The organism is Caballeronia sp. LZ028, assembly GCF_031451415.1.
Classification (GTDB): domain Bacteria; phylum Pseudomonadota; class Gammaproteobacteria; order Burkholderiales; family Burkholderiaceae; genus Caballeronia; species Caballeronia zhejiangensis.
Window position 1 is genome coordinate 2,424,544 of record NZ_JARUXN010000001.1, and the last position, 57,671, is coordinate 2,482,214.

The 57,671-nt window shown below is 62.2% G+C and carries 50 protein-coding genes and 1 other RNA gene (1 of these 51 running past the window's edge); 22 read left to right on the forward strand and 29 right to left on the reverse strand.

Features of this window, described 5'->3' with window-relative positions; genetic code table 11:
- Positions 1-141 precede the first annotated feature (141 nt).
- From cysM to gyrA, 16 genes are all read right to left on the reverse strand, one after another.
- The gene (gene cysM, locus QCE58_RS11530; protein ID WP_008342367.1) at positions 142-1,044 is read right to left on the reverse strand and encodes a cysteine synthase CysM; all 903 of its coding nucleotides are present in this window, start codon (positions 1,042-1,044) and stop codon (positions 142-144) included.
- A gap of 257 nt (positions 1,045-1,301) precedes the next feature.
- A complete protein-coding gene (locus tag QCE58_RS11535) occupies positions 1,302-1,676 on the reverse strand; it encodes a helix-hairpin-helix domain-containing protein (protein WP_008342369.1) in 375 nt (124 codons plus the stop codon).
- A gap of 75 nt (positions 1,677-1,751) precedes the next feature.
- Positions 1,752-2,744, reverse strand: coding sequence for an ADP-glyceromanno-heptose 6-epimerase (gene rfaD, locus QCE58_RS11540; RefSeq protein WP_008342370.1), 993 nt, complete (start codon positions 2,742-2,744; stop codon positions 1,752-1,754).
- A gap of 19 nt (positions 2,745-2,763) precedes the next feature.
- Positions 2,764-3,738 (reverse strand): D-glycero-beta-D-manno-heptose-7-phosphate kinase, encoded by a 975-nt coding sequence (rfaE1, locus tag QCE58_RS11545; RefSeq protein WP_008342371.1) that lies wholly within the window; start codon positions 3,736-3,738, stop codon positions 2,764-2,766.
- Entirely contained in the window at positions 3,704-5,107 is a 1,404-nt protein-coding gene (locus QCE58_RS11550) for a UDP-glucose/GDP-mannose dehydrogenase family protein (protein WP_034472707.1), read from the reverse strand. Before QCE58_RS11550 ends, rfaE1 begins: the two co-directional genes overlap by 35 nt.
- An 82-nt stretch (positions 5,108-5,189) precedes the next feature.
- Complete coding sequence (lapB, locus tag QCE58_RS11555; protein WP_008342373.1) at positions 5,190-6,365, reverse strand: lipopolysaccharide assembly protein LapB; 1,176 nt, start codon at positions 6,363-6,365, stop codon at positions 5,190-5,192.
- A 38-nt stretch (positions 6,366-6,403) separates the two neighbouring features.
- Positions 6,404-6,697, reverse strand: coding sequence for a lipopolysaccharide assembly LapA domain-containing protein (locus QCE58_RS11560; protein ID WP_008342374.1), 294 nt, complete (start codon positions 6,695-6,697; stop codon positions 6,404-6,406).
- 295 nt (positions 6,698-6,992) lie between these two features.
- Positions 6,993-7,322, reverse strand: coding sequence for an integration host factor subunit beta (locus QCE58_RS11565; RefSeq protein WP_309779573.1), 330 nt, complete (start codon positions 7,320-7,322; stop codon positions 6,993-6,995).
- 23 nt (positions 7,323-7,345) lie between these two features.
- Positions 7,346-9,076 carry a 30S ribosomal protein S1 gene (gene rpsA / locus QCE58_RS11570; RefSeq protein ID WP_174447740.1) on the reverse strand — a complete coding sequence of 577 codons (1,731 nt, stop codon included), beginning with the start codon at positions 9,074-9,076 and terminating at the stop codon, positions 7,346-7,348.
- A gap of 111 nt (positions 9,077-9,187) precedes the next feature.
- Positions 9,188-9,874: a (d)CMP kinase gene (gene cmk, locus QCE58_RS11575; protein ID WP_008342380.1), complete on the reverse strand. Its 687-nt coding sequence runs from the start codon at positions 9,872-9,874 to the stop codon at positions 9,188-9,190.
- Between the two features lie 75 nt (positions 9,875-9,949).
- On the reverse strand, positions 9,950-11,254 hold the full coding sequence (gene aroA / locus QCE58_RS11580; RefSeq protein WP_250521259.1) for a 3-phosphoshikimate 1-carboxyvinyltransferase: 1,305 nt from the start codon (positions 11,252-11,254) through the stop codon (positions 9,950-9,952).
- Positions 11,255-11,275: 21 nt separating this feature from the next.
- Positions 11,276-12,196, reverse strand: a complete 921-nt coding sequence (locus QCE58_RS11585; protein ID WP_250521260.1) for a prephenate dehydrogenase/arogenate dehydrogenase family protein — start codon at positions 12,194-12,196, stop codon at positions 11,276-11,278.
- Positions 12,197-12,230: 34 nt separating this feature from the next.
- The gene (pheA, locus tag QCE58_RS11590; protein WP_034472713.1) at positions 12,231-13,313 is read right to left on the reverse strand and encodes a prephenate dehydratase; all 1,083 of its coding nucleotides are present in this window, start codon (positions 13,311-13,313) and stop codon (positions 12,231-12,233) included.
- Positions 13,314-13,339: 26 nt separating this feature from the next.
- A complete protein-coding gene (gene serC, locus QCE58_RS11595) occupies positions 13,340-14,422 on the reverse strand; it encodes a 3-phosphoserine/phosphohydroxythreonine transaminase (RefSeq protein ID WP_250521261.1) in 1,083 nt (360 codons plus the stop codon).
- A 207-nt stretch (positions 14,423-14,629) separates the two neighbouring features.
- The gene (locus QCE58_RS11600; RefSeq protein ID WP_008342389.1) at positions 14,630-15,244 is read right to left on the reverse strand and encodes a DUF2059 domain-containing protein; all 615 of its coding nucleotides are present in this window, start codon (positions 15,242-15,244) and stop codon (positions 14,630-14,632) included.
- A gap of 150 nt (positions 15,245-15,394) precedes the next feature.
- Positions 15,395-18,040 carry a DNA gyrase subunit A gene (gene gyrA, locus QCE58_RS11605; protein ID WP_075583528.1) on the reverse strand — a complete coding sequence of 882 codons (2,646 nt, stop codon included), beginning with the start codon at positions 18,038-18,040 and terminating at the stop codon, positions 15,395-15,397.
- Positions 18,041-18,772: 732 nt separating this feature from the next.
- On the opposite strand from gyrA, the gene ompA reads away from it, so the two are divergent.
- The 4 genes from ompA (at position 18,773) to ssrA (ending at position 21,513) form a co-directional block, all read left to right on the forward strand.
- Positions 18,773-19,435, forward strand: coding sequence for an outer membrane protein OmpA (gene ompA, locus QCE58_RS11610; RefSeq protein ID WP_033537188.1), 663 nt, complete (start codon positions 18,773-18,775; stop codon positions 19,433-19,435).
- Between the two features lie 192 nt (positions 19,436-19,627).
- Positions 19,628-20,326, forward strand: coding sequence for a bifunctional 2-polyprenyl-6-hydroxyphenol methylase/3-demethylubiquinol 3-O-methyltransferase UbiG (gene ubiG, locus QCE58_RS11615; RefSeq protein WP_250496936.1), 699 nt, complete (start codon positions 19,628-19,630; stop codon positions 20,324-20,326).
- Between the two features lie 4 nt (positions 20,327-20,330).
- Entirely contained in the window at positions 20,331-21,095 is a 765-nt protein-coding gene (gene gph / locus QCE58_RS11620) for a phosphoglycolate phosphatase (RefSeq protein ID WP_250521262.1), read from the forward strand.
- A 59-nt stretch (positions 21,096-21,154) separates the two neighbouring features.
- Positions 21,155-21,513, forward strand: a transfer-messenger RNA (tmRNA) gene (gene ssrA, locus QCE58_RS11625).
- 383 nt (positions 21,514-21,896) lie between these two features.
- Here the strand turns inward: ssrA and QCE58_RS11630 are convergent.
- Both QCE58_RS11630 and QCE58_RS11635 read right to left on the reverse strand, forming a co-directional pair.
- Positions 21,897-22,166: a hypothetical protein gene (locus tag QCE58_RS11630; RefSeq protein WP_008342435.1), complete on the reverse strand. Its 270-nt coding sequence runs from the start codon at positions 22,164-22,166 to the stop codon at positions 21,897-21,899.
- Between the two features lie 94 nt (positions 22,167-22,260).
- Positions 22,261-23,331, reverse strand: a complete 1,071-nt coding sequence (locus QCE58_RS11635; RefSeq protein WP_008342436.1) for a substrate-binding domain-containing protein — start codon at positions 23,329-23,331, stop codon at positions 22,261-22,263.
- A 128-nt stretch (positions 23,332-23,459) separates the two neighbouring features.
- On the opposite strand from QCE58_RS11635, the gene QCE58_RS11640 reads away from it, so the two are divergent.
- Genes QCE58_RS11640 through QCE58_RS11655 form a run of 4 tightly spaced genes read left to right on the forward strand, consistent with a single transcriptional unit; the run spans position 23,460 to position 28,688 of the window.
- A complete protein-coding gene (locus tag QCE58_RS11640) occupies positions 23,460-23,948 on the forward strand; it encodes an NAD(P)H-dependent oxidoreductase subunit E (protein ID WP_250440047.1) in 489 nt (162 codons plus the stop codon).
- Positions 23,945-25,501, forward strand: coding sequence for an NADH-quinone oxidoreductase subunit NuoF (locus QCE58_RS11645; protein WP_250440048.1), 1,557 nt, complete (start codon positions 23,945-23,947; stop codon positions 25,499-25,501). Before QCE58_RS11640 ends, QCE58_RS11645 begins: the two co-directional genes overlap by 4 nt.
- A gap of 16 nt (positions 25,502-25,517) precedes the next feature.
- Positions 25,518-28,439, forward strand: a complete 2,922-nt coding sequence (fdhF, locus tag QCE58_RS11650) for a formate dehydrogenase subunit alpha (protein ID WP_034472719.1) — start codon at positions 25,518-25,520, stop codon at positions 28,437-28,439.
- Positions 28,440-28,442: 3 nt separating this feature from the next.
- Positions 28,443-28,688 (forward strand): formate dehydrogenase subunit delta, encoded by a 246-nt coding sequence (locus QCE58_RS11655; protein ID WP_008342440.1) that lies wholly within the window; start codon positions 28,443-28,445, stop codon positions 28,686-28,688.
- A gap of 32 nt (positions 28,689-28,720) precedes the next feature.
- Here QCE58_RS11655 and QCE58_RS11660 read toward each other — a convergent pair whose 3' ends face one another.
- From QCE58_RS11660 to QCE58_RS11670, 3 genes are read right to left on the reverse strand one after another with little or no spacing between them, the layout of a single operon-like run.
- A complete protein-coding gene (locus QCE58_RS11660) occupies positions 28,721-30,457 on the reverse strand; it encodes an FAD-dependent monooxygenase (RefSeq protein WP_051996560.1) in 1,737 nt (578 codons plus the stop codon).
- Positions 30,458-30,514: 57 nt separating this feature from the next.
- Positions 30,515-31,522 (reverse strand): cation diffusion facilitator family transporter, encoded by a 1,008-nt coding sequence (locus tag QCE58_RS11665; protein ID WP_250521263.1) that lies wholly within the window; start codon positions 31,520-31,522, stop codon positions 30,515-30,517.
- Positions 31,523-31,547: 25 nt separating this feature from the next.
- Complete coding sequence (locus QCE58_RS11670) at positions 31,548-31,907, reverse strand: helix-turn-helix transcriptional regulator (protein ID WP_085955275.1); 360 nt, start codon at positions 31,905-31,907, stop codon at positions 31,548-31,550.
- Positions 31,908-32,038: 131 nt separating this feature from the next.
- On the opposite strand from QCE58_RS11670, the gene QCE58_RS11675 reads away from it, so the two are divergent.
- A complete protein-coding gene (locus QCE58_RS11675; RefSeq protein ID WP_008342444.1) occupies positions 32,039-33,898 on the forward strand; it encodes a tetratricopeptide repeat protein in 1,860 nt (619 codons plus the stop codon).
- 48 nt (positions 33,899-33,946) lie between these two features.
- On the opposite strand, the gene QCE58_RS11680 is transcribed toward QCE58_RS11675, so the two are convergent.
- Entirely contained in the window at positions 33,947-35,242 is a 1,296-nt protein-coding gene (locus QCE58_RS11680; protein WP_250440051.1) for an MFS transporter, read from the reverse strand.
- A gap of 247 nt (positions 35,243-35,489) precedes the next feature.
- Here QCE58_RS11680 and QCE58_RS11685 point away from each other — a divergent pair, with 247 nt between their 5' ends.
- The 3 genes from QCE58_RS11685 (at position 35,490) to QCE58_RS11695 (ending at position 37,997) form a co-directional block, all read left to right on the forward strand.
- A complete protein-coding gene (locus tag QCE58_RS11685) occupies positions 35,490-36,002 on the forward strand; it encodes a GNAT family N-acetyltransferase (RefSeq protein ID WP_250435007.1) in 513 nt (170 codons plus the stop codon).
- 210 nt (positions 36,003-36,212) lie between these two features.
- Positions 36,213-37,232: a hypothetical protein gene (locus QCE58_RS11690; RefSeq protein WP_250521264.1), complete on the forward strand. Its 1,020-nt coding sequence runs from the start codon at positions 36,213-36,215 to the stop codon at positions 37,230-37,232.
- A 51-nt stretch (positions 37,233-37,283) separates the two neighbouring features.
- The gene (locus QCE58_RS11695) at positions 37,284-37,997 is read left to right on the forward strand and encodes a DUF2968 domain-containing protein (RefSeq protein ID WP_034472732.1); all 714 of its coding nucleotides are present in this window, start codon (positions 37,284-37,286) and stop codon (positions 37,995-37,997) included.
- Positions 37,998-38,084: 87 nt separating this feature from the next.
- Here the strand turns inward: QCE58_RS11695 and QCE58_RS11700 are convergent, their stop codons facing one another.
- The 5 genes from QCE58_RS11700 to QCE58_RS11720 form a co-directional block, all read right to left on the reverse strand.
- Positions 38,085-39,491, reverse strand: coding sequence for a gamma-glutamyl-gamma-aminobutyrate hydrolase family protein (locus QCE58_RS11700; RefSeq protein ID WP_008342450.1), 1,407 nt, complete (start codon positions 39,489-39,491; stop codon positions 38,085-38,087).
- Positions 39,492-39,653: 162 nt separating this feature from the next.
- A complete protein-coding gene (locus QCE58_RS11705) occupies positions 39,654-41,411 on the reverse strand; it encodes a cation:proton antiporter (RefSeq protein WP_250440053.1) in 1,758 nt (585 codons plus the stop codon).
- A 167-nt stretch (positions 41,412-41,578) separates the two neighbouring features.
- Positions 41,579-41,917, reverse strand: coding sequence for a P-II family nitrogen regulator (glnK, locus tag QCE58_RS11710; RefSeq protein WP_008342452.1), 339 nt, complete (start codon positions 41,915-41,917; stop codon positions 41,579-41,581).
- A gap of 129 nt (positions 41,918-42,046) precedes the next feature.
- Entirely contained in the window at positions 42,047-44,101 is a 2,055-nt protein-coding gene (locus tag QCE58_RS11715) for an NAD(+) synthase (RefSeq protein ID WP_250521265.1), read from the reverse strand.
- A gap of 56 nt (positions 44,102-44,157) precedes the next feature.
- The gene (locus tag QCE58_RS11720) at positions 44,158-45,060 is read right to left on the reverse strand and encodes a GNAT family N-acetyltransferase (RefSeq protein WP_409014106.1); all 903 of its coding nucleotides are present in this window, start codon (positions 45,058-45,060) and stop codon (positions 44,158-44,160) included.
- Positions 45,061-45,289: 229 nt separating this feature from the next.
- On the opposite strand from QCE58_RS11720, the gene QCE58_RS11725 reads away from it, so the two are divergent.
- Positions 45,290-45,559, forward strand: coding sequence for a hypothetical protein (locus QCE58_RS11725; protein ID WP_250521266.1), 270 nt, complete (start codon positions 45,290-45,292; stop codon positions 45,557-45,559).
- A 22-nt stretch (positions 45,560-45,581) separates the two neighbouring features.
- Here the strand turns inward: QCE58_RS11725 and drt4 are convergent, their stop codons facing one another.
- Together drt4 and QCE58_RS11735 are read right to left on the reverse strand one after the other, a co-directional pair.
- Positions 45,582-47,237 (reverse strand): antiviral reverse transcriptase Drt4, encoded by a 1,656-nt coding sequence (gene drt4 / locus QCE58_RS11730; protein WP_250521267.1) that lies wholly within the window; start codon positions 47,235-47,237, stop codon positions 45,582-45,584.
- 249 nt (positions 47,238-47,486) lie between these two features.
- Positions 47,487-47,813 carry a hypothetical protein gene (locus tag QCE58_RS11735; RefSeq protein WP_250521268.1) on the reverse strand — a complete coding sequence of 109 codons (327 nt, stop codon included), beginning with the start codon at positions 47,811-47,813 and terminating at the stop codon, positions 47,487-47,489.
- 597 nt (positions 47,814-48,410) lie between these two features.
- Between QCE58_RS11735 and QCE58_RS11740 the strand changes: the two genes are divergently transcribed.
- The 9 genes from QCE58_RS11740 to QCE58_RS11780 all read left to right on the forward strand — a co-directional run.
- Entirely contained in the window at positions 48,411-49,172 is a 762-nt protein-coding gene (locus tag QCE58_RS11740) for a hypothetical protein (protein ID WP_250521269.1), read from the forward strand.
- Positions 49,173-49,175: 3 nt separating this feature from the next.
- Positions 49,176-49,808, forward strand: a complete 633-nt coding sequence (locus QCE58_RS11745; protein WP_250521270.1) for a hypothetical protein — start codon at positions 49,176-49,178, stop codon at positions 49,806-49,808.
- Positions 49,809-50,722: 914 nt separating this feature from the next.
- A complete protein-coding gene (locus QCE58_RS11750; RefSeq protein ID WP_250521271.1) occupies positions 50,723-51,196 on the forward strand; it encodes a hypothetical protein in 474 nt (157 codons plus the stop codon).
- 3 nt (positions 51,197-51,199) lie between these two features.
- Positions 51,200-51,688 (forward strand): hypothetical protein, encoded by a 489-nt coding sequence (locus QCE58_RS11755; RefSeq protein WP_250521272.1) that lies wholly within the window; start codon positions 51,200-51,202, stop codon positions 51,686-51,688.
- On the forward strand, positions 51,636-52,151 hold the full coding sequence (locus QCE58_RS11760) for a Mov34/MPN/PAD-1 family protein (RefSeq protein ID WP_250521273.1): 516 nt from the start codon (positions 51,636-51,638) through the stop codon (positions 52,149-52,151). Before QCE58_RS11755 ends, QCE58_RS11760 begins: the two co-directional genes overlap by 53 nt.
- Positions 52,152-52,160: 9 nt before the next feature.
- Positions 52,161-53,522 carry a hypothetical protein gene (locus tag QCE58_RS11765; protein ID WP_250521274.1) on the forward strand — a complete coding sequence of 454 codons (1,362 nt, stop codon included), beginning with the start codon at positions 52,161-52,163 and terminating at the stop codon, positions 53,520-53,522.
- A 45-nt stretch (positions 53,523-53,567) separates the two neighbouring features.
- Positions 53,568-54,296, forward strand: a complete 729-nt coding sequence (locus QCE58_RS11770; protein ID WP_250521275.1) for a hypothetical protein — start codon at positions 53,568-53,570, stop codon at positions 54,294-54,296.
- Between the two features lie 107 nt (positions 54,297-54,403).
- The gene (locus QCE58_RS11775) at positions 54,404-55,564 is read left to right on the forward strand and encodes an ATP-binding protein (RefSeq protein WP_250521276.1); all 1,161 of its coding nucleotides are present in this window, start codon (positions 54,404-54,406) and stop codon (positions 55,562-55,564) included.
- A 19-nt stretch (positions 55,565-55,583) separates the two neighbouring features.
- Positions 55,584-57,671 carry the 5' portion of a S8 family peptidase gene (locus QCE58_RS11780; protein ID WP_250521277.1) on the forward strand. Its footprint extends 525 nt past the window's final position, so only the first 2,088 of its 2,613 coding nucleotides appear in the window; its start codon is at positions 55,584-55,586; the stop codon falls past the right edge of the window.

The window sequence follows — 57,671 nt, forward strand, 5'->3', positions numbered from 1 at the left end:
AAACGACCCGGACGCACATGCGACCGGGTCGTCAAATCCCGCCCTAAACGGTACACCGTTCGCTATCTAAGAAAAGACCTTAACTGAACGGCATTACCGGCTCGCCGGGGTTCTCTCATTGCGCGATCAGGATGCGCGGCATCACGCCGGGAACACGCCCGTCGAAAGATAACGGTCGCCGCGATCGCAGACGATGAACACGATCGTCGCGTTCTCCACCTGGCGCGCGATGCGCAGCGCCACTTCGCACGCGCCGCCCGACGAAATGCCCGCGAAAATGCCTTCGACCGATGCGAGGCGTCGCGCCATCGCTTCGGAGGCCGCCTGACTTACGTTCTCCACGCGATCCACGCGGCTGCGATCGAAAATCTTCGGCAGATAGGCTTCCGGCCACTTGCGGATGCCCGGAATGCGCGAGCCTTCTTCCGGCTGAGCGCCGATGATCTCGATCTTTTCGTTCTGCTCTTTCAGATACTTCGACACGCCCATGATCGTGCCGGTCGTGCCCATCGACGAGACGAAGTGCGTAAGGCGGCCTTCGGTCTGACACCACAGCTCCGGGCCCGTGCCTTCGTAATGCGCGAGCGGATTGTCCGGGTTCGCGAACTGATCGAGAATGATGCCTTTGCCGTCACGCTGCATCTGATCGGCGAGATCGCGTGCGTATTCCATGCCGCCCGTCACCGGCGTCAGCACGATTTCGGCGCCATACGCGGCCATGCTCTGGCGGCGCTCGATCGACAGATCTTCCGGCATCAGCAGCACCATCTTGTAGCCGCGCATCGCGGCGGCCATCGCGAGCGCGATGCCGGTGTTGCCGCTCGTTGCTTCGATGAGCGTGTCGCCCGGCTTGATGCGGCCGCGCTCTTCAGCTTTCCTGATCATCGACAGCGCCGGCCGGTCCTTCACCGATCCCGCCGGATTGTTGCCTTCGAGCTTGCCCAGCACGACGTTGTTGCGGCTGCGAATTTCATCGTCCACGATGCGGACGAGTTGCACGAGCGGCGTGTTGCCGATCGTGTCTTCGATAGTCATGTAAGCCATATGCGGAGCCGATTCGGATTCCCCGCGGACGACACTGCCTTTCCGCGCGGATTTTGATATAGGGATTCGTCGATTGTAGCCCACCGGTTCCGCTGATGCCGGCGCATCCCTGATGCACGGATGGAATGCCGCTCGCGCGCGCCGTCCGCGCATGCAAAAAGCCCCGCGGGGAGGCCGTCCGCGGGGAGCCCAAGACATCCGAAGGCTGAAGGAGATCGATGGCGCGCCGCGCACCAGGGCGCGCCTCCGGGCCGTGCTTATTTCTTCACAATGACCGGTTTAGCTGATGCGGACGCCGAAACCGGCGTCGCGACAGCCGAGTTCGCGCCGCCAGGCGGTGCGGCGACGGCCGCGGTCTTCGTCGTTGCGCCGATTGTCAGTCCTTCCGCTTCCAGACGCTGGACGGTCTTGCCGCCCATGCCTTTGACGCGCGTGCCGAGATCGCTCGCGTCCTTGAACGGACCGTGCGCCTGACGTTCATCGAGAATGGCTTTCGCCTTCGCCGGACCGATGCCCTTGATGCCGCGCAGCGCGTCGGAGTTGGCGGTATTGACGTCGACGGCCGCGAACGCGCTACCGATGGAAAAGATGAGCGCGAACGCAGCGATCGACGAGAGTGCTTGCTTGAACATGACTGAGTCTCCGTGAAGAACCGGCCGGCACCAGCGCCAACCGTGAGACCCAGTTTAGAGAGGCTCGAAGCGCGTTTATAGCTGGCCGAATAGCCAACGCACGTAGCGATCGACACCTTCCTGAACCGTAAGAAACGAGGCGTCGTAACCGGCTGCGCGCAGCTTCGACTGGTCCGCCTGCGTGAAGCATTGGTACTTGCCGCGCAGCGCGTCGGGGAACGGCACGTACTCGATCAGACCGCGCTGCACGAGTTCGGCGAGCGAGAGCGCCGCTTCGCCGTTCAACGCGCGCAGCGAGTTCACGACCGTCGACGCGATATCGTTGAACGGCTGCGCGCGCCCGGTGCCGAGATTGAAAATGCCCGACTTCTCCGGATGATCGAAGAAGAACAGATTCACCTTCACGACGTCTTCGACCGAGATGAAGTCGCGCGTCTGCTCGCCGGCCGCATAGCCGTTGTACTCGCCGAAGAGCTTGACCTTGCCTTCCGAGCGGAACTGATTGAAGTTGTGGAACGCGACCGACGCCATGCGTCCCTTGTGCGTTTCGCGCGGGCCGTACACGTTGAAATAGCGAAAGCCGGCGATCTGGCTTTCCGCCTTCGGCAGCACCTGCCGCACGATCTGATCGAAGAGGAACTTCGAATAACCGTACACGTTGAGCGGCTTCTCGACTTCGCGCTCTTCGACGAAACGGCTCGATCCGCCGTATGTCGCCGCCGACGATGCATACAGGAACTGCGCGCCCTGCGCGAGGCACGCGTCCATCACGTCGCGGCTGTAGCGGAAGTTGTTGTCCATCATGTAGCGGCCGTCGGTTTCCATCGTGTCCGAACAGGCGCCTTCGTGGAACACCGCGCGCACGCGGCCGAAATCGCCGCGCTTGAAGCGCTCGACGAACTCGGTCTTGTCGAGGTAATCGTCGATTTCGCAATCGACGAGATTCTTGAACTTGTCGGCGCGCGTGAGGTTGTCGACCGCGATCACGCGATTCTCGCCACGCTCGTTGAGCGCCTTGACGATATTGCTGCCGATGAAGCCGGCTGCACCGGTAACGATGATGGTCATGGCGTTATTTCAGATAAGGTCAGGCGAAGAGTTCGTTGTAGTCGACGGTCGCCGTACCGAGCTTGCCCACGACGATGCCCGCCGCGCGGTTCGCATAGACGATCGAGTCGACGAGCGGCACACCCGCGCCCAGCATGGTCGCGACCGTTGCGATGACGGTGTCGCCGGCGCCCGAGACATCATACACTTCGCGCGCTTCGGCCGATGTGTGCAGCACCTGGTCCTCGGTGAAGAGCGTCATGCCCTCTTCCGAGCGCGTGAGGAGCAGCGCTGAAAGATCGAGCTCCGCACGCAGTTTCCTCACGCGCTCGTGCAGATCTTCTTCCGATTTCCACTGGCCGATGACTTCGCGCAGCTCCGCGCGATTCGGCGTGATGAGCGTCGCGCCGCGATAACGGTCCCAGTCGTCGCCCTTCGGATCGACGAGCACGGGCTTTCCGGCGCGTTTCGCGTCGGCGATCATCTGCGTGACGTGCGTGAGGCCGCCCTTCGCGTAATCGGACATGAGGATCACGTCGTGCTGCGGCAGGATCTCGGTGAACCGTTCGAGACACGCGCGCAGCACTTCATGATTCGGCGTGTTCTCGAAATCGACGCGCAGCAACTGCTGCTGACGCGACAGCACGCGCAGCTTGATGGTCGTGAGCAGTTCGGGATCGCGCTCGAGATGCGCCGCGACCTTGCTTTCGCCGAGCAGCTCGACGATGCGCTCGCCCGGCTCGTCATGTCCCACTACGCAAAGCAGGCCGGCCTGCGCGCCGAGCGCCGCCGCGTTGCGCGCGACGTTCGCCGCGCCGCCGAGGCGGTCTTCCTTCTTCTGCACGTGCACGACCGGCACGGGCGCTTCGGGCGAGATGCGGTTGACGTCCCCGAACCAGTAGCGGTCGAGCATCACGTCGCCGACCACGAGCACGCGCGCCGCCGAAACGCGCGCAAGCGGGACGACGGGAATATCGGCGTTAGTTGTGGCTGCCGTTGCGGTCGAGTTCGACATGGGGACGTCCTATTGCAAAGTAGTCGATGCCCATTTCGGCCATCGCTTCCGGTTCATACAGATTGCGGCCGTCGAAGATCACCGGCGTCTTCAACGCGCTCTTCAAGTGCCAGAAATCCGGGCTCTTGAATTCTTTCCATTCGGTCACGATGACGAGCGCGTCCGCGTCCGTCAGCGCATCCTGTTGCGTGTTCACGAGATGCAGGCGCTGGAAGTCGTCGGGGCGATCCGCGAGATCGAGCGCGAACACGCGCTCTGCCTCGTCGCGCGCGACGGGATCGTAGCCGCGCACCGTGGCGCCGCGCTGCAGCAGCGCCTCGATGATGCGCCGGCTCGACGCCTCGCGCATGTCGTCGGTGTTGGGCTTGAATGCGAGGCCCCACACGGCGAACGTGCGCCCGCGCAGATCCTCGCCCATGCGCTTCACGATCTTGTTGACGAGCACTTCCTTCTGATCGTTATTGACCGCTTCGACCGCCTCGAGCACGCGCAGCGTGTGGCCGTTTTCGCGCGCGGTTTGCGCGAGCGCCTGCACGTCCTTCGGGAAGCACGAGCCGCCATAGCCGCAGCCCGCATACAGGAAGTGATAGCCGATGCGCGGATCCGAGCCCATGCCCCGCCGCACCGATTCGATGTCGGCGCCGACGGTATCCGCGAGATTCGACAGATCGTTCATGAACGAGATGCGCGTCGCGAGCATCGCGTTGGCGGCGTACTTCGTGAACTCGGCCGAACGCACGTCCATGTACAGCGTGCGCTCGTGATTGCGGTTGAACGGCGTGTAGAGGCGCTTCATCTTCTCGCGCGCGAGGTTGCCCGCGCGGTCGTCGTCGATGCCGATCACGATGCGATCCGGGCGCATGAAGTCGTCCACAGCCGCGCCTTCCTTCAGGAACTCCGGATTCGACACGACCGAGAAGCCGTGCTTCTCCGACTCGCCGAGTCCGCGCGCCCGCAACTCTTCCTCGACGACGCGCTTCACTTGCAGCGCCGTGCCGACCGGCACCGTCGATTTATCGACGATCACCTTGAAGCCGTTCGAATACTTGCCGATATTGCGCGCGGCGGCGAGCACGTATTGCAGATCGGCTGAGCCGTCTTCGTCGGGCGGCGTGCCGACCGCGATGAATTGAATGTCGCCGTGCTCGACGCTCGCTTTCACGTCGGTGGAAAACTGGATGCGGCCTGCCGCGCGCGTGCGCCTCAGCATTTCCTGAAGGCCCGGCTCGTGGATCGGCACGCCGCCATTGTTGAGAATTTCGATCTTGCGCGGATCGACGTCCACGCAAAACACGTCATTGCCGATTTCGGCAAGGCACGCGCCGGTTACGAGACCGACGTAACCCGTGCCGACGATGGTCACTTTCATACGCTTTCCGGTTGTTCCTGAAATGCCGGTGGCAGAAGCGGCGCATTCGCGCGCCGCCCGATGTCATGCTCGCCGCGCTGGCTCAGGCCGAGCTCGTGATCGGCTCGACGCGACGCGGCGCGTACGTCTCCCAGCCGCTGCAGCCGGGGCATTGCCAATAGAATAGACGCGCACGGAACCCGCAAGTTTGACACGTATAACGCGGCAGATTCTTAGTGCGCTGTTTCACCAGATTACGCATCAGTTCGAGCTCGCCGCGGCGCGGCTCGTCGGCCGTCGCCTCCTGCGCCTCGAGCAGACGCGTCATGCCCGCGAGATTCGGCGCGCTTTGCATCTGCTTGCGTGCCAGCTCGTGCGCGGCTTCGAGACCGCGCAACTCTTGAACGTGCTTGTAGGCGACATCGAGCAGATCGTTCGACGGATAGCGCGTCGCGTAATCGATCAGCAGATCGACGCCCTCTTCCTTGCGCCCGAGCGCGGCGTACGCCTTCATCAGCTTCTCGGCGACGAGCGGCAGATACGCCTCGTTCTGCTCCTCGACGCGCTTCCAGTGCGCGATCGCCACATCGACGTTGCCGGCGGCCGCTTCGACATCGCCTGCCAGGATGGTCGCGCGCACGTTGTCCGGGTTCGATGCCAGCGCGAGCTTCAGTTCGGCGCGCGCACCATCTGGATTCTTGCGCTGAAGCGCTTCCTGCGCCAGCTCGCAGTGGAAATGCGCGATTTCCATATGCAGCGAGGGCGCGCCCATCTTTTCGATCTGCTCGGCCGTCGCGATCGATTTCGGCCAGTCCTTTTCGATCTCGTAGATGGTCAGCAGCGCGCGCTGCGCGCCGAGCGAATATTCGCCGGCGTTGAGCGACTTGAACGTTTCCTCGGCGCGATCGAGCAGGCCCGCCTTCAGGAAATCCTGTCCGAGTTCGTAGAGCGCGTGATCGCGTTCCGCGACCGGCAAATCGGCGCGGCTCAACAGATTCTGATGCACGCGAATCGCGCGATCGGTCTCTCCGCGACGGCGAAACAGATTGCCGAGCGCGAAATGCAGTTCGATCGTTTCGGGATCGAGCTTGGCGACTTCGATGAACGCATCGATCGCCTTGTCGTGTTGCTCGTTGAGCAGAAAATTGAGGCCGCGAAAATACGAGCGCGGCAGATTCGCATTTTCGGACAACAGCGCTTTCAAGTCATAGCGGGACGCCATCCACCCCAGCGCGAAAGCGACGGGGATGACAAGCAGCCACCAGAAGTCTAGATCCATGCGATTAGTCGTTGAGTGTCAGATGTCTGCGCGAAAGGTCAGATGAGCGGCGGCATCGGCGGTTCTTCCTTCACCACCGGCGTCTCGCGAGCGACGCGCAGCTCGCGCTTCAGACGCCCGTTCTCCATGCGCAGACGCACCCTGGCCGGCACAGCCGACACGAGCCCCGCGAGCAATCCCACCACGAAAAACGCGAGGCCGATCAGAATAAGCGGCGCCTGCCACGCGTAGCCCGCGAGAAAGTTCAGCGTCGCGGGCTGGGTATTGGCGAGCGCCAGCACCAGCAACAGCACGAATACCAGAACGCGGATCAGCCAGACGATGAATTTCATGTAGGGTCTCGCAAGAGCGGTTGCACCAGACGGCCCTTCCGTTTCGGCCGGGCCTGCGCGGTTGAACACCCAGGTCAAAGTGACCGGTATTGTAATTGATGCTCCCGGGCGCCGGCAGTCGCCCGCTCGACGCATGAATTTTTAGCAAACAACGCACCCGTCGCGCTGGATCGCTGCTATCGAAACGCCGCGCATAAAAAAAGCACCCCGAAGGGTGCTTTTCTGGTCGATTGCCTCGCAGGCCGAAGCCGCTAACCTAAAATCCTGACTGATCATCAGTCACGTTGCGTGCCGATCAGTGATCGTCGGCATCGTCGTCATTCGAAGCTTTCAGCGGCTCGCCCGCGCGGCCGTCGACGCGTTCGCGCAACTCCTTGCCCGGCTTGAAGTGCGGCACGAATTTCTCCGGCACCAGCACCTTTTCACCCGACTTGGGATTGCGCCCGACGCGCGACGGACGACGATTGAGCCCGAAGCTGCCGAAGCCGCGAATCTCGATGCGATGACCGTTGGCCAGAGCCTCCGACATCGCATCCAGCATCGTCTTCACCGCGAAATCCGCATCCTTGAGGACAAGTTGCGGAAATCGCGACGCCAACTGGGCGACCAATTCCGATTTGGTCATTCTGCAGCTGTGCCGTTAAGGGCTTAGCTGTTCTGGCCGTCGAGCTTGGCCTTGAGCAGCGCGCCGAGGTTGGTCGTGCCGGTCGCGGCGGCGTTCGAGTCGCCCTGCAGGCTGCGCATGGCTTCCTGCTGTTCGGCCGAATCCTTCGCCTTGATCGACAGGTTGATGCCACGCGACTTGCGATCGATGTTGATGATCATCGCGTTGACCTTCTCGCCTTCCTTGAGCACGTTGCGCGCATCTTCCACGCGGTCTTGCGCGATTTCCGAAGCACGCAGGTAGCCTTCGACCTCGCCGGACAGCGTGATGACCGCACCCTTCGGATCGACCGACTTCACAACGCCGTCGACGATAGCGCCCTTGTCGTTGATCGCCACGAAGTTGCTGAACGGATCGCCTTCGAGCTGCTTGATGCCGAGCGAGATGCGTTCCTTGTCGACGTCGATGCCCAGAACCACGGCTTCGACTTCGTCGCCCTTCTTGTACTTGCGAACGGCTTCTTCGCCGGTTTCCGACCACGACAGATCCGACAGGTGAACCAGACCGTCGATGCCGCCAGGCAGACCGATGAACACGCCGAAGTCGGTGATCGACTTGATGGCGCCGCTGATCTTGTCGCCCTTCTTGAAGTTGCGGCTGAAGTCATCCCACGGATTCGGCTTGCACTGCTTCATGCCGAGGGAGATACGGCGGCGGTCTTCGTCGATTTCGAGAACCATGACTTCGACTTCGTCGCCCAGTTGAACAACCTTCGACGGCGCAACGTTCTTGTTGGTCCAGTCCATTTCCGACACGTGGACGAGGCCTTCGATGCCCGATTCCACTTCGACGAATGCGCCGTAGTCGGTGATGTTCGTGACCTTGCCGAACAGGCGCGTGCCCGACGGGTAACGGCGCGAGATGCCTTCCCACGGATCGTCGCCCAGTTGCTTGATGCCGAGCGAAACGCGGTTCTTCTCTTGGTCGAACTTGAGGATCTTGGCGGTGACTTCCTGGCCAACCGACAGGACTTCCGACGGGTGACGCACGCGGCGCCATGCGATGTCGGTGATGTGCAGCAGGCCGTCGATGCCGCCGAGGTCCACGAACGCGCCGTAGTCGGTGATGTTCTTGACCACGCCTTCGACGATCGCGCCTTCCTTCAGCGTCTCGAGCAGCTTCGCGCGCTCTTCGCCCTGCGTCGCTTCGATGACCGCGCGGCGCGACAGCACCACGTTGTTACGCTTGCGATCGAGCTTGATGACGCGGAATTCGAGCGTCTTGCCTTCGTACGGCGTCGTGTCCTTGACCGGACGCGTGTCGACGAGCGAACCCGGCAGGAACGCGCGGATGCCGTTGACCATCACGGTCATGCCGCCCTTGACCTTGCCGGTGATCGTGCCGGTCACGAGTTCGTTGTTGTCCAGCGCCTTTTCCAGCGACAGCCACGAAGCGAGGCGCTTCGCCTTGTCGCGCGACAGGATGGTGTCGCCATAGCCGTTTTCCAGCGCGTCGATCGCGACGGAAACGAAGTCGCCCGCCTGCACTTCCACTTCACCCGCGTCGTTCAGGAATTCTTCGAGCGGAATATAGGCTTCGGACTTGAGACCAGCGTTGACGACCACGAAGTTGTGGTCGACACGCACGACTTCGGCGGAGATCACTTCGCCGGCGCGCATGTCCTGCTTGGTCAGCGACTCTTCGAACAGAGCCGCAAAGGATTCGGTATTCGGGGTGGAGGTTTGCAGGTCGGACATAAAAATCGATATTTGCACGGCCTTTGCGCGGTGATTCGGAATGAACCGGCGGGCTTTACCCAGATGCGCAACGCCATACGGGGTTAATGGTTTAACACACGCCCTGCCTCCCGGCAGAGCACCTTACTTCTACTGCACTACACGAATCTCGCTGAACCAGCCGATGATCTGCTCGACCGCTTGATCGATCGACAAACCGGAGGTGTCCAGCGTCTTCGCATCCGCCGCGGGCTTGAGCGGCGCGGCGCTCCGGTTCATGTCCCGGGCATCGCGTGCGCGCAAATCTCGCAGCAAGTCATCCATATTAGCAGAAAAACCTTTTTGCATCAATTGCTTATACCGCCGCGCCGCGCGCGCCTCGACGCTTGCAGTCAGGAACACCTTCAGCGTGGCGTCGGGGAAGATGACCGTGCCCATGTCGCGGCCGTCGGCGACGAGGCCGGGGCGCTTGCGAAAAGCCCGCTGGCGCGCGACGAGCGCCTGGCGCACTTCGGGATGCACGGCGATCGCGGAGGCGCGGTTGCCGACTTCTTCCTGCCGGATTTCGCCCGAGACATCGGCGCCATCGAGCTGCGCGCAACCTTCGCGGAACGTGATATGGAGCGCCTCGACCAGTTTTGCAAGGCCGGGGGCGTCGTCCTTGTCCACTTCGTAGCGGATGCTCGCGAGCGCCGCGAGCCGGTAGAGCGCGCCGCTGTCGAGCAGGTGGAAGCCGAGCGTCGCCGCGACGATCGCCGCGACCGTGCCCTTGCCCGACGCCGTCGGCCCGTCGATGGTAATCACTGGTGTTGGGTCGAAAGGACGGGTCGGTTTCATTGAGTCTGGCCGTTCTGGCCCGTTATTACGGTCATGGAAGTCGAAGTCATCGCGTTTCACGGTACAGCGCTCCCGTTACGCTTTCACGAGCGTCGAGAAGCGGTCGAAGTAGTCCGGAAAGGTTTTAGCCACACATTTCGGATCGTTGATGCGGACCGGCACGCCGCCGAGGCTCACGAGCGAAAAGCACATCGCCATGCGGTGATCGTCGTAGGTGTCGATCGCGGCGTTCGGCGTCAGTTTCGCCGGCGGCGTGACGACGAGATAATCCGCACCCTCTTCCACGGTCGCGCCGATCTTGCGCAACTCGTTCGCCATCGCGGCGATGCGATCCGTTTCCTTCACGCGCCAGCTCGCGATATTGCGCAGCGTCGTCGTGCCGCTCGCGAAGAGCGCGGCCACGGCGATCGTCATCGCGGCGTCGGGAATCAGGTTGAAATCCATGTCGATGGGCGCGAGCCTGCCATCGTCCGATTCGACGCCGCGCACTTCGATCCAGTCCTCGCCCATCATCACGTTCGCGCCCATGCGGTTCAGCGCGTCCGCGAAGCCGACATCGCCCTGAATGCTCGAACGACCGACGCCCTCCACGCGCACCGGTCCATGCCCGATCGCGCCCGCCGCCAGGAAATACGAGGCCGACGACGCATCGCCTTCCACCATGATCGCGCCCGGCGACTTGTAGCTCACGCCGGCGGGAACGGTGAAGCGCGCCCAGCCGTCGCGCTCGACCGTGACGCCGAAGCGCTCCATCAAACGAATCGTGATTTCGATGTACGGCTTCGAAATGAGTTCGCCTTCGATCTCGATCGTAACGGGACCGTTACGGCCTTCCACGACCGGCAGGCTCATCAGGAGCGCGGTGAGAAACTGGCTCGACACGTCGCCGCGCACGCGGATCGGCTTGTCGATGGCGATCTTCGCGGCGTGGATCCTGAGCGGCGGGAAGCCGTCGTTGAGCTCGTAATCGATCGCAGCGCCGATCTGGCGCAGCCCGTCGACGAGATCGCCGATCGGCCGCTCGTGCATGCGCGGCACGCCGTGGACGCGATATTCGCCGCCGTTCACGGCCAGCGCCGCGGTCAGCGGACGCACCGCCGTACCCGCGTTGCCGAGAAACAGCTCCGCCGATTTCGACGGAAACGCGCCGCCCGTCCCGCCGACGATCACGCGCTCGCCGTCCTCGCGCACGGCGACGCCCAGGTTCCGGAGCGCGGCGAGCATCACGCGCGTGTCGTCGGAATCGAGCAGATTCGTGATCGACGTTTCGCCGTGCGCAAGCGCCGCGAGCAGCAGCACGCGGTTCGAAATGCTCTTCGAGCCGGGCAGGCGCACGGTGCCGGACGCGCGGGAGAAAGGTCCGAGATCGAGATGTTCCATGTTGTTTCCTTGTTTCGCGGCTTACTTGGCGGCGATGTCGTTCGAAGGCTTGATGCCGCCGCGTTCCTGCCATTCTTTCCGGGCGACGCGCGAACGCGCGAACGCCGCTTCGAGCGCCGCGCCGTCCGAGGCGTCGATCGCCGCGCGAAAACGCGCGAGCACCGCGGTGTAATCGTCGAGCTCGGCGAGCAGCGCGGCGCGGTTCGCGAGACAGATATCGCGCCACATTTCGGGACTCGACGCCGCGATGCGCGTGAAATCGCGAAAGCCGCCTGCGGCGAACGAGAATTTCAGATCGGCATCGGGCGTGTCGAGAATCTGATCGACGAGCGCGAACGAGAGCACGTGCGGCAAATGACTCACCGACGCGAACACGCGATCGTGCTGCGCCTCGCTCATCTGACGCACGCACGCGCCGCTCGCGCGCCACATCGACGCGATGCGTTCGACGCCATCCGCCGCATTTTCCGGCAGCGGACACAGCACGACATTGCGATCGACGTACAGATCGGGCAATGCCGCATCGACGCCGCTCGACTCGCGCCCGGCGATCGGATGTCCCGGCACGAACTGCGCGACGCGCGCACCGAGCGCGCGCTTCGCCGCCGCGACGACATCGGTTTTCGTGCTGCCGGCGTCGGTGACGATGGTTCGCGCGTCGAGAAACGGCGCGATGCGCGCGAGCAGCGGCTCGGTCTGCGCGACGGGCGCGGCGAGCAATACCACGTCGGCGCCTTCGAGCGCCTTGGCGAGCGCGGCGTCGTCGTTGAGCGCGGCGGCTTCGTCGATCACGCCGAGTTCGATGGCGCGCTCGACCGACGCACGCGACCGACCCACGCCGACGACGCGACCTTCGAGCCCCGCGCGCTCACGCAACGCGCGCGCGAGCGATCCGCCGATCAGGCCGACGCCGAAGATAACCAGTTTATTGAAAGAGAACATCGATGCAGCCTGAAGCTGAAAACGAAGCGGCCGCTCAACGCGCCCGCGGATACGAACCGAGAATCTTCAGGAACGCGGACTTGCGCCCGAGTTCGTCGAGCGCGGCCGCAACCGCGGCATCGTCGCGATGGCCTTCGATGTCGATATAAAAGTAGTACTCCCACGCGCCCGAACGCGCGGGACGCGACTCGAAGCGCGTCATCGAAACGCCGTGTTTCGCGAGCGGCTCGAGCAGCTTGAAGACCGCGCCGGATTCGTTCTTCACCGTGACGATGAGCGACGTCTGATCGTGGCCGCTCGAATCCGTCGGCTGCTTGCCGACGATCACGAATCGCGTGCGATTGTGCGGATCGTCCTGAATCATCGAGAACACGACGCCGAGGCCGTAATGCGTCGCGGCGCGATCGCCCGCGATGGCCGCGACCGTCGGATCTTCGACCGCCATGCGCGCGGCTTCCGCGTTGCTCGACACCGCTTGCCGTTCCAAATGCGGCGCGTTCGCGGACAGCCAGCGCTGGCACTGCGCGAGCGCCTGCGGATGCGCGCATACGCGCTTCACGCCGTCGAGCGTGCCGGACGCGGTCAGCAGATTGTGATGGATCGGCAACGCGAGTTCGCCGCCGATCAAGAGCGACGTCTGCAGCAGCAGATCCAGCGTGCGCGACACCGCGCCTTCCGCCGAATTCTCGACCGGCACGACGCCGTACTGCGCCGCGCCCGCCTCGACGGCGCGGAACACTTCGTCGATCGACGGGCACGGCACGCCCTGAATCGAATGCCCGAAGTATTCGAACATCGCCTGTTCGCTATAGGTGCCGACCGGGCCGAGGAACGCAGCGCTGATCGTCTGTTCGAGCGCGCGGCTCGCGGCCATGATCTCGCGCCAGATCGACGCGATGTGCTCGTCGGCGAGCGGCCCGTCGCTCATTTCCTGCAGGCGCGCGATGACCTGCATCTCGCGCTCCGGACGAAACACGGGCGCATTGAAATGCTTCTTCACTTCGCCGACTTCGAGCGCGACGGAAGCGCGCTGATTCAGCAGCGCGATGAGTTGCGCGTCGAGCGCATCGATGCGCTCACGCAGCGGTTTGAGTCTTGTATTGAGATCGTCGTCCATGCGGTGCTTGATGTTTGAAGCCAGGTTTAAGCGCTTTCGCGCTCGAATTCCTTCATGTAATCGACGAGCGCTTTCACGCCCTCGATCGGCACCGCGTTGTAGATCGATGCCCGCATGCCGCCGACGGACTTGTGGCCCTTCAGTTGCAACAGCCCGCGCGCCTTCGCGCCGGCCAGGAAATCGGTGTTGCGCGATTCGTCGGCGAGGAAGAACGGCACGTTCATGCGCGAACGGTTCGGGCGCTCGACCTTGTTGACGTAGAAATCGCTCGAATCGATGGTGTCGTACAGCAGCTTCGCCTTTTCGACGTTGCGCGCTTCGATCGCCGTGAGGCCGCCCTGCTTCTTCAGCCACTTGAACACGAGACCGGCGATGTAGATCGCATACGTGGGCGGCGTGTTGTACATCGAGTTGTTCTCGGCGACGGTCTTCCACTCGAACGCCGAAGGACAGATGGACAGCGCGCGGTCGAGCAGGTCTTCGCGCACGATCACGACGGTCACGCCCGCCATGCCGATGTTCTTCTGCGCGCCGCCGAAGAGCACGCCGAACTTCGCGATGTCCATCGGGCGCGAGAGGATGTGCGAGGACGCGTCGGCGACGAGCGGGATGTCGCCCAGATCGGGAATCTCGAAGGCTTCGACGCCGTCGATGGTTTCGTTGCTGCACAGATGCACGTAGGCCGGATCGTCCGACAGCTTCCATTCGCTGAAAGCCGGCACGCGCGTGAAGCCTTCTTCGGTCTTGCCGCTCGCCGCGAGATGCGGCGTGCCGTACTTCTGCGCTTCCTTGAACGATTTCGTCGACCATGAACCGGTGACGACGAAGTCGGCGGTTTGCCGCTTGCCGAGCAGATTCATCGGCACGATGGCGTTTTCGCCGATGCCGCCGCCCTGCAGAAACAGAATGCGATGCGACGCCGGCACGTACAACAGTTCACGCAGATCGGTGAGCGCCGCCTCGTGGATCGACATGAACTCCGCGCCGCGGTGACTCATTTCCATCACGCTCATGCCGCTGCCTTGCCAGTCGAGCATTTCATCGGCTGCCTGCTTCAGGACTTCTTCTGGCATGGCGGCTGGGCCGGCGGAGAAATTGAACACGCGCATCTGGAGATCCCGGAAATCCGATTCGGCAGGCGCGAATTGCGCGGCAAATGCAGCGAAGACCGCGCAATCACCGTTTTCGCGCCCGAAAAAGAAATGGCTGCTTGCGCTCGCGCGCAAACAGCCATTATCGCACTGTCCTGAAAACCCGCCAATGCACGGGGCGGTGAGCCCGGCCGGCGGATTCCCGTCAGGCCGACGTCATCGAGCTTACTTGGCGCTCGGCTTGACGCTCGCCACTTCCTGATCGGCTTGCGTGCGCGTTGCCTTGATGGCTTGCGGCATGTACTTCTGCATCAGGCCATTCACGACGTCGCGGCCAACCTGGTCCTGAACCTGGATGAACTTGCGGCCAGTCGTGCTCTTGTAGAAGTTGGTCAGATCCTTGATCTCGTCCGTCGAGTAGTACTTCGCGTATGCGTCGTACTGAGCTTGCATCGCGTCCTTGCGGAAGGCGTCGGTGGCGAAAACCTGGCCGGCGGAGTCAACCAGCTTCGGCACTGCGTTCTTCTGCAGCGTCGGAACGGCGGCTTGCTTCTGCTTGTCGTTCATCGTCTTGTTCTCGGACAGCGCGTCCGAGAGGATCGCCGGCACGAGTTGCTTCGATTGCATCTGCGCGCTGTTACCGATCGCACCGACCAGCTTCTGCGCGTCGATCGCGTCGAGCAGGTCCTTGATCGCGGCTTGCTTGGCCGGATCAACCGGTGCTGCTGCGGCTGCCGGTGCGGCCGTTTGCGCGGGCGCCTGATTCTGAAGCGACTGAGCCATCGCGAAGGTCGGCACGAAAGCGGCCAGCAACATCCACTGCTTGAAACGTCCTTGCATTATTACTCCCTGTAAAAAATATCCAGTTCAGCACTGGCGACGAGCGTTGCCTGTCGTTTCGACGCCGGCAACCCGCTCATGTCACGTCGCGCAGCTTAACCAATCCGAGCTTTCAAAAGCGATAACGGGAGCGTTGAGACACAAAAAATATCAGGCGTTTTCTTCGCCTTCACCATTTTCCGCGTCGCCCGGTTTCGCTGCAGAATCTTCCGAACCGGCGTCTGCCTCGAGTTCGGCCTCGGCTTCCGCTTCGGCGATATGCTGCAGTCCCGACAACTTCGTTCCCTCGTCAAGGCTGATGAGTGTAACACCTTGAGTTGCACGGCCCATTTCGCGGATTTCCGAAACTCGCGTGCGAATAAGCACGCCCGCGGTCGTGATCAGCATGATCTCGCTCTCCGGCTCGACGAGCGTCGCCGCGACGACGCGGCCGTTACGCTCCGACGTCTGGATCGCGATCATACCCTTCGTGCCGCGGCCATGACGCGTGTACTCGTTGATCGGGGTGCGCTTGCCGTAGCCGTTCTCGGTCGCCGTCAGCACCGACTGGTTCTCGCCGCCCGCAACGAGCATCGCGATGACCTGCTGCCCGTCTTCGAGCTGCATGCCGCGCACGCCGCGCGCCTCGCGGCCCATCGCGCGCACGTCGTTCTCGTCGAAGCGCACGGCCTTGCCCGCGTCGGAGAACAGCATGACGTCGTGCTGGCCGTCGGTGATGGCGGCGCCGATGAGGTAATCGCCCTCGTCGAGACCCACCGCGATGATGCCCTTCTTCATCGGACGGCTGAACGCTTCGAGCGGCGTCTTCTTGACCGTGCCGAGCGCGGTCGTCATGAACACGTACTTGTCGACCGAGAATTCCTTGACCGGCAGGACGACGTTGATCTTCTCGCCATCCTGCAGCGGGAACATGTTGACGATCGGACGGCCGCGCGAGTTGCGCGAGCCCTGCGGCACTTCATAGACCTTGATCCAGTACACGCGGCCGCGATTCGAGAAGCACAACATGTGATCGTGCGTGTTCGCGATGAAGAGCGTGTCGATCCAGTCGTCTTCCTTCATCTGCGTCGCCTGCTTGCCGCGACCGCCGCGCTTCTGCGCGCGATATTCGGAAAGCGGCTGCGACTTCACATAACCGGAATGCGACATGGTGACGACCATGTCCGTCGGCGTGATGAGGTCTTCGGTGTTGAGCTCGGTCGCGTTCATCTCGATACGAGAACGGCGGTCGTCGCCGAACTCGGCGCGAATCTGGCCCAGCTCCTCGACGATGATCTGGCGAATCCGCTCCGGCCGCGCGAGGATGTCGAGCAGGTCGGCGATCTGCGCCATCACTTCGCGATACTCGCCGACGATCTTGTCCTGCTCCAGACCCGTCAGGCGCTGCAGACGCATCTGCAGAATTTCCTGCGCCTGAACGTCCGACAATTTATACAGACCGTCTTCCTGCAGGCCGTATGCCGGATTCAGCCCTTCCGGACGATACGCCGCGCGGCCGCCCGAAGCCTCGGTCTCGGTACGCGTGAGCATTTCGCGCACGAGCGACGAATCCCACGGACGCGCCATCAGTTCCTGCTTCGCGATAGGCGGCGTCGGCGCGGCCTTGATGATCGCGATGAATTCGTCGATGTTAGCGAGCGCGACAGCGAGACCTTCGAGCACGTGCCCGCGATCGCGGGCCTTGCGCAGTTCGTATACAGTGCGCCGCGTCAGCACTTCCCGTCGATGCGACAGGAAGCACTCGAGCATCTCCTTCAGGTTCAGGAGCTTCGGCTGGCCGTCGACGAGCGCGACCAGGTTCATGCCGAACGTGTCCTGCAGCTGAGTCTGCTTGTACAGGTTGTTCAGAATGACTTCCGGCACTTCCCCGCGCTTCAGCTCGATCACGACGCGCATGCCCGACTTGTCGGATTCGTCGCGAATATCGGAAATGCCTTCCAGCTTCTTCTCGTTGACGAGTTCGGCGATGCGCTCGAGCAGCGTGCGCTTGTTCACCTGATACGGAATTTCGTCGACGATGATGGCCATGCGCTGGCCGCGGTCGATCTCTTCGAAGTGCGTGGCCGCGCGCATCACGACGCGCCCGCGCCCCGTGCGATAACCGTCGCGCACGCCTGCCACGCCGTAGATGATGCCGGCGGTCGGGAAGTCCGGCGCCGGCACGATCTCGATGAGTTCGTCGACGGTGGCCTCGGGCGTATTCAGCAGATGCAGGCACGCGTCGACGATTTCGCGCAGGTTGTGCGGCGGAATGTTGGTCGCCATGCCGACCGCGATGCCGGCCGAGCCATTGATCAGCAGATTGGGAATGCGCGCCGGCAGAACGAGCGGCTCGTTTTCGCTGCCGTCGTAGTTCGGCCCGAAGTCGACCGTTTCCTTGTCGATGTCGGCCAGAAGCTCGTGGCCGATCTTCGCCATGCGGATTTCGGTGTAACGCATCGCCGCGGCGTTGTCGCCGTCGACCGAACCGAAGTTGCCCTGGCCATCGACCAGCATGTAGCGCAGCGAGAACGGCTGCGCCATCCGAACGATCGTCTCGTAGACGGACGCGTCGCCGTGAGGATGGTACTTACCGATGACGTCACCGACGATACGCGCCGACTTCTTGTACGCGCGATTCCAGTCGTTGTTCAGCTCGTGCATCGAGTAGAGCGCCCGACGATGCACCGGCTTCAAGCCATCGCGTACATCGGGAAGCGCCCGCCCGACGATCACGCTCATCGCGTAATCGAGATACGAGCGGCGCATTTCCTCCTCGAGGGAGATTGGCAGAGTCTCTTTGGCGAATTGATCCATTATCCGTGTCTTGAACTATGCAGCGGCGACACGGCAGCGCGCGACGATTTCGCGAAACTCGCCCGTCAGCCGCACGACATGAGGCTGCCGCGGGGCGTAGCCGGCGTACGCTGCGCGCCCCGTATGCGGCGCACGCCTCTGAGCGCTGCGTACGGTGCATATGCTGCGCATGTCATATTTATGCGTGCGAACGCAGCGCATCAGGAGATTCTACCATGCGCGACATTGGCGCCCTGACGACTGCTGTATACATACAGTGTGTTGCGCGCGTCCAGCCGGAATGCGCACACCGAGTTCGCATTGCGCAACGTCGTACCAATTACTTACAAAAACCGGGGAACGATTTCCGTCCTTTCGTCACTTCGGCGGGCTATCATGCCGCCTCGTCTTTTTGCTGATCGATAAAGTACCCGCGATAAAAACACGCAGGAAATGGCATTCAGGCACGCAATATGCGCGGATTTCGCGCCTTCTTCGGGCCTGACCGTCTCCTGTCCCCTTCTTGTTGCGCATGCACCACATAAGGTTGCGGGCGTGCAGCGTGCGGGGATATTTTTATCGTTGCAAGGGAACGATATGGCAAAATGCCAACGCACAAACTTAGACACTGCTCGAAGTCTATACAGCGCGTTTTGTTCTGTAGGGAATGTTATACTTCGAGCAATGTATGACTTGTCTTCGTCTACAGGCTCGCAGTAAACCTGCGGTAATCTCAATTTCGAGAGGAGAAATATGAATAAACTTTCAAAGCTCGCGTTCATTGCAGCTACCGCAGTTATGGCTGCATCGGCCTCGGCACAGTCGGTGCCGGCCTCGCGACAAGCCGTGAATGACAACTGGGTGAACGGTACGGGCGAGTATGTGTGGATGAACGGCACGAACGAACTGTGCTGGCGCGACGCATTCTGGACGCCGGCTACGGCAAACGCGAAGTGCGACGGCGCGCTGGTCGCGCAAGTTGCACCGCCGCCGACGCCGGTCGCTCCGCCGCCGCCTGCTATCACGACGCAGAAGATCACGTATCAAGCTGACGCCCTGTTCGACTTCGACAAGGCTGTTCTGAAGCCGGCTGGCAAGACGGCGCTTGACGACCTGGCATCGAAGATCGGCGCGCTGAACCTCGAAGTCGTGGTTGCAACGGGTTACACCGACCGCATCGGTTCGGACAAGTACAACGATCGTCTGTCGCTGCGCCGTGCGCAAGCTGTGAAGGCTTACCTGGTCAGCAAGGGCATCGAAGCCAACCGTATCTACACGGAAGGCAAGGGCAAGCGCGACCCGGTCACGAAGGGTAGCTGCCAACAGAAGAATCGCAAGCAACTCATCGCTTGCCTCGCACCGGATCGTCGCGTGGAAGTCGAAGTTGTCGGCACGACGCGTCAGCCGCAGCAGTAACAGCGAGCAGGATTGCCGCAGATCAAACCCCCGCCTCGGCGGGGGTTTTTTTATGCCCGAAGCATTTCGCGCATTCGTTTAATGGACCGCCGATTCAGGTAGGCTTCGGCTATGGCGCGTTTTGCCCGCCCATTGCGTCGCCTATATACTCGGTCCTAATCGATTCACGACTCAAACAAGGCACTCCCGAACATGACCAACGTCGATCCCCACGAACTGCAGAAATTCAGCGAGCTCGCGCATCGCTGGTGGGACCCGAACGCCGAGTTCAAGCCGCTGCATGAACTGAACCCGGTTCGGCTCGACTGGATCGACGCGCACGCGCATCTGATGAGCAAACGCGTTCTCGACATCGGCTGCGGCGGCGGCATTTTGTCCGAGTCGATGGCCACGCGCGGCGCGAACGTCAAAGGCATCGACTTGTCGTCGAGCGCGCTCGGCGTCGCGGATCTGCACAGTCTCGAAAGCGGCGTCGAGGTCGCGTACGAAGAAGTCTCGGCGGAAGCGCTCGCCGCGCGGGAACCGGGCTCATACGACGTCGTCACCTGCATGGAGATGCTCGAGCACGTTCCGAATCCCGCGGGCACCGTTGCCGCTTGCGCCGCGCTCGTGAAGCCGGGCGGCTGGGTATTCTTCTCCACGTTGAACCGGAACGCGAAGGCGTATTTGTTCGCCGTCATCGGCGCGGAATACATCGCGCGCATGCTGCCGCGCGGCACGCACGATTACGCGCGCTTCATCAAACCGTCGGAGCTCGCCACGTTCGCGCGCGCCGCCTCGCTCTTGCCCGTGGATATCAAGGGCATCACGTATCGGCCGATCTCCAGGCACTTCGGCCTGTCGAACGACACGAGCATCAACTACATGATGGCTTGCCGCCGCGAAGCCTGACGCCATGACCAACGACGATCCCTTGTCTACGGGCACCATCGATACCACGCCCCTTCCGGAACACACGAATCCCCTGCCCCAGCGCCTTGCCGAAGGCGATGGCCTCGGGCTGTGCCAGGCCGTGCTGTTCGACCTCGACGGCACGATCGCCGACACCGCGCCCGACCTCGTCGCCGCGGTGAACAAGATGCGGCACGATCGCGGCCTCGAAATGCGCCCGCTCGAAACGTTGCGGCCGTTCGCGTCGGGGGGCGCGCGCGGTCTGCTCGGCGGCGCGTTCGAGATCGGGCCGGAGCATCACGACTTCGCGTCGATGCGCGAGGAATTCCTCGCCAATTACGAAGCCGATTTGTGCATCGAGACGACGCTCTTTCCGGGCATCGCCGAGATACTCGATCAACTCGATGCGCGCGGCGTGCGCTGGGGCATCGTCACGAACAAGGTGACGCGGTTCGCCGCGCCGCTCGTGGCCTTGCTGGGACTCGACACGCGCGCGGGCTGCCTCGTCTGCGGCGACACGACGCCGCATTCGAAGCCGCATCCGGCACCGCTCCTGCACGCGGCCGAGCTGCTGGATGTGGCGCCGGAGCGCATCGTCTATGTCGGCGACGATTTGCGCGACGTGCAGGCCGGTTTCGCGGCTGGCATGATCACCGTTGCGGCAGCCTACGGCTATTGCGGCGACGATATTCCGCCGCGCCGCTGGCACGCCAATCACGTCGTCGATTCGCCTGAGGAGTTGCAGCATCTGCTGCGTGACATCGCCTGACTTGAAAGTCCCGCGATTCGCCTCATATGGCTTTTCGTGGGATAATTTCTCTTCCGCTTGGGGGCGACCTGGTTTCGACAGGGGTTGTGAAGCGGTCAGGGCATACCGAGGACCCGTCACCTCGTTAATCAATGGGAAAAACGTAACTGCAAACGACGATACGTTCGCACTGGCAGCCTAAGGGCTAGCCGTCCTCTCACTAATTCGCTGACGGGTTAGGGTAGCAATACCACGAGAGGTCATATACGTCAGATAAGCTTTGGTGGCGTCACGACGCCCGAGTCGAAAATCTAGTGAATCGCCGTAACGCAGCGTGTTCGTCCGCGTCGTTACGGTTAAATCAAATGACAGAACTAAGTATGTAGAACTGGTCGTAGAGCGCTTCTGGACGCGGGTTCGATTCCCGCCGCCTCCACCAAAACACCCCCGTGAAACCCGCGATCGCGCAAGCATCGCGGGTTTTTCTTTGGCCGCACGGCAGGCACAACGACAGACGAAAAAAAAGCCCCGCACGGGGGCGGGGCAAACATCCTTGAGAGACATAGCGAGGACAGAGACAACCATCGCTACGTCCGAGAGAATAGGCGGCCACGCGCTGCGTTCGTATCGGAGCGGTCCGAATGCTGTTGCTTTGTGTCAATGACCAACAGATCGGAAGCCGGTTTACTCAGAAAACTCCGATTCTCGCCGTCCGAGCCTCAGCCTATTCTGAAGCTGCACTTCGGAACGTCGGCGGTTTGCGGCGGGCCAGGTGTCATTCCAAGTACCTTGGCCTCGCTCCGTGCGAGGTCTTTTTTTGCCTTAGTTCGAACCGTCCTGCGGACACTTCAGATTGCAGCCGTTCGGATCGCCGTTATCGCCACGGCGGCGCATGGCCGATTTGCCCTGCTGATATTTCGCTGACGGCGCCGACGCCGCGAACTGCATCTGCGGATGCTCGTTCAAACGGAATTGGTCCTGCAGCACGCCCCCCGGCACGCCCGGCGAGTTCTGGGCAAAGGCGACGGGAACCATATAGATCGCGCCAGCGACGAGCGCGGCGGAAGAACAAGCAAGCAACGAGAGTTTCATGGCAGTGAAGTCGACAGCAAAGCGTTAGGTTAGCTCAATTCGCCGTCGATGGCAGTTTTGCGTCCGCCCCGCTCTTTTACAGCGTGTTTCCGTTTCAGCCGTGCAGGCCTTCGTCGACATCGACGAGCAAGCCGCAGTGCGCCGGATCGTAGCCCTCCAGATGAGCGACGCTCTCCGTGAAGCCGTCGCTGCGCAAAATGCGCAGCACCGACGCGAGCTGCGCCTCGTCGAGCCGGGCGCGCTCGCACGCGAAGAAGTAATCCTCGTCGATGATCGGGATGAAATCGAGCGCGAAATGATGAGCGGCGGGCTGCACGCCGAAGCCGAGATCGGCCATGCCGCTCGCGACGAACGCGGCGATCGCCGAATGCGTGAGCTCGGTGGTCGCGTAGCCGTTGATTTGATCGGGATCGACGCCCACGCTACGCAACGACAGATCGAGCAGCATGCGCGTGCCCGAACCCGGCTGACGATTGACGAAGCGCACGTCGCCGCGCGCGAGATCGCGCAAGCCGGAAATCTGCTTCGGATTGCCCTTCGGCAGAAACAGCCCTTGAGTGCGGCGTGTGAGCCGGATGAGCTGATGCCTGTTCCGGTCCAGAAACGGCCGATAAATGTCCGCGCAAGTGGAACGGAATTCGCCGATCGGCAAGTGAAAGCCCGCCAGTTCGCACTCGCCGCGCGCGAGGGCGCTCACCGCTTCGGCGCTCTCGCGATATTTGATGTCGACCGGCACGCGTTGATCGCCCAGCGCGCGCACGAGCGCCGCGACCGCGTAACCGTGCGACGCGTGAATCCGCACCTGGCTGACGCCGCCCGCGAGACGCCGGTTCAGCTCGATGGCCACATCGTTCGCCACCGCCTGCAACGGCGTTTCGAGCCGCTCGCCGCACACGCGCTGCGCGCGCAACACCGATTCGCCCAGTTCGGACAGCACCGAGCCGCGACCGCGCGATTTGGTGATGAGCGCACCGCCCAGCCGCGCTTCGATTTCGCGCAACAAACCCCACGCGTGACGATAGGACAAACCCTTAGCGCTCGCGGCGTTCGCGATGCTGCCCGTCTGCGCGACGAGCTTCAAAAGCGGCACAACCGCGCTGAGACTGGTTTCCCGGCCATCCGCGTCGCGCAGGATCAGCTCCGCGCGGCATTCGACGTCCACCATATGCACTCCCCCTTCCTATTGCCAAGATATATCACGACGCCTATTGTTCTTTTACAGGCTCGGCACCCGTAATTATATCCGTCCAAATATGTACCAACAAAACATATGCCGAGTGTTGGAGGAGCCCCATGACACATCCGCAGCTTTCCGCCGCTGCATCCGCTGAAATCGTGCGTCGCCACGCAATACAAGGCGCGACGTTGATGACCATTCTTCACGCCATCCAGGACGAAGTCGGCTATGTGCCGGAGACGGCGATCGCGCCGCTCGCACAAACGCTGTCGCTGTCGCGCGCAGAAGTTCATGGCGTCGTCACGTATTACCATCACTTCCGGTCCGCCCCGCCCGCGCGCGTGACCGTGCAGCTTTGCCGCGCGGAAGCGTGCCGCAGCATGGGCACGGAAGCGCTGAAGGATCACATCGAAGGACACACGGGTTGCCGCTTCGACAGCGGCCATGCCGAAGAGACCGAGCTCGAATCCGTGTTCTGCCTCGGTCAATGCGCGCTCTCCCCGGCGATGACGATCAACGGCGAACTGCACGCGCGCGTGACGCCGGCGAAGTTCGACCGCCTGTATGCAGCGGCGCAGACGAAAGTCGCGGAGGTGACGGCATGACCCGCATCTATGTACCGATCGATTCCGCCGCGCTCGCGCTGGGCGCGGACGCCGTCGCGCAAGCCATCGCGAGCGAAGCGCTGAAGCGCGGCCTCGACGTCCAACTCGTGCGCAACGGCTCGCGCGGCCTCTTCTATCTCGAACCGCTCGTCGAGGTCGAGACGCCGGACGGGCGCATTGGCTATTCGAACGTCGACGCGGAAGACGTCGCCTCGCTCTTCGATGCGGGCTTCCACGAAGGCAGCGCGCATGAAAAGAACGTCGGCATCGTCGATGAGATTCCGTATCTGAAGAACCAGCAGCGTCTGACGTTCGCGCGCATCGGCATTACCGATCCGTTGTCGATCGACGATTACGTCGCGCTCGGCGGACTCCATGGCCTGCGCAACGTGCTCGACATGAACGGCGACGCCGTCTGCGCAGCGCTGCTCGATTCCGGCCTGCGCGGACGCGGCGGCGCGGCGTTTCCGGCGGGCATCAAATGGAAGACCGTGCGCGGCGCGCTGGCGGACCAGAAATACATCGTCTGCAATGCCGACGAAGGCGACTCCGGCACGTTCTCCGACCGCCTCGTCATGGAAAGCGATCCGTACATGCTGATCGAAGGCATGATCATCGCGGGCGTGGCGGTCGGCGCGACCAAGGGCTACATCTATGTGCGCAGCGAGTATCCGCATTCGATCGCGACGCTGAACCAAGCGATCGACAAGGCGCGCGACGCGGGCTGGCTCGGCGCGAGCGTGCTCGGCACGTCGCACGAGTTCGAGCTGTATGTCGCAAAGGGCGCGGGCGCGTACGTGTGCGGCGAGGAAACGGCGCTGCTCGAATCGCTCGAAGGCAAGCGCGGCATCGTGCGCGCGAAGCCGCCGGTTCCCGCGCTCACGGGTCTGTACGGCAAGCCGACGGTCATCAACAACGTCATCACGCTCGCGACGGTGCCGATCATCTTCGCGAAGGGCGCGGCCTTCTATCGCGACTTCGGCATGGGCCGTTCGCGCGGCACGCTGCCCTTCCAGATCGCCGGCAACGTGAAGCAAGGCGGACTCGTCGAACTCGCGTTCGGCGTGACGCTGCGCGAGCTGATCTATACCTACGGCGACGGCACCGCGAGCGGACGTCCCGCGCGCGCGGTGCAAGTCGGCGGTCCGCTCGGCACGTATCTGCCGGAAAGCCAGTGGGATATTCCGCTCGATTACGAGGAGTACGCGAAGGTCGGCGCGGTGGTCGGCCACGGCGGGCTCGTCGTTCACGACGACACATCGAACCTTGCCGAGCTCGCGCAATACGCGATGCACTTCTGCGCGCTCGAATCCTGCGGCAAGTGCACGCCGTGCCGCATCGGCTCGACGCGCGGCGAGGAAGTCATCGCGAAGATTCGCGAGGGCGATACGTCGGTGAAGCAGATCACGCTCTTGCGCGAACTGTGCGACACGATGGTGTCCGGCTCGCTCTGCGCGATGGGCGGCATGACGCCGTTTCCGGTGATGTCCGCGCTCGATCACTTCCCCGAAGATTTCGGCTTGCCCCGCACGCCCGCGCAGAAGGCGGCGTAAAGAAAAGGAGACAAACATGTCCAACACCATCAACGGCTGCGGCTCCGGCAACTGCGCGTGCAAGAGCGCGGCATCGGTGCAGCGCCGCGATCCGTTCGACGAAACCGACTACGGCACGCCGCTGCGTCATGCGGATGTCGACGTGACGCTGGAAATCGACGGCGAAAGCGTCACGGTTCCGGCCGGCACGTCCGTGATGCGCGCCGCGATCGAAGCCGGCGTCAACGTGCCGAAGCTCTGCGCCACCGATTCGCTCGAACCGTGGGGTTCGTGCCGCCTGTGCCTCGTCGAGATCGAAGGCAAGCGCGGCTATCCGGCATCGTGCACGACGCCCGTCGAAGCGGGCATGAAAGTACGCACGCAAAGCGACAAGCTGCAATCGCTGCGCAAGAACGTGATGGAGCTCTATATCTCCGATCACCCGCTCGACTGCCTCACCTGTCCCGCCAACGGCGATTGCGAGTTGCAGGACATGGCGGGCGTCGTCGGCTTGCGCGAAGTGCGCTATGGCTACGAAGGCGCAAACCATCTGAAGGACAAGAAGGACGAGTCGAACCCGTACTTCACCTACGATCCGTCGAAGTGCATCGTCTGCAATCGATGCGTGCGCGCGTGCGAGGAAACGCAAGGCACGTTCGCGTTGACCATCGCCGGACGCGGCTTCGAATCGCGCGTCGCCGCGAGCGAAAACGTGCCGTTCATGGAAAGCGAATGCGTGTCGTGCGGCGCGTGTGTCGCCGCGTGCCCGACCGCGACGCTGCAGGAAAAGAGCGTCATCATGCTCGGCCAGGCGGAGCATTCCGCCATCACGACGTGCGCGTATTGCGGCGTCGGCTGCTCGCTCAAGGCGGAGATGAAGGGCAACACCGTCGTGCGCATGACGCCGAACAAGAACGGCCAGGCGAACGAAGGCCACGCGTGCGTGAAAGGCCGCTTCGCATGGGGTTACGCGACGCACAAGGACCGCATCAAGAAGCCGATGATCCGCGCGAAGATCACCGATCCGTGGCGCGAAGTGTCGTGGGACGAAGCGCTCAACTATGCGGCGAGCGAGTTCCGCCGCATTCAGGACAAGTACGGACGCGATTCGATCGGCGGCATCACGTCGTCGCGCTGCACGAACGAAGAGACGTATCTCGTGCAGAAGCTCGTGCGGGCGGCGTTCGGCAACAACAACGTCGATACCTGCGCGCGCGTCTGCCATTCGCCGACCGGTTACGGCCTCAAGACGACGCTCGGCGAATCGGCGGGCACGCAGACGTTCGCATCGGTGGAACAGTCGGATGTGATCATCGTGATCGGCGCGAATCCGACCGACGGCCATCCCGTCTTCGGCTCGCGGCTGAAGCGCCGCGTGCGTGAAGGCGCGAAGCTCATTGTGATCGATCCGCGCCGCATCGATATCGTCGATACGCCGCACGTCAAGGCGCAGTATCACCTGCAATTGCGCCCCGGCACGAACGTCGCGATGGTCAATTCGCTCGCGCACGTGATCGTCACGGAAGGCTTGCTGAAGGACGATTTCATCGCCGAGCGCTGCGAGGAGCGCGCGTTCGGCCAATGGCGCGATTTCGTCGCGACGGAAGAGAACTCGCCCGAAGCGATGGAAAGCGTCACCGGCGTGCCCGCGAAACTGGTGCGCGAAGCCGCGCGCGTGTACGCGACGGGCGGCAACGGCGCGATCTATTACGGCCTCGGCGTCACGGAGCACGCGCAAGGCTCGACGACGGTCATGGGCATCGCGAACCTCGCGATGGCGACCGGCAATGTCGGCCGTGAAGGCGTCGGCGTGAATCCGCTGCGCGGCCAGAACAACGTGCAGGGCTCGTGCGACATGGGCTCGTTCCCGCACGAGCTGCCGGGCTATCGGCATATCGGCGATGCTGCGACGCGCTCGCTCTTCGAAGAAGCGTGGGATGTGAAGCTGCAGCCGGAACCCGGCCTGCGCATTCCGAACATGTTCGATGCCGCGATGCACGGCACCTTCATGGGCCTTTATTGCCAGGGCGAGGACATCGTTCAGTCGGATCCGAACACGCAGCACGTCGCCGATGCGCTGTCGTCGATGGAATGCATCGTCGTGCAGGACATCTTCCTGAACGAGACGGCGAAGTACGCGCACGTGCTCTTGCCCGGTTCGACCTTCCTCGAAAAGGACGGCACCTTCACCAACGCCGAGCGCCGCATCTCGCGCGTGCGCAAGGTGATGCCGCCGCTCGCGGGCTTCTCCGACTGGGAAGTGACGATCAAGCTTTCGCGCGCGCTCGGCTACGAGATGAACTACGCGAACCCGTCCGAGATCATGGACGAGATCGCGCGTCTCACGCCGACGTTCCACGGTGTCTCGTACGAACGTCTCGACGAGCTCGGCAGCATCCAGTGGCCGTGCAACGAGCGCGCGCCGGACGGCACGCCGACCATGCACATCGACGAATTCGTGCGCGGCAAGGGACGCTTCGTCATTACGAAGTTCGTCGCGACGCCGGAAAAGGTCACGCGCAAATATCCGCTGCTGCTCACGACGGGGCGCATCCTGTCGCAATACAACGTGGGCGCGCAGACGCGTCGTACCGAAAACTCGCAATGGCACGACGAGGATCGCCTGGAGATCCATCCGGTCGACGCGGAAGATCGCGGCATCAAGATGGACGACTGGGTCGGCATCGAGTCGCGCGCGGGGCAGACCGTGTTGCGCGCGAAGATCTCGGAGCGCATGCAGCCGGGCGTCGTCTATACGACGTTCCACTTCCCCGAGTCGGGCGCGAACGTCATCACGACGGATTCTTCCGACTGGGCGACGAACTGTCCGGAGTACAAGGTGACGGCGGTGCAGGTGATGCCGGTCGAGCAGCCGTCGCAATGGCAGAAGGAGTATTCGCGCTTCAACACGCAGCAGCTCGAGCTGCTCAACCTCGCCACGACTTCTTCAGGAAAATAAGCAATGGATGTCGATAACCTGATCGAGATGGCGAACCGCATCGGCGAATTCTTCGATTCGATGCCGGACCGCCCCGAAGCCGTCGATAGCGTCGCGGATCACATCCGCCGGTTCTGGGAGCCGCGCATGCGGCTCGCGATTCTCGCCGCGCTCGACAATCCGGAAGCGAGCGCGACGATGGAGCCGATCGTGCGCGAGGCGCTCAGTCTGCATCGAATAGATCTGACGCCGAAAGCTGCGACCGCCTGAAACTCCTCGAAGCCCTGCACCGCAGGGCTTTTTCAATCCTCCCGATACTCGCGTTGCGGCTGCCGCTCGATGTTCGTCTCCTGCGCGCCGAACCACGTTTCGCAGTGACGCAAGAGCGCGTGCACATCCGACGGCGCCCGCCCGCGCGCCGCGATATAGCCATCGGGACGCACGAGATAGAACGCGGGGCGCGTGCGGCCATAGTTGTCGGTGAGCGAGTTCGCGCCGTCGCCTTGCGTATCGGTGATGCGCCACACGCGCACCGCGTTCGGCAGGATCGCTTCGACGGACTGCGCGAGGCCGTCGAGATCGGGATCGCGCATCGCGTGGGCGACGGTGATCGTCGCGGGCGCGAGGGCGATATCGTCCTCGCCCGACGGATTCACCAGCAGAAACAGCGAGAAGCAGCCGGGATCGTGCAGATCGTAAAGACAGCCGACGCCCGGCAAACGCCCGAGCGGCCCGTCGACGACATGCACACGCGCATCGGGCGCGCGCTCGCCCGCGCGCGGACCGCCGTCGAGCAGACGCTCCAGCGTGAGCGGACTCTTGCGATAGTTGATCGACAGCTCGCTGACCGTGCGCCGCATCGCGTCGCGCAACGGACCGATCGCGGCGAGCGCGGGCATCACGTGATCGCGCATCAGCTTCATCGGGCCATGCTCGGCGCCGGCCATCTGCGTGAGCATGCTCGATTGGCGCAGCACGTCGCGCTCGATCGGATGCCGCTCCATGTGATAAGTGTCGAGCAGCCGCTCGGGCGCGTTGCCCGCGAGCATGCGAGCGATCTTCCAGCCGAGATTGAACGCTTCCTGAATGCCGGTGTTCATGCCCTGCGCGCCGGCGGGACTATGCACGTGCGCCGAATCGCCGGCCAGGAACACGCGCTCCACGCGAAGCTTGTCGACCATGCGGCTATTCAGATGAAAGTACGACGACCACGTCATGTTCGACAGCGCGATCTTGTGATGCACGCGCCGCTCGACGAGCGCGCGGCATTCGTCGAGCGTCGGGCCGGCTTTCGCGCCGGCCGCGTTGACCGCGCTTGCGGCAGGCGCGGGCAGATCGGCGATCAGGCGCGCGCGGTCGCCGCCCATCGGAAAGAGCGCGGCCAAGCCTTCGCCCGAAGCGAAGATGTGAAATTCGTCGTCGGGCCAGTCGGAGTCCGCATCGAGGTCGGCGAGCAGGTACGTTTGATCGAACGTCTTGCCGTCGAAACCGATGCCGAGCCGATGCCGCACGAAACTGTGCGCGCCGTCCGCGGCGATCAGATACGAAGGCCGCAGCAGCTCGTCGCGCCCGTTCGGATGGCGCAGCGTCGCGTGCAGACCGGCCGAGCCTTGCGACACATCGACCACTTCGACACCGCGCTCGATATCGACGCGACAGCCCGCCAGATGCTCGGCGAGCAGACGTTCGGTCTGCGACTGTTCGAGAAAGAGCAGATACGGATAACGCGTCTGCAGCGGATCGAAATCGAGGCGCGCGAGGCGCTGGCCGTTGGAATAGAGATTCGCGACGCGCGCGCGATGGCCGAGCTCGAGAAACGGCTTGACGACGCGATGCTGTTCGAAGAGTTCGAGCGTGCGCGCCTGAATGCCGATCGCGCGTGAATGCGGCGACGGCTCGCGCGCGCGGTCGACGAGCCTCACCGGAATGTGCGCGCGCGCGAGACTCATCGCGGCGGCGAGGCCCGTCGGACCGGCGCCGACGATGAGAACGGGCGCCACGTCCAGCTTGTCGTTCGGATTCAGCTTTGGCGCGAACATGCAGTCGGTCCTCCCTGAAACGTCACGCGCTCTAGTGTACGCCCGCGAACCGCTCGCTCAGTGGGCGTGGCCGCGCTCGCTGAGCACGCACGCCTGGCATGCCTCGCCGAACTCGACCTGCACGGTCGCGTGATGCATCGAATATTCGCTGCGCAAGGTCGTGACGACGTCCTGCACGAACGCATCGCCGGGATGGCCTTGCGGCATCACGAGATGCACGGTGAGCGCGTTTTCGGTCGTCGAGAGCGCCCAGACGTGCAGGTCGTGGACGTCGCGCACGCCGGGAAGCCCGGTCAGATATCGCTCGATGCGCGACATGTCGACCGAAGGCGGAACGGCGGCCATCGCGAGGCGCATCGCGTCGCGCCCGAGTCCCCAGGTGCCGTAGACGATCACCGACACGACGATCAGGCTCATCAGCGGATCGAGCCAGCTCGCGCCCGTGAACAGGATGATGAGGCCGCTCACCGCGACGGCGGCGGAGATCGCGGCATCGGCGGCCATGTGCAGGAACGCACCGCGCACGTTGAGGTCTTCCTTGCTGCCGTGCATGAAGAGCCACGCGGAAAAGCCGTTCACGACCATGCCGAGCGTCGCGACGATGAACACGTCGAGGCCCGCGACGGGCGCCGGGTCGAAGAGACGCTCGATCGCTTCGAGGACGATCGCGCCGCACGCGAACAGCAGGAGCGCGGCGTTGGCGAGCGACGCCAGAATCGACGAGCTGCCGAGACCGAACGTATAGCGCGCGTTCGGCCGGCGCTTGCCGAGCCACACGGCGCCCCACGCGAGCAGCAGGCCGAGCACATCGGAGAGATTGTGGCCGGCGTCGGCGAGCAGCGCGGTCGAATGCGCGAGAAAGCCGTAGATGGCCTGCACGATCACGATCAGCAGATTCAGGCCGACCGCGAGCGCGAACGTGCGGCCCTGCCCTTCCTGCGGCGCGTGATGATGGTGATGTCCATGTCCGCCGTGCCCGTGCCCGTGCCCGTGCCCGTGCCCGTGCCCGTGCTCGTGCTCGTGCCCGTCGTGATGCTCGTGTTTGTCGTGCTGATGCGTGCTCATCGGCGTGCTCGTTGTTCGGTGAGTGTCATTCGATGTCCGCGGCATCGGCCTGCGGCTCCGCGATGTGCTCTCGCAACTCGGCGAGCATCGTGCTGATATGGCGATCCGCCGCCACGTAGAAAACCTGCTTGCCCTGGCGTTCGGCCCGCACGATTCGCGCCGCGCGCAAGAGCCGCAGATGATGGCTCACCAGCGACGCGGACAACCCGAGCAACTCCGCGATCGCCCCCACCGCGCGCTTGCGTTCGACGCATGCGAGCACGATGCGCAGGCGCGTCGGGTCGCCGAGCAGACGGAACAGATCGGCGAGCGGCACGACGCGGTCATCCGAAGTGATCGGGACGGCGGCGGAAGAATCGGAAACCGGATCGGAAGCCACGGACATCGTCAACATATGAATAGATGTTCATATGTTAAGTGCCATCGCCGCAACAAGTCAACGTCGCTTTGGCGGGGCGCTGTCCCCGGTGTGGGAAAATGCGAGGTTTGCTTTTCCGGGACAGCAGTTTCCCCGTCATGGACACCGTATTCGCCCGCGGTTTCGCGGCCCATCGCGACGGTCGCCTGACCGACGCGGAGCGCGACTATCAGGCCGCGCTCGCCGCCGAACCCCATCATGTCGACGCCTTGCACTATCTCGGCGTGCTGCGCCATCAACAGGGCCAGCACGCGGAGGCGGCCGAGCTCGTGCGCCGCGCGGTCGACCTGCGCCCGACCGATGCCGGCCTGCAGCTCAATCTCGGCAACGCGCTGAAGGCGCTCGGCCGTCTCGACGACGCGATCGAGCGCTTTCGCAACGCGCTCACGCTCGCGCCGGGCTTTCCGCTCGCGCAGTACAACCTCGGCAACGCCTACACGGCGGCCGGCCGTCACGAAGACGCCGCCGACGCGTTCGAAAAGGCGCTGCGCCTGCAGCCGAACGACGCCGCCGCGTGGAACAACTTCGGCAACTCGCTTTCCGCGCTGCAGCGCTTCAAAGACGCCGCGCAGGCGTTCAGGCGCGCGCTCGCGCTGCGTCCGCGTCATGCCGGCGCGCACAACAATCTCGGCATGGCGTTGAACGCGCTCGGCGATACCCTCGGCGCGATCGCGCACTTTCGCGCCGCGCTCGACGCCGAGCCCAACTACGTCGCCGCGCACTTCAATCTCGGCAATCTCCTCGAAACGCACGGCCATCCGGAAGACGCGCTGCCAGCGCTGCAGAAAGCCGTCGCCTTGCATCCGCATTTCGCGCCGGGCTATTTCGGGCTTGGTCACGCGCTCGCGAAGCTGGGCCGTCACGATGACGCCATCGCGCACTTCGAGCGCGCGGTCGGGCTCGATCCGAAATACGGCGTCGCCTGGCTGTGCCTCGGCAACGCGCGGCTTGCGCTCGGCGCGCATCAGGCGGCGCTGCGCGCATTCGACGAAGCGTTGCGCATCGATCCTTCGATGCCCGCCGCGCATCTGAACCGGGCGCTGGCCCTGCTCGCCATCGGCGATTACGCGCGCGGTCTCGCCGGTTACGAGTGGCGTCTGCAGACGCCCGGCAGCGAGCCGCCGCCGCGCCTGCCACGCTGGAACGGCGAACCGATGCCGGGCCGCACGCTGCTCGTGCGCGCCGAGCAGGGCTTTGGCGACACCTTGCAGTTCGCGCGTTTCGTGCCGTTCGCGGCGAAGCTCGCCGGCAAGCTGGTGCTCGAAGTGCAGCCCGCGCTCGTGCCGCTGCTCGCGCCTGCCGCGCATGCCGCGCGCGTCGAACTGAAGAGCAAGTCAGATGGCGTCCCGGTGCACGCCGACGCGTTCTGTCCGCTGTTAAGCCTGCCGCTCGCGCTCGGCATGACCGCGCTCGACGCGATCCCGGCGCGCGCGCCCTATCTCGTCGTGCCCGCCGAATACCGGCGCAAGTGGCGCGGCTCGATCGGTGGCCAGCACAAGCGCAAGATCGGCATCGCCTGGTCCGGACGGATGCAGCCGGGCGAAACGCGCTCGATCCCTGTCGCCGAGCTCGCGCCGCTGTTCGCGCTCGAAGGCATCGACTGGGTCGTGCTGCAGCCGTTCGTCACGGGCCGCGAGCGTGACTTGCTGGGCGCGCATCCGAACGCAGCATCGATTCATCTGCTGGAAAACCGGCTCGAAAACTTCGCCGATACGGGCGCGATCGTCGATCGGCTCGACGCCGTCGTCTCCGTCGATACGTCCGTCGCGCACCTCGCGGGCGCGCTCGGCAAGCCGCTCTGGGTAATGCTGCCGTTCGCCGCCGACTGGCGCTGGGGCATCGGCAGCGCCGAATGCGCGTGGTATCCGGGCGCGCGGCTCGTGCGTCAGCGCGCGCCGGGGCAATGGCGCGAAGTCATCGACGACACCGCGGCGGCGCTGGCGGCGCTTCCCGCATAAAAAATCCCCGCTTCATCGGCGGGGATTTTTTTCGACTGTTCAGCCGGATCACGCCGTCTTGTACTGATTGCGCGCCTCGGGCGAGCGATACAGCACGAGCGTCGCGATCAGGCCGCACACCGCGGCAAGTCCCATCCACAGTCCGGGCGCGGCCTTGTTGCCGGTCGCGTGGATCAGATACGTCGAAATCGCGGGCGTGAAACCGCCGATGGTCGTCGCGAGGCTATAGGCCATCGAGAAGCCGGTCGTGCGTACATCGACGGGCATTACTTCGGTCAGCGCCACCACCATCGCGCCGTTGTAGCTGCCGTACAGGAACGAGAGCCACAGTTCGCACATCAGCAGACGCACGAACGACGGCTCCGCGACGAGCCATTGCACGACCGGATACGACGTCAGAATGGTGAGAATCGTAAAGACGAGCAGCACCGGGCGGCGGCCGACGCGATCCGAGACCGCGCCCATCAGCGGCAGCCAGACGAGATTCGAGATGCCGACGCATACGGTCACGACGAGCGCATCGATCGCGGAGAGCTTCAGCACTTCCTTGCCGAAGGTCGGCGTGTACGCGGTGATCATGTAGAACGACACCGTCGTCATGATGACCATGCCCATGCCGGCCAGCACGACGCCCCAGTTCTGCCCGATCGAGCGCGCGATCTCGCCCATGCTCGGACGATGCTTCCGCGCGAGGAACTCGTCTGTTTCACGCAGCGAGCGCCGCACGATGAAGAGAAACGGCACGATCAGGCAGCCGATCAAAAACGGCACGCGCCAGCCCCACGCGGTCATCTGCTCGGGCGGAAGGAGCCGGTTCATGATGACGCCGATCAGGGCGGCGAACACGACGGCGACCTGCTGGCTGCCCGACTGCCACGAACAATAGAAGCCCTTGTTGCCCTTGGTCGCGATTTCGGACAGATACACGGAGACGCCGCCCAGCTCCACGCCGGCCGAGAATCCTTGCAGCAGCCGCCCGCCTAGTACGATGACCGGCGCGAGCGCACCGATGGTCGCGTAGCCCGGCACGAGCGCGACGCACGCCGTCCCGACGGCCATTAGCCCGAGCGTGAGGATCAGGCCCTTGCGCCGGCCGTGATGATCGATATAGGCGCCGAGCACGATGGCGCCGACCGGCCGCATCAGAAAGCCCGCGCCGAAGACGGACAGCGCGAGCATCAGCGAGGCGAATTCGTTGCCGCTCGGAAAATAGGTTTTGGCGATCGCCGAGGCGTAATAGCCGTAGACCATGAAGTCATACATTTCGAGGAAGTTTCCGCTGACGACGCGAAACACCGTCTTGAACTTCGACTCGTTGGCGGGTGCTACGTGGGCTGTGGACATGAATTTCTCGAAAGAGCTGTGGGCGCACTTCAGTTTTTGGTTTCGGCGTGGCCGCAAGACCGTAGACGGTCGCCGTGCTCGGCCGGCCGCGACGACGGGACGACTTGTGCCATCTTTTGTAAGCGCAACGTCGACAATCTTAACGCCGCGCCGCTCGCGACTGTACACAACTTCGCGCAATATCGCCGAAATAAAGCTTAAAATACGATTACGTATGCCTAACTTTTAACTGACAGCACCTCAAAAGATGAACGCGAATATCAGGCTACGCACGGCGACCGCCGAAGACACCGCCCTCATCGCCTCGATGCACGCGTCGAGTTGGGCGTCGGCGTATCGGGGCATCCTGCCGGACGAGTATCTCGATCGCGATCTGAGCGCGGAGCGCGCCGAACACTGGATCGCGCGCATGAAGGATGTCGCGGCCGGCGCGGCGACCGTGTTCATCGCGGAGCACGAGGGCGAGCCGGTCGGCTTCATCTGTCTCGTCGAGCCGGATGCGGCGGGCAGCGTGCTCGTCGACAATCTGCACGCGCTGCCGGGACATCGCGGCCTCGGCACCGGCACCGCGATGCTCGAGGAAGCGGCGCGTTGGGCACGCGCGCGCGGGGCGCGGGAACTGTATCTTTCCGTGCTCGAACAGAACGCCGCGGCGATCGGCTTTTACGAATCGCGCGGCTGGCAACTCGCGGCGCGCGAAGCGGATCACATGGCGGGCGTCGCGCTTTTCTCTCTTCGATACGTGTATCCGCTCGACTGAGCACACGAGGATCGGCTCGGTCAATAAGCATTCCTGTCAAAAATCGACAATAGGAATCTTCTGGTCGTCGGGGACGTGACCGTTTCGTATGATCGCGGGTCGAATTTCGGCGATTCTCGCGTCGAACCCGCGGTGCTGTCTCCATACACCACGATGGTCCGGGTGAGTTGTCGCGTTGCCCACGCCCGGGCGCATGCATGTGGAATCTTCATGTCCGAACCCTTGATCGTAGTGGAAGGCAATCTGCGTCTGCCGGCGCTGCGCGTGCTGAAGGATCCGTCCTTGAAATTCGGTTGCGAGTGGACGCCCGCGTGCGCGCGACCTGTCCAGTCGGCATCCGAAGTTGCGCTGTTCGCCGCGCGCTTCGCCACGGCTTATGTGCCGGCGCTGAGCCTGTCCGACACCAGCTCGCCCTATCGCGCCACGAGCCTGTGGGGCGTGTTCGGCAAAGAGGACATTCCCCGCGCGATGCTGCGCCTCATGCAAGGCTCGAATGCCCCGAGCAACGCCAGCGACTCGCGCACCGATCCCATCCAACTGGCGGTCAACGCTCCGAAGACCGCGCGGACCTATCGCCTGAGCGCGCCGGTCGCGACTGCGATCGCGGCGGCTTGCGGCGTGTTCATCGTATGGCTCGTGCTCGGATATCCGTCGGACCCGAAGCGCGACGCCGCACCGGCCGCGCAGAGCGAGACGCGCACGCAGCAAGCCGAGCCCGCATCGGCTCCGGCGCCGGTCGCGGCGACCGCCGTATCGACGGCCGATCAACCCGCGACGGACGCGCAGCCTTCGGTCGCGGAGCCTCCCGCCTCGCTCCCGGCCGCAACCGCCAATGACACCGTCGCGCCAGGAATCGTGACTGCTGACAATCCGAAGTCACCTGCGGCATCGACGGCAGGACCGGAAAAGAACGGCGGTCGTGTGCGAGCCGTACTGACGCCGCGAGGGAAGCCGGCCTTTTACCGCATCCCTGCGTCGGACGCGCGCGTCGTGAAGCAGGAATCGGCGCGACCGGCGCTGGCGACGCGGGTCGAAAAAATCGCGAGCCGGTCCGCCAAGCACGGACCCGCGCGGCGCACGCGCTCGACGCCGGCCGCAACAATCGCGAGCCAGTCGAAGGCGTCGGAATCGACGAATCCGGCCACGCTCTACGCGATGCTTCAGCACTCACCGACACTCGACAGCAACGCGGCCTCGTCCGGTCGCGCATCCGCGAACAGCGCGCGCTGAAGCGCGCAATACGCATCAGAACGATCAACCATTCCCGGCCACGACGCCAACATGAAGCAACTACGTCATCATCTCCGTTACGCGACGCTCGCCCTCGCCTTGTCGCTGTGTGGTTTCCTTGCGCCTTTCGGCAGCACGTTCGCGGCGCCCGCAACGGCGGCGAAATCCGCCGCAAGCGAGCCCGCGCAACCCGCGCCCGTAGACCTCTCCGACTTGACCGCCAACTCGAACGCGCCGCGCGTCGAGGGGAACATCGCCGAGTTGCAGAGTCTCGTGCAGGCGGGAAGCCTCACCGAGTTGCGCGCCACGCGCAACGGCAGTTACGGGGCGCGGCTCTACTTCCTCGCGCAGGAAATGCTGTATTACGTCGCGCTGTCGCAGGACGCGCGCTTGTGGCGCGTCGTAAAGACACAGGACGCGGCCCGCGCGGAAACGATCTACGCGCAGTTCTCACGCAAGAGCTTCGAGCTTGCCGATGGCGAAATCCGCCGCGCGCAATTGCAGGCGCAGAAAGCGCTGCTCGATCGCGTGATCGCGAAATCGGCGGATCGCGCCAACCGTCTCACCGCCGATCTCGAACTCGCGCAGCAGCAGGATTCGCAGGTGTCGCAACGTCAGCAGCAATTGCAGGCCGAATCGGCCGTGCTGCAGACGGACAAGCTCGAAGCCGAACGCAAGCTGCGCACGCTGCAGTTGCAGGTCGAGCAGCTTCAAAAGCAGACGGAAGCCGGACTCGCGCCGGTGAGCGCGTCGCCGTCGCGTTGATCTGCGCGATACGCATCTGAAAACGAAGAAGGCCCGCTCGATCCGAGCGGGCCTTCCTGCTTGGCGACGTCGAAAACGCGTCTCGCGTCAGAAGCGTGTTTCGCGCGCGACGCGCAGAAACGTATCGAGCAGCGGCGTGCAATCGAGCAGTTCCGCGCCGCCCGCGCGATGAAACTCCGGATGCCACTGCACGCCGACGACAAACGGCGCCTTCCGGTAGCGCACCGCCTCGATGATCCCATCGGAGGCCGACACCGCCTCGATGTTCAGATCGCGCCCGATCGTCTTCACCGCCTGATGGTGGATCGAGTTGACGATCGCCTCGCGCTGGTTGGGGAACATGTTGACGAGCGTGGAGCCTTCGGGGAAGCGGATCGAATGCCTATGCTGGTCGTACTGCTCGTTGACGTGGATGCCGGCCGTGGGCACATCGGTGGCGATGTCGCCGTAAAGCGTGCCGCCGAACGCCACGTTGATGAGCTGACAGCCGCGGCACACGCCGAGCACCGGCTTGCCCGACTCGACGAACTCATGCAGCAACTCCAGTTCGTACATATCGCGCACGCGGTCGCCCGGCCATTCGGGACGCGTCGTCGCTTCTTCGTACGACTGCGGCGAGACGTCCGCGCCGCCTTGCAGCAGCAGGCCGTCGAGATGCTTCGCGTAGTCGCGCAGACGGATATTGCTCGTGTGCAGCATGCCCTGATTGCCGACCGTCGGAATCATGAACACGAGCACGTCGCGCGACATCACCCAATGCGCGATGGATTCCTCGAGATATTGCAGCGTCTTGCCGCGCAACCCTTTCGCGCCCGGCTCCGGATGAAAGATCCGCGCCGACACGCCGATGCGCAACGTGCGCTGAGTCATGCGCTGTCCCGCGCGATCGAAAATCTGCCGCGCGCGCGCCGCGATCACGCGGCCAAAGACGGACCACGCCGAATCGGATTGCTTGAGATACGCGGGTTGAGGCTGCGCGGACGTCTGCTCGGTGGCGGGCAGCGGCGGCGGATTGAGCTTGCCGAAGTCCGGCGCCTCGGTGAATTCGGGCGGCAGAACGGTGGCGCGGCCAGTCGGGGAATCGGACGACGCGGATTGCGCGTTCGCGGTGCTGGCGGCTTCCGCATCGGTCGCGGCCTCGAAGTTTTCGGCGAGGCTCGCACGCGGTTTCGCCGATGCGCGCTGCTTCTCGCGCACCGCGGCTTCCTGCGCGGCGGTCGCGCTAGCCGCCGATGCGCGCGCCTCGCGAGCGTCCTGCAGCGCGTCGTCGCGGCGGGCTTGCGCCGTGTCGGCCGGCTCGACGTTCGACGCGCTCGAAGGCGCATCCGTCGATGCCCGTTCGGTCGCGCTCGCCTGCGGACCGGGCGCCGAGGCCGCGGCGGCGGCTTCGGGCGAGGCCGTCGGGTTCGCGCTGCGCGGGGCGGCTTGTGAATCGGCGCCGCTGCGGCGGGCGTCGGTGCTGCTTGCGTCGTTGGACGTTTTGTTATCGCTCATTCCTGGTTCAGGCGCTCGAACGCCATAAGGAGAGTGGACAAACCCCGATTATCCGCCTGAGACCTGCACGGGGCAAACCAGCACACATTTGGTCACATTGGCTCACATTATCGCGGGAACCCGGTGCGGGCCGCTGTCGGGGCTATCCCGTGACGAAAACCCTCAATGGTCGCGCGGCTCCTCGAAGGTCTCGCGCAAGGCGATCTGCATCGTCGCGTGGATTTTCACGCACCAGCGCCACAACACGGTCAGCAACAGCGCGACGCACACGAGCACGCCGACCATCAATCCGAACGGCGGCAGGATCCCGCCCGACAGTGCCGCGACGAGCAGGAAGACGCCGAACATCGCGACGATCGGAATGAGCCCGGAAATCGCCGAACGGATCGCGCTCGTGAAGCGCCCCGCTTTCGCGGGCTGCACGCTCACTTCGGCGAGCAGCAGCGCGAGCGATCCGAGCTTGCGATACACCGCGACGAGAAACGGCAGCGCGATCACCAACGCGGCGCCCCACAGCACGACGCGCTGCGCGTTATCGGTGTCGAGCCAGCGCGCGAGATAGCCCGACGCGAACGGCGCCGCATACGACGCGCCGAGAAAAATCGCCGCGACGAGCGCGAGATTCACCGCGATCTGCATGACGATGCGCCGCGTCATCGAGAAAAGCGTCGGGCCGCCGGACGCGGGCGTCAGGCTCGCGAGCCACTGCGAATACAGGCCGAAGGTATGCGCGAGCGGCGCGGGCATCGCGCGGGAAAGGCGCATCGTGAGCGGATCGGCGGCGCGGATCAGATACGGCGTGAAGAGCGTCGTGAGCGCGGACACGGCCACCGCGATCGGATAGAGAAAGCTGCTCGTGACCTTCAGCGACAGGCCGAGCGACGCGATGATGAACGAGAACTCGCCGATCTGCGAGACGCTCATGCCGACGCGCATCGACGTGCGGCCGTCCTTGCCGGCGAGAAACGCGCCGAGCCCGCACGACACGATCTTGCCGAGCACGACGGCAATCGTGATGACGGCGATCGGCCACGCGTAGTCGACGAGCACCGTCGGGTTCAGCAGCAAACCGATGGTGACGAAGAAGATCGCCGAGAACATGTCGCGCACCGGCGCGATCAGATGCTCGATGCGCGCGAGATGCCGCGACTCCGCCATGATCGCGCCGATGAGAAACGCGCCGAGCGCGATCGAATAATCGAGCTTCACGACGAGCAGGCAGAAGCCGAAGCAGAAGCCGAGCACGGTGACGAGCAGCATCTCGTCGCTCTTCGCCTTCGCGACGTAGTTGAGCGCGCGCGGCACCGTGAGAATGCCGACGACCAGCGACACCGTCATGAAAAGCAGCAGCTTGCCGAGCGTGACGACCGCGACGCCAGCGCTTACGGACCCCGTCTGCGCGATGCCGGAGAGCAGCACGAGCATCGCGATCGCGAGTATGTCTTCGACGATCAGAATGCCGAACACGATCTGCGCGAAGTGCTCGCCCTTCATGCCGAGTTCGGAAAGCGCCTTCACGATGATGGTTGTCGACGAGATCGCGAGCATCGCGCCGAGAAAGAGCGAGTCCATCGAGCTCCAGCCGAACCATCGCCCGATCTCGTAGCCGACCCAGATCATCAGCACGATTTCCGAAAGCGCGGCGACGAAGGCGGTCGCACCGACCTTGAAGAGCTTGCGCAAGCTGAATTCGAGCCCGAGCGAAAACATCAGGAAGACGACGCCGAGTTCGCCGAGCGTCTGGATGGTCGCTTCGTCGTGGATCAGATTGAACGGCGGCGTGTACGGCCCGATGATCACGCCCGCCGCGATATAACCCAGCACGACCGGCTGCCGCAGACGGTGAAAGAGCACCGTCACCACGCCCGCGATGGCCATGATCACTGCGAGATCCTGAATGAAGCCGATCGCGTGATGCATCAACTATTTCCTTACAAAATGATAATGGGATAGCCGATGTTACCGCACGGACGCGGATTCCTGCCCTCCGGCAAGCGATCTTTTGGACGCGCATCGCGCTGGTGCAAGCGCAAAGAAAAGGCCCGCGCAAATGGCGGGCCTCGATGAAAACGAAAGAACAACGGCGCTCAGACTGCCGCTTCGTTTTCCTCGCCGGTGCGAATGCGGATCACGCGCTCGACATCGGCGACGAAGATCTTGCCGTCGCCGATCTTGCCCGTGCGCGCGGCGCCGATGATCGCGTCGATGACCTGATCGGTTTGATCGTTCGCGACGACGACTTCGATCTTCACCTTCGGCAGGAAGTCGACGACATACTCTGCACCACGATAAAGCTCGGTATGCCCCTTCTGACGGCCGAAGCCCTTCACTTCCGTGACCGTGAGACCGGTCAGGCCCACTTCGGCCAGCGCTTCGCGAACTTCGTCGAGCTTGAACGGTTTGATGATGGCGGTGATGCGTTTCATGGCGTGCCTCGCGTAAAGATCGATTCAAGGGGTTCGAAAAAAGGTCGTGTCCCGCGCGGGACAGATGTTTTCGATTCTAGCCGCGTTTCATCGAGCAGGCGGTCCGTATATTCGCGAGGACGTCGGATATCACTCCTTCGTCGGCACGCGTTCGAGGTCCGCGAGCCACACCGTCGCCTGGCCGTCGCTCGGCGCGCGCCAGTCGCCGCGCGGCGAAAGCGAGCCGCCCGAGCCGACCTTCGGCGCGTTCGGCACGCATGAGCGCTTGAACTGGCTCGTGCGGAAGAACCGATCCAGGAAGATGCGCAGATTTTTGCGGATCGCGCCGATGTCGTATTGATTCCGCGTAACGGTCGGGCCTTCCGGCCACGCGCCCGCATCGCGATCGCGCCATGCATGCAACGCGAGAAACGCGACCTTCGTTGGTGCAAAGCCGAAGCGCAACGTGTAGTACAGATTGAAGTCCTGCAATTCGTACGGGCCGATGACGCTCTCCGTCTTCTGCTCCACCACGCCGCTCGTCTTGCCGGGGATGAGTTCCGGGCTGATATCGGTGGAGAGGATGTTTTCGAGCACATCGGTTCCGCTTCCGCCGATCTGTCCCGACTCGGCAACCCAGCGCACCAGATGCGTGATCAGCGTCTTCGGCACGCTCGCGTTCACGTTGTAGTGGGACATGTGATCGCCCACTCCGTAGGTGCACCAACCAAGTGCGAGCTCGCTCAGATCGCCCGTGCCGATGACGATCGCATGGTTGAAGTTCGCAAGCCGGAACAGATGGCTCGTGCGTTCGCCCGCCTGCACGTTCTCGTACGTGATGTCGTATTGTTCGGCGCCCGTGCTGTGCGGATGGCCGATGTCGGCGAGCATCTGCACGCAGCTCGGACGAATGTCGATCTCGCTCGCCGTGCAGCCGACGACTTCCATCAGCTCGCGCGCCTGCTTGAGCGTGCGGTCGCTGGTGGCGAAGCCGGGCATCGTATAGGCGAGGATGTTCGAGCGCGGCAGACCGAGGCGGTCCATCGCTTTCGCGCACACGAGCAGTGCATGCGTCGAGTCCAGCCCGCCCGATATGCCGATGACCACCTTCGACATCCCCGACGATTGCAGCCGTTGCAGCAACGCCTGCACCTGAATGTTGTAGACCTCGTTGCATCGTTCGTCGCGGCGCGCGGCATCGGCGGGCACGTACGGAAAGCGCGCGACCCGGCGTTCGAGCGGCAGCTTTTCATCGTCGGGAATCGATAGCGGAAATTCGATCACGTCGAATTGCGCGACTTCGCCGGCGTGGCGATGCGTCGAGCGGCCGAACGTGGTTTGCCGCATGCGTTCGCGCGAGAGGCGTTCGAGATCGATATCGGCGTAAATGAGGTGCGACTGGTCCGAGAAGCGCTCGGACTCCGCCAGCAGCTCGCCGTTTTCGTAGATGAGGCCTTGCCCGTCCCAGGCGAGATCGGTGGACGATTCGCCATTGCCCGCCGATGTGTACAGATACGCCGCGACGCAACGCGCAGACTGCTGCCCGACGAGCTGATGCCGATAAGCCGACTTGCCCACGACGATATTCGACGCCGACAGATTCACGAGCACGGTCGCGCCCGCGAGCGCCGCGAACGACGACGGCGGAATCGGCACCCAAACGTCCTCGCAAATCTCGACGTGAAATCGGAAGAGCGGAAGACCCTCGATCTGAAACAGCAGCGACGCGCCGAACGGCACATCCTGACCGCATAGCGTGACCGTGTTTTCGGCGGCGGCATCGGCGGGACTGAACTGGCGCGCCTCGTAGAACTCGCCGTAGTTCGGAAGATAGCTCTTCGGCACGACGCCGCGAATGAAGCCGCCAGCGATGACGATCGCGCAGTTGAAGAGCTTGTGCTCGGCGCGCACCGGCGCGCCGACGATCATCGCGATATCGAGTTGCTTCGATGCGTCGAGAATGCTTTGCAGCGCGTCTTCGCACGCGTCGAGCAAGGCGCGCTGATGGAAGAGATCGTCGCAGGTATACGCGGACACCCCGAGCTCGGGAAACGCGACGAGCACCGCGCCGTGCGCGGCGGCTTCTTTCGCGAGTTCGATCGTCTGCGCCGCGTTGAACGCGGGATCGGCGACCTTGCAGGACGGAACGCCGACCGCGACGCGCGCGAAATCGTGGCTGTACAGGTTGAAGAAATTTCTGCTCATGGCTGACATGGATGTGCGCGAGTTGCAGCGAAGGGGGTCGAATCGATTATCGCATCTCAGGTTTTCTTCCTGAACGGCGTGTGCGCTTCGAGTTCCTCGATGTGCTGATCCATCGCCTGCGTTTCGGCATCGAGAAATTCGGCGATCGCGTGCGCGAAACGCTGATCCGCGATCCAGTGCGCGGACCATGTCGGCGTCGGCAACAGTCCGCGCGACATCTTGTGCACACCCTGCGCGCCGCCCTCGAAACGCGCGAGCCTATGTTCGATGCAATACGCGATGCCCTGCATGTAGCACGTCTCGAAGTGCAGCCCGGAGACGAACTCCCGCGTGCCCCAATAGCGGCCGTACATCGTGTCGCCGCCGATCATGTTGAGCGCGCACGCGAGGCGCTCGCCGTCCGCTTCGGCGATGACGAGCAGCATGCTGTCGGGCGCATCGGCGTGAATGCGGCCGAAGAACTCGCGCGTCAGATACGGCGCGTTCCAGTGCTCGCGATACGTGTTGTCGTAACAGTCGTAGAAGAAGTCGAGCGCGGCATCGTCGATTTCGCCACCGCGCAGCCACGTGTACGTGACGCCCGCATCCGCCACGCGCCGGCGATCCTGCTTCACTTTCTTGCGCTTGTCGTGGCTCATCGTCGCGAGGAAGGCGTCGAAGCTCGCGTAGCCATCGCCGGGCAGATTCTCCCAGTGGAACTGCACGCCTTCGCGCAGCATGTAGCCCGCGTCGGTGAGCGCCTCGACATCCTGCGCGTGCGGAAACAGCACGTGCAGCGACGACAGTTCGAGTCGCCGCGTCAATTCGATCGCGCCGCGCGCGAGCAGCACGCGATCCTCGTGATGCGCGGCGATGAGGCGCGGGCCCGTGACCGGCGAAAACGGCACCGCCGACAGCGCCTTCGGGTAGTAGCGCAGACCGTGGCGCTCGAAGGCATCGGCCCAGGCGTGATCGAACACTTATGTTGTCCAGTCATTTTGCGAAGCAAACTGACTTAGAAAGGGTTTACACGCATTGCTTTTCTCTCGTTTTACGAGGGTCGAAGACCCGAGCATGAGGGCGAGCACGCCCGAAATGAGGTGGGGGGTCCGGGGGGAGGGAAAACGCACCGATACTCTGCGCCCACTGGCGCCACCCCCCCGCCCGTCCTATAACCCATTGATACCAATCACTCGCAGCGACCCTACCATGCGACCAGAAGACCTGCAGAGCCTGGACGTCATCGTGGAGTCCAGCCGTGACCAACGAACCCTCGACTACCTGATTTCAGTTTGCGGCCTCAAGAGGGTGAAGCGCGCCCGACAACAGATTCCTGGGCAGACCCGCCCATACGTTTCCAATCTCGCAAAAATCCTTGGCGTCACCATCCCCATTGAAGTGTTGGCAACGCCGCGGCAGGAAGCTCAGCGACAAATCAGCGAGCTGAAGGACAAGCTTGCCAAGGGGAAGTGGAAGTGATTTGAGCCAGATAACAAACAGGTCACGTGCTTAACGGGTCGTCCTCAACCCCTGTCTCCGGTTTCGCCTGCTCCAGAGTCCAATCACTCATCGAAAGAGGCCCTTCGCCCTCCTCCCAAAACGGATTGTTTATGTAATCGCAGTATTGCTCTGCGATAGTCGTTTTGTCGTCAGAAGGCACAAAATTCACCGTGTGCTCAAGCATCACAGCAAACCCCTTCTCGTGCTCATGCAGGGGAATTGCCTTGTGATATGCCAGTTGATAGAGCAACAACCAATACTGGTCACGTTCGAGAGATTCTTGGTCGAGTAAATTCTTCGCAAACGCGATTATTTGCTCGTCCGCTTGATGTATTTCGAACAGCAATGTGTATGCGACGCAATCACGAGAAGCGAGAATGCTTTCAATGGCTTCTCCAGTCAGTTTCAGGCCGGTCTTCCTCATCAGGTGAAGCGGCCAAGCCATGCCGTCGGAACGTCTATGCTTCGCGTTCTCGATGATTATTGCGTTCAGCTGTGGCTCGTATGAATTCAAGCCCTCTGGAAACTTTTCCTGGAGTGAGTCGAGATATGGGAGAAGTGCCGGGTAATGCCAAGCCAGATTGATTAAATATTCCGAGACATCGTAAAGTGCGCTTTCGTGAATCCATGCGATGAGCGAGCCGAACGCGTACTTCAAAATGCTACCATCACGAGTCTCTCGATTCAATTTGATGGCAAGGTCGAGATATTGCGTCGCGCCGTTAGCGAAGATTTTCGCGCCCTCTTTCTCATTCGCAACCAGCATTAGGCTTTCAAGCGCGTTGCTTAGTTCAGTAACCCAAGATGCGCTCAGTGGCTCCGGCAACTCGACTATAGAAGTTTTTTGAAGATTTAAGTGCAGTCTGAAATCCGAGAGAAAGCGACCGAGCTCTAGCAAAAAACCCTGTGCCTTATCGTATGTCTCAGCGAAACAAATGTAGTCATCGATGAACCGGCGAAACTCGTATCCCTTTTCTCGAAGACGGGCGTCGACATTACCGAGGATAATTTCAACGATAACGCTTGACGTTCCAGGCCCAATCGATACTCCGACCGTCTCTTTCCGCTTTGCCGTCCGCTGCATTGCGTCGAGACGGTCACTCCAATGAATCTGGCCTTCACCACGAATTCGCGCTTTTTCGGCTGCAACGCCTACAACTGCCCAAGGAATCGAGTGCGAGTAAATGCTGTTGAAACAGCTTGAAATATCCGTTTCGACCTTAAATCGCTTACCAAAACTTGCTGACAAGATATGCCGAGACTTTGATAGCACGTCCTCATAATTCATTATCAGGATGCGGGGGTCATCGTGTCTTTCGGGTTTGATTGCACTGCTCTCACTGCCGACCGCCGGCGAAATCTCGTTCCAATGCGTCCAAATGTGACTTACCATTCGGAGATAAGGGACGGGGTGAATGAGCGAGAGACGCCGCGGAATATTGTCATGCCTCGTCATCAAATACGAGACTTCGTCGTATCCGACGGTGGTGTCTCGGGCTTTCGGCCCTTCTGCTGCGAGCACTAATTCAGCCACTTCTGGAGTCAATTGACGGCTCGTAATACAAGGAGGTAGTTCGCCGATAGGAGCCTTTTGATTGGGGAAGAAGTTGAACCGGGAAAGGCCCTCGTACACCCAGCGATTGTCGTCAAAAATCATAAATGGCGCTCTTTGCTGTCCGCATTGGTTGGCTTGTGTGGGCGCATATTACCCTTCAGCGCTTTGTACTCGACAGGATTTTGTCGTGGCGACGCGAACACAAAAGCCACTGAGCATCGAAGAAAAGGCTTCAGCGCTGTGGGGCGCTCAGCGTTTTTTTTGCCTCGCAGGCAATCAAGGATTGAGCGCGATGCGCCAGGTCTGGGTATCATCCGCGCTCAGTTCTGACTCGAATCTGGCACCGATTCGCTATTCTGAATCGCGCAAGCGCGCTTCCAGCGACGCCAAGTGTGATTGCAACGCGTCGTGTCTGGACAGCTCTTGCGCATCACAAAGCAAACCAGAAGCACCTACCGCCGTGCCGTCCGGCCGAAAATCAGGCACGAAGTCAAAACTCAACTCGTGAAGCCGTCGCGGATTGTTGAGCAACTGAAGCCAGACCGCGAGCTGCTGCATCTGACGATTTATCTTCTCGATGTTCGGCCTGCTCCGGTTTCTCAAACCCGGTAAGTCCGTGACATATTGGTAGCGGGTCTCCGGGCTGTGATGCCCCAGATATTGGCGCAGGAATTCCATTGCTACGGGTGTCGTGCGGCTACTCGCCATCGCTGCCTCCGTTCACAGGGTTGCCACCTTCCGTATCGGCTCCATCAAGCCCCGGCCTCGCCGTGAGTCCGAGTCCGCGGCAGGTCGAGATTCCAGCGTAGGTGCCGAGCGAGCTTGGCGCAAACATTTTGTGAAACAGCGTAATTAGAGGACAAAGCTGTCTTCTCGGTCTCAACTTTCGCAATCAAACAAATTCCCGCCTTTACACGTCGATGCTCCGCGCGAAGGAGACAGCGCGCCCAGCAGCTATCGTGGGGCCACGAACAGTGGCTCCTGGCCTTCGGGAAGAAATTTCGGGACGCCCTTGAGATGTCATACACAAGCAGTTTTGGTCGCGCTCCGCGACCGTTCCGAGCTTGCGCAGCTGAGGATAGCCCGCGGCCAAGCCTGATGCACACGTGCACCGGTAGGCGCTATCGCATCGAGGGCAATGCTCTGCACTATCGATTCGCACACTCGCGTTTCATATAGTGGGAAAACAGCAAGACTGAAAAATTATTAAATTTTTTTGCCGGTTTTTGGAGTTGCCTGCCATTGGACAATAGCAGGCATTACAAGGAGTGGCTGATGGACCGGAAGTTGACTAAAAGAACGCGCGGCACTGACCAACTGATGGTCCGGCGTGAGGGAGTGGAAGAGGAACTTCACGAGCTCCGCAAGCTCGGGTCAGCCGAACTGATTCAGCGCATCCGAGGTTCGACCGCGAACGGCAAGACCCGCTTAAGCAGTGAGACTGTGATGGCTCTCCTTCGCGACGGGCAGCCTGAACAGGCGGAGAAAGAGCTCATCGTTTGTATTATCCGTCGTTTTTCCAGCGTGGCGGCGCACAAGCTGAGAATTCGCGACTGCTACTCGCAAGAGGCCTTGGAAAACGTGCTTGGCGCGTTCAACGAAGCGCTCGTGACAGATTTGACGACCCACGGTGAAAAGCTCGACTTCTTCGAGGCTTCCTTTTCCCACGCGGTCGCCGGATTCATTCACAGCGAGGTGCGGCGAGAAAAATCGAGGCGCAAGCGGCTCGTGTCCATGACCCCAGCGGACGACGAGCAGGCTGGCTCGGACGACACCGACGCCTTCGTCGATGTCGACCCGCCCCTACTTCGCCGGTCTAATCCAGAGAGTGCAGTTTTCACTCAGGACCTTCTCACGGCAATAGGTGAGCTACCGCGAGCCCTGCGTGAAGTCGCGATTCTTCTCGGCCTCGGCGTGCAGAAAGAGTCAGATGACCCGAACGAGACGACCATTGCGACGATTTGCCAAATCAAGCGCCGCGCAATCCTGTACCGACAAGAACAAATCATAGAAAAGCTGGCTCACTTCCAGGAGTAAAAGATGTCCTACCCCAAGCAGAACAAGCCGGAAGCCGACGAGGTCCTTATGCAATTCGCGGCTGAGCACAACCTCCCCACACCGGCTCAATTGCAGCGTTACATCGAATTGTTCCCGCACTTCAAGGCGGAGCTCATCGAGTTCGCCGCCTCTCTCGTCGAGGACGAATTCCACGGTGAAGTCGTGGAAACGGAAGCGAGCGAGGCCGCAGCTCAAATCGCTGTGAGTCGATTCCACAACCTGCGCTACGAATATGCCAAACGAGGACTTCCCGTGTCCTCAGCGAAGGCCGAGAATCCGATATCCCGGCTGTCCAAAACGGAGTTTGGGCAGTTTGTCGCAAAGTTGCAGCTACCCAAGGCAGTAGTAGTCAAACTCCGAGATAGGCAGATTCAATTTGAAACCATACCGGCGCGCCTGATTGACGCCCTTGCCTCATGCCTGGAAGTAGCCAAAGAAGGCGTGGTAGCACATTTGATGGCAAGACCTCAGATGGCTAGACTTACCACCTCATCTTTGAACAATGGAACGCCGCGCGAGACGAAACAAGAGACTTTCGAGGAAGCCCTGGCATCGGCCCATCTCTCTCCTGAGGCGATTTCTCAAGTGAAGCAACGATATTCAACCGAGCTTTAAGACAACCCACGTAGGCGATTGGTCACAAAATAATTCTTCATAGCTCCCGAAGGAGCATGTCTCACCCTCTGGATGTATGCCTTCCGTCGGTTACTGAAGTGATGCTCTGCGCACAGCCAGTAACCGACTCCCTTCAAAGCAGCCGTCGACTTTGCTGCTTGCTCTCCTCGCCGCTCCCCAGTTGCCGTTCTTGTCGAGCGTCCCAATGGACGCAAGCGGCGCTCCCCGCTGATTCCACATCAATTCATCTTTCGGCTGCAGCCCACAATTGAGACTCATAACTCATTGCCGACCGAGGGTTGAACTCACTCATGTTGGGACTTCTTCCAGCAACGACGCCCGTGAGTGACGAATCCCATTGAATGCTCCGCCGGGCTCTGTGTGCCTCTGAGATAGCCGTATCGCTCGTGAAGAACTCATCTGTGGTACCAGTCATCGTCAGCAGTTCGCCGCCCGACCGAACATCGAAATTTCCTTCCAGATGCGTTGCCGGCTTTCGTCGATGGCTGCCATATCAAAATTAGAAGGACACGTCGCCTTCGTCAGTCAGTGCCCGTAGCACTCGGGACGCGTGGGCATCGAAATTTCTACAGAACGCTTTTCCGGTTTTAGACGCTTTATGCCATATCACTGATGGAGGCTCCTCCGAAGGGGTTGGCAGGTGCTGGCAGCGCGTGGCACCGACGAGCGACGAAATTTCTGCGGAACGCTTTGCCGGTTTTCAGCGCTCCCTGCCATTTCACTATTGAAGGATTCGTCGAAGATACAAGTAACTTGTTGTCAGGCGTTCGAAGATGGGTAGTTGAAGATTTTTAAATTTGTTTTGCCGGTTTTTGCTTTGACCCGCCATTAGTAAGTAAGGCTGTGGTCAGCACCCGCTGTACGAGCCTAATTTTTACGGACTACATACTGTTATGCCTATTTTTTATCAAAAAGAAGATTCGCGTCATGTGCACAAGCTCGAGATTCCCGAGCACGTCACGCTTATCGAGATTGTTCGCGCAGTTTCGGGCGGCGTCGAGATTGACCTCAAGGTGTTCGAGGAAGACGGCGACGTCGTGCTGACCGAGGAAATGCTGATTGAAGTCGTGCGTTCGAAGCCGCACCCGAAGCTCCACTTCCATCGTCAGCATGAACTCAAGGTGACGGTCCACTTCAACGGTCGCGAGATGACCCGCGAGGCGCCGCCTTCGATGACGATTCACCGCCTGAAGCATTGGGCGGACGATAAGTTCGGTATCGACGCGATGCATGCGGCTGAGCATGTCCTGCAAGTGAGCGGCACGACTGAGCGCCCCGCTGCCTCTGTGCATCTGGGCACGCTTACCCCGAAGCACCAGCACCACGTCTCGTTCGACCTCGTTCCGAACGAACGCTTCCAAGGCTAAGCCATGAGCGCCCCTCATCAACCGGTGACTCCCGATGCCCGCGCGTTCCTGGCGGACATCGACGGGGCGCTGTTCCAGATGGGCGCAGCCGATGGTCGCTGGCGCCTCGTGTCTCTCGATTGGCCGTACGCCGTTATCGAGGTCACCGCAGCCGTCGGCGCGTTCGCGCTTCGCTTTGAATTGGCCGGTTTCCCCGCCAAGCCGCCCACCGCGCAGCCGTGGGATGCAGTAATGAACGCCCCGCTCGCGCACCAGAAGTGGCCAGGCAGCAAGGGCGGTCGCGTCAAGGATGTGTTCCGCACGGATTGGCTGGGCGGAACGGCCCTGTACATCGCATGCGACCGGCTAACCATCGAGGGACATCAGAACTGGGTGACCCAAATGCCGGCCCGCTTGTGGAAGCCAGACGGTTCGATTGTTACGTATCTCGAGGAAATTCATGCTCTTCTCAATTCGCCGGACTTTTCGCCGCCTCTGGTCGCCGCAGCATAAGCTGGCGTGCTCGGCTTCGCTCTGGCGCCAGCTCGTCGAAGACCTGCGCACCCGCAGCGCTGGCATTCGCGAAAGCGGCGCCTTCCTGCTCGGACACTGCGAAGACGACATTCGCACGATTACGGGATTCGTTCTCTACGACGACCTTGACCCCAACGCGCTCAATTCCGGCTACGTGCATATCGATGGGCGTTGTGTGGGCCGACTCTGGGAGATTTGCCGTCAGCAAAAGCTCTCCGTTATCGCCGACATCCACACTCATCCTGGAGGATTCGGGCAAAGCGACACCGACCGAAAGAATCCGATGGTCGCGGTGAAAGGTCACATCGGACTCATCCTTCCTGACTTCGCGATGGGGAAGTTCTCGCGTTCGAAGATGGGCATCTACCTCTACCGGGGTTCCTATGAATGGGAGACGGTCGGTACCCCGCAAAACTCCAACTTCTTTTACATTGGCCTGTGAGGTAGAAGCATGTCTTTTCAATACGATGCTGACGCACTTCATCGAACCGTCAAACGGCTTATCGACAGCGGCCAGGCGAAGTCCTTCGAAGAAGCGCACGAGATTGCGCAGAAGTATCAGTTGCAGCTCGAGTTGACAGCGCCGACCGACTTGCATGAGCAGGTGGCCGCACTCGCCGTCGTCATGCTCGGCCGCCGCGCTTTTCTCGGTGGCGTGTCAGTTTCCGGATGTGGTGACGCGCCGTTGCACCCGTCGCTGGGCGGCTCTCTCTTGCTTGCAGACGCGCTTCTCGAAGCAGGCGCGCACATCGCGAACCTCGAGCCTGGCCGCCCGACGATTTCCATCGGTGCCGCGCACAAACGCGCCTCCCCGTTTCACGTCCGTCTGCTGATGGCGGGATGGCGCGCGGGCACCGCACCGGTCGATGAGGGGCATCGCGTTGACGACAAAGCCTCAGAATACGTAATGCCGCTGTCGGCCGTCGCAGCGGCCGCGCTTGCGGTCAGTCAGGCCTTTCATCACGTGAGCGATGGAGCGTTGAATGACTACGAGCCGGTGGGCATTTCGCTTTGGGCGCCGGCGGCGGCAGAATGGGATGCATGCGAATTCGACGGGCCGCCGCTGCAGGTGCTACCTTCGTCCGTCTGGCTGCTCGGTTTAGGCCATCTGGGCCAAGCGTTCGCGTGGTGCTTGAGCTTGCTGCCGTTTCCGAAGCACGCGCTGGAGCGGCCACACGTTCTTCTTCAGGACGTCGACCGCGTCGGCGCGTCGACCGAAAGCACATCGGTTTTGACCGACACGAAGGACAAGGGGCGCAACAAAACCCGTGTCGTATCGGAGTGGCTCGAAAGCCGCGGGTTCTCGACGGCCATCGTCGAGCGCTACTTTAGTGGCGATACGCGCAAGGGACAGGGCGAGCCATCGCTGCTATTTTGCGGCGTCGACAATCCGGAAGCGCGTCGGGCACTCGAAAATGCGGGCGCGAGCTTCATCGTTGAGGCAGGCCTTGGAAGCCGTCACGACGATTTTCAGAGCTTGCGTATGCATACCTTCCCGGCGTCGCGAACGACCGCTCAGACATGGCCGCAAAAGCCGCATAAAGAACCGGTTCTCGGCGGCTTCTATGCCGACCTTCTAAAAAAGGGCGAGCTCGGTCAATGCGGCGTTGTTGAGCTTGCGGGCAAGGCCGTCGGCGCGGCATTCGTCGGCGCGTTCGCCGCTGCCCTGTGCGTTTCTGAGGCCTTGCGTGTTTTACACGGCGGCGCGCCAAGCGAGGTGCTCGATGCAGACATGTTCGCTCTGAAATGTCGCAGCGTGGTCGTGAACAAGCATGACTTTTCTGCGCTCAACCCAGGATTCATCTCGGTCTGACGACTGCTTGCCGGCCAGCAAAAACACCAACATAAGAGGCGAACGATGAGCAACTTCGAGAATTCGACCGTGACAATCACGGGTAGAGGTAACCACGTCGGCGACAACGTGACCAACCACAACAGCCACAACCAGAGTCACAACTATGTGACCAATATGTACCGCGAGCCGCCGCCCGACGGCGGCGGCACCGATAGTGAAATGCCCGCAACCGTCGTCTTCTGCGCGCTCGCAGCTTGGCAGTTTTTCCGCCACTACGAGCAGCTAATATCGGCGATGCAGCAGGCGGCCGGCTGGGCAGTGCTACCCAGCCTCATTGCGGCGGTGATGGCGTATGCGCGAAGCAAAGACACGCGGCCGGTGATGCTCTCTGCCGTTCCCACCGTAGTGTTTGCGCTCGCAGCTTACCTGTCACTTCGGTTCATCGAAGGCAATATTCCGCACGCCGTCGGAGCGCTCGCCGCGAACGAATCGGCCGTCCAGTTTTGGCGTGGCCTCAGCGAGTACGGCCGCCAGCTCGTTTTTCAGAACGCAGCGGCGATGGTGTTCGTGGTGATGGCAACGGTCTCCAACGCCCTTGCCGGCCTGCGCACCTTCGCCACAACGAACTTTGCCTGGTTCGCGTGGCTCTGGAACCTCACATGGCGCAATTCCCCGGGCCGCCACATCACCTCGCAGGTGGTGCTTTTGGGTGCAGCTGCCCTTTTCATCTCAGGGAAGGCCCTCACCGCTTGGTGTTGGTTTCAGCACGCGATTCAGACGGCCTCAAGCTAGCGCGCCATTATGGGGCGGAGCAGGTCGCAAGAAGGCTGGCGCGCACTAACGGTTGACTGATGAACCGCGATATAGTCTCATACGCACATTTTTCGCGGAAACCGCACGTGAAGCCTTCAAAGTTGCACCCTTTCGTCTCTTTTGTGCAGCTGTGTAAGTTTGCTCTCGGGAAAGCCGTCGACCCTCAGCTTGTGCTGCTGAGCGCAGATGAACTCCAGAAAGCGGGAGACATAGACGGCGCCCAAGCGATTCGCGACTTGGTGACCGCATCGCCGCAGCCGAAGAATGATGACTCGGCCTCGAAACCAGTCGTGCATCTGTCGGGCGACGAGCTCACTCGAAACTCCCGCATCCCTGTCGACCGTGAGACTTCGGCGCCGTTGGCGAGCATCACTGTTGTGAGGTCGTTGCCGACCGATGGCCCTGTCCTGCCCTCAAGGCTTGCCGTGGGTGTTGAGTCGTGGGTGAACGAATGGCGCCGCGCGGCAGAGCTCATCGATGTCGGTATCGAGCCGGCACGAAGCTGCGTGGTGTTTGGCGAACCTGGGACGGGAAAAACGCAGCTCGCACTTTGGCTCGCGCGGCAGCTTGAACTGCCCGTTATCCTCGCGCGTCTGGATGGCCTGATGTCCTCGTTTCTGGGCACGACGTCGAGAAACATCGGCAACCTGTTCGACTTTGCAAACAGACATCGTGCCTTGCTCGTCCTGGACGAGTTTGATGCCATCGCGAAACTGCGCGACGACCCAAACGAGGTAGGCGAGATAAAGCGCGTGGTCAACACGTTGCTGCAAAAGCTCGACGAACGTGCCGAGCGAGGGTTGACCATCGGAATCACCAACCACCCACAGCTGCTCGACCCTGCTGTGTGGCGCCGATTCGAGCTTCAAATTGAGCTGCCGAAACCGGCACTGGACTCAAGAATCGAGATTATTGGCCGTTATGCAGAGCCACTCAAATTCAGTCATGCCCAAGCGAAACTGCTGGCCGCTCTCCTCGAGGGAACGTCAGGTGCGGAGATTCAAGATGTTGTAAAGTCGCTTAAAAAGAGTTGGATTTTAGATGGGCCAACGTTATCCTTCGCAGAGCGGTTGCAGACCGTCATGGGCATCCACGCAGCTAGGGTGCCTAGCGACGCAATAGGCATCCTCAACATGCCTTTGCGAGAGCTTGCCCGAGCATTTATCGAGCGCTATGCGTTCAACACAGTAGAGCTCGGGGAAGTCTTTGGAGTCAACAGAACAACGATAAGCCGCTGGGTTACTTGACCCGGCTCCGGAGAAAGTGATGGCCGGGGAATATCCGCTCCTTTACGTGCAAAATCCGAAGGTCTTGCGTCAAGCGCGCAAGACCAACGTAGGTGGCAAGAAAACCGATTTCTTTGCCGACCGCGATGCGGCATTTGCCGAGCTTCGAGCAGAAGTGACGTCAAGCCTGAAAACCATTCAAAGCCAGTTGCGGCAAAATGCCGCGCGATTTTGCTCGTCAGGTTTTGTGAAAGTTCGGCTTCAAGAGAACGCATGGGCAAAAACCCATCGTCCGGTTAAGAAGCTTTTTACGCCCGATAATGCGCCCGTCGTCGGCGGCGACGATATTGGCGAGCTTATTGTCCGCACGGACGTTGCCGGGTTGGGCCGAATACTTGAAAGCGTCGGCCGCGCCGACGAGGCCACGTCTCGACGCACCGACAACAAAGGTCATTTGGTGGTCAATCCTAATCGTGAGCGCTCCGAAGTAGGTGCACTTGAAGGTCTTCGCTTGTGGTCCGCCGCTGACCGGCGCCTGCCTGACTCGGAATATGCGGTTGGAAGGTTCGCAAGGACGGGCCTTGCGCCGATGTACGCGGTGCGTCTTTTCGACCCCATATCAATCGCTCTCGAACGGCATGAAGAGGGGCGCGAAAGCAAGGCGCTTCGGGACACCCCGGCGGAGTCGTTCGTTCGCTCGTTGAAGCATCTTGCGCAGACGCTGGGCGTGTATGTCGTCCTCGACGACTCTGTCCCGACTATCAACAAGGCGTATGTCGGGCTTACCGATTCGCCCGGCTTTGCCGTTTTCCACAGCGTCTCCGAGCTTGCGAAATTCAGCGAGCACTTGATTGTGGACGGTGACTACTCGGACGATTCGCATCACCGACTTCTTGAGCTGCTTGGCGAACATCCAAACGTCCGCACGGTCTCGGTCCCGAGCATCCTCTCCAACGACCGGTCAAGTTCGCTCGATGCGTCGGCTCTCCCGCAAAAGGTGCAGCGCAAATCGACTGTTATCTCGGTCACCCCGGCGGACATCCCTGAACCCGACGATGATGCTGTGTATCCAATGGTCGCGGTCGTGGATGGTGGCATCTCCGACAAGTTCGATAAATGGGTGTTAGGCAAGTACGGGAGGATTCCCGTCAGTCATCGAGACCTCGACCATGCGACCAACATCGCGGGCCTCCTTGTCGGCGCACGGCACTTTAACCCCGGCTACGGGCTTCGCTTCGAGGACGATGGTTGCTGGCTGATTGATGTCGCGCTTCATGCGAAGGACGACCACTTCGGCAAGCACTACGGCAACGGTTCCGCCCGCTTCATGGACGAACTTGAGCGTGTCGTGAAGATTTGCCGTAGGGAGCACGGTGTACGTGTCTTCAATTTCAGTCTGAACAACAAGGAAGACGTCATACACAGCGGATTCAGCGAGGAGGCGACGCGCCTCGACAAGATTGCACGCGAGCACGACGTTTTCTTCGTCATCTCGGCAGGCAACACGCACGATGAAGATAAGCGGCCGGAGTGGGATAAGCGCATCACCGTGGCGGCCTCACAGCTGATTGAGAGCAAATCTGACACGCTTTGGGGGCCGGCAGATTCCCTGCTGAACATTTCAGTGGGCGCAATGAACGGCGCTGGCGTCAAGGACTGCCTCCCGGACGTGCCCGCGTGCTATAGCCGGCGCGGCCCGGGTGTGCGAGGCTCCGTCAAGCCTGATGTTTGTCACATCGGGGGCGCTGACGGAAAGGACGACGTCTCGGGGCTCTCGAGCGTCTCCGAACACGGCATGCTCGCCTCCGTAAAGGGCACGAGCATGGCCGCTCCCTTGGTTGCCAAGACCCTTGCCGCTCTCGATATGGAGCTGACGGGAGTAGCACCTCGTGAGGTCGTGCAAGCGCTCTTTTTGCATAACACATACTTTGAGAAGCCTTTCCAGAGCCAGCAGGCCCGCCGCATCGGCAGAAGCCTGATTGGTTTCGGCTACCCCCGTGCGAGTCACCAATCGCTTGCGCTGGACCGGCACACTTTCGGCGTCGTGGTCCACGACAATCTGCAGGTCGACGAGAACACCATCATCGACTTCCGTTGGCCCAAGGAACTGGTCGACGACGAAGGCCGG

What these genes read in the sequence shown, in the direction of transcription:
- ompA (WP_033537188.1), top strand. Translation starts at nt 18,773, where the DNA reads ATGAATAAACTTTCAAAGCTCGCGTTCATTGCAGCTACCGCAGTTATG.
- QCE58_RS11695 (WP_034472732.1), top strand. Translation starts at nt 37,284, where the DNA reads ATGAAGCAACTACGTCATCATCTCCGTTACGCGACGCTCGCCCTCGCC.
- gyrA (WP_075583528.1), bottom strand. Translation starts at nt 18,040, where the DNA reads ATGGATCAATTCGCCAAAGAGACTCTGCCAATCTCCCTCGAGGAGGAA.
- cmk (WP_008342380.1), bottom strand. Translation starts at nt 9,874, where the DNA reads ATGAAACCGACCCGTCCTTTCGACCCAACACCAGTGATTACCATCGAC.
- ubiG (WP_250496936.1), top strand. Translation starts at nt 19,628, where the DNA reads ATGACCAACGTCGATCCCCACGAACTGCAGAAATTCAGCGAGCTCGCG.
- QCE58_RS11735 (WP_250521268.1), bottom strand. Translation starts at nt 47,813, where the DNA reads ATGGAATTCCTGCGCCAATATCTGGGGCATCACAGCCCGGAGACCCGC.
- QCE58_RS11760 (WP_250521273.1), top strand. Translation starts at nt 51,636, where the DNA reads ATGCTCTTCTCAATTCGCCGGACTTTTCGCCGCCTCTGGTCGCCGCAG.
- glnK (WP_008342452.1), bottom strand. Translation starts at nt 41,917, where the DNA reads ATGAAACGCATCACCGCCATCATCAAACCGTTCAAGCTCGACGAAGTT.
- QCE58_RS11560 (WP_008342374.1), bottom strand. Translation starts at nt 6,697, where the DNA reads ATGAAATTCATCGTCTGGCTGATCCGCGTTCTGGTATTCGTGCTGTTG.
- QCE58_RS11565 (WP_309779573.1), bottom strand. Translation starts at nt 7,322, where the DNA reads ATGACCAAATCGGAATTGGTCGCCCAGTTGGCGTCGCGATTTCCGCAA.
- QCE58_RS11750 (WP_250521271.1), top strand. Translation starts at nt 50,723, where the DNA reads ATGCCTATTTTTTATCAAAAAGAAGATTCGCGTCATGTGCACAAGCTC.
- QCE58_RS11665 (WP_250521263.1), bottom strand. Translation starts at nt 31,522, where the DNA reads ATGAGCACGCATCAGCACGACAAACACGAGCATCACGACGGGCACGAG.
- serC (WP_250521261.1), bottom strand. Translation starts at nt 14,422, where the DNA reads ATGCGCGTGTTCAATTTCTCCGCCGGCCCAGCCGCCATGCCAGAAGAA.
- QCE58_RS11685 (WP_250435007.1), top strand. Translation starts at nt 35,490, where the DNA reads ATGAACGCGAATATCAGGCTACGCACGGCGACCGCCGAAGACACCGCC.
- QCE58_RS11640 (WP_250440047.1), top strand. Translation starts at nt 23,460, where the DNA reads ATGACACATCCGCAGCTTTCCGCCGCTGCATCCGCTGAAATCGTGCGT.
- cysM (WP_008342367.1), bottom strand. Translation starts at nt 1,044, where the DNA reads ATGGCTTACATGACTATCGAAGACACGATCGGCAACACGCCGCTCGTG.
- QCE58_RS11770 (WP_250521275.1), top strand. Translation starts at nt 53,568, where the DNA reads ATGAGCAACTTCGAGAATTCGACCGTGACAATCACGGGTAGAGGTAAC.
- QCE58_RS11765 (WP_250521274.1), top strand. Translation starts at nt 52,161, where the DNA reads ATGTCTTTTCAATACGATGCTGACGCACTTCATCGAACCGTCAAACGG.
- fdhF (WP_034472719.1), top strand. Translation starts at nt 25,518, where the DNA reads ATGTCCAACACCATCAACGGCTGCGGCTCCGGCAACTGCGCGTGCAAG.
- QCE58_RS11655 (WP_008342440.1), top strand. Translation starts at nt 28,443, where the DNA reads ATGGATGTCGATAACCTGATCGAGATGGCGAACCGCATCGGCGAATTC.
- QCE58_RS11675 (WP_008342444.1), top strand. Translation starts at nt 32,039, where the DNA reads ATGGACACCGTATTCGCCCGCGGTTTCGCGGCCCATCGCGACGGTCGC.
- QCE58_RS11670 (WP_085955275.1), bottom strand. Translation starts at nt 31,907, where the DNA reads ATGTCCGTGGCTTCCGATCCGGTTTCCGATTCTTCCGCCGCCGTCCCG.
- QCE58_RS11715 (WP_250521265.1), bottom strand. Translation starts at nt 44,101, where the DNA reads ATGAGCAGAAATTTCTTCAACCTGTACAGCCACGATTTCGCGCGCGTC.
- QCE58_RS11740 (WP_250521269.1), top strand. Translation starts at nt 48,411, where the DNA reads ATGGACCGGAAGTTGACTAAAAGAACGCGCGGCACTGACCAACTGATG.
- rfaE1 (WP_008342371.1), bottom strand. Translation starts at nt 3,738, where the DNA reads ATGTCGAACTCGACCGCAACGGCAGCCACAACTAACGCCGATATTCCC.
- QCE58_RS11690 (WP_250521264.1), top strand. Translation starts at nt 36,213, where the DNA reads ATGTCCGAACCCTTGATCGTAGTGGAAGGCAATCTGCGTCTGCCGGCG.
- QCE58_RS11755 (WP_250521272.1), top strand. Translation starts at nt 51,200, where the DNA reads ATGAGCGCCCCTCATCAACCGGTGACTCCCGATGCCCGCGCGTTCCTG.
- QCE58_RS11535 (WP_008342369.1), bottom strand. Translation starts at nt 1,676, where the DNA reads ATGTTCAAGCAAGCACTCTCGTCGATCGCTGCGTTCGCGCTCATCTTT.
- QCE58_RS11600 (WP_008342389.1), bottom strand. Translation starts at nt 15,244, where the DNA reads ATGCAAGGACGTTTCAAGCAGTGGATGTTGCTGGCCGCTTTCGTGCCG.
- QCE58_RS11635 (WP_008342436.1), bottom strand. Translation starts at nt 23,331, where the DNA reads ATGGTGGACGTCGAATGCCGCGCGGAGCTGATCCTGCGCGACGCGGAT.
- QCE58_RS11630 (WP_008342435.1), bottom strand. Translation starts at nt 22,166, where the DNA reads ATGAAACTCTCGTTGCTTGCTTGTTCTTCCGCCGCGCTCGTCGCTGGC.
- QCE58_RS11645 (WP_250440048.1), top strand. Translation starts at nt 23,945, where the DNA reads ATGACCCGCATCTATGTACCGATCGATTCCGCCGCGCTCGCGCTGGGC.
- QCE58_RS11680 (WP_250440051.1), bottom strand. Translation starts at nt 35,242, where the DNA reads ATGTCCACAGCCCACGTAGCACCCGCCAACGAGTCGAAGTTCAAGACG.
- QCE58_RS11660 (WP_051996560.1), bottom strand. Translation starts at nt 30,457, where the DNA reads ATGTTCGCGCCAAAGCTGAATCCGAACGACAAGCTGGACGTGGCGCCC.
- pheA (WP_034472713.1), bottom strand. Translation starts at nt 13,313, where the DNA reads ATGGACGACGATCTCAATACAAGACTCAAACCGCTGCGTGAGCGCATC.
- QCE58_RS11585 (WP_250521260.1), bottom strand. Translation starts at nt 12,196, where the DNA reads ATGTTCTCTTTCAATAAACTGGTTATCTTCGGCGTCGGCCTGATCGGC.
- QCE58_RS11550 (WP_034472707.1), bottom strand. Translation starts at nt 5,107, where the DNA reads ATGAAAGTGACCATCGTCGGCACGGGTTACGTCGGTCTCGTAACCGGC.
- QCE58_RS11700 (WP_008342450.1), bottom strand. Translation starts at nt 39,491, where the DNA reads ATGAGCGATAACAAAACGTCCAACGACGCAAGCAGCACCGACGCCCGC.
- rfaD (WP_008342370.1), bottom strand. Translation starts at nt 2,744, where the DNA reads ATGACCATCATCGTTACCGGTGCAGCCGGCTTCATCGGCAGCAATATC.
- QCE58_RS11745 (WP_250521270.1), top strand. Translation starts at nt 49,176, where the DNA reads ATGTCCTACCCCAAGCAGAACAAGCCGGAAGCCGACGAGGTCCTTATG.
- gph (WP_250521262.1), top strand. Translation starts at nt 20,331, where the DNA reads ATGACCAACGACGATCCCTTGTCTACGGGCACCATCGATACCACGCCC.
- drt4 (WP_250521267.1), bottom strand. Translation starts at nt 47,237, where the DNA reads ATGATTTTTGACGACAATCGCTGGGTGTACGAGGGCCTTTCCCGGTTC.
- aroA (WP_250521259.1), bottom strand. Translation starts at nt 11,254, where the DNA reads ATGGAACATCTCGATCTCGGACCTTTCTCCCGCGCGTCCGGCACCGTG.
- QCE58_RS11705 (WP_250440053.1), bottom strand. Translation starts at nt 41,411, where the DNA reads ATGCATCACGCGATCGGCTTCATTCAGGATCTCGCAGTGATCATGGCC.
- lapB (WP_008342373.1), bottom strand. Translation starts at nt 6,365, where the DNA reads ATGGATCTAGACTTCTGGTGGCTGCTTGTCATCCCCGTCGCTTTCGCG.
- QCE58_RS11725 (WP_250521266.1), top strand. Translation starts at nt 45,290, where the DNA reads ATGCGACCAGAAGACCTGCAGAGCCTGGACGTCATCGTGGAGTCCAGC.